This window comes from Aliifodinibius sp. S!AR15-10, from assembly GCF_031569985.1.
GTDB lineage: Bacteria > Bacteroidota > Rhodothermia > Balneolales > Balneolaceae > JAMQKA01.
The window spans coordinates 1-57,671 of the sequence record NZ_JAMQKA010000007.1; the positions used below are offsets into that span (position 1 = coordinate 1).

Annotated in this window: 56 protein-coding genes and 1 tRNA gene (1 of these 57 running past the window's edge); 29 read left to right on the plus strand and 28 right to left on the minus strand. The window is 46.7% G+C overall.

The genetic code is table 11. From position 1 onward, the window contains the following. From uxuA to NC796_RS06700, 9 genes are all read left to right on the plus strand, one after another. Window positions 1–593 (plus strand): mannonate dehydratase (uxuA, locus tag NC796_RS06660; RefSeq protein WP_310683240.1); only part of this gene is annotated, 593 nt, incomplete at its 5' end. 421 nt (window positions 594–1,014) lie between these two features. Next, window positions 1,015–2,232 (plus strand): efflux RND transporter periplasmic adaptor subunit, encoded by a 1,218-nt coding sequence (locus tag NC796_RS06665; RefSeq protein WP_310683243.1) that lies wholly within the window; start codon window positions 1,015–1,017, stop codon window positions 2,230–2,232. A gap of 21 nt (window positions 2,233–2,253) precedes the next feature. Continuing rightward, window positions 2,254–5,529, plus strand: coding sequence for an efflux RND transporter permease subunit (locus NC796_RS06670; RefSeq protein WP_310683245.1), 3,276 nt, complete (start codon window positions 2,254–2,256; stop codon window positions 5,527–5,529). Between the two features lie 9 nt (window positions 5,530–5,538). Continuing rightward, window positions 5,539–8,604 carry an efflux RND transporter permease subunit gene (locus tag NC796_RS06675; RefSeq protein ID WP_310683247.1) on the plus strand — a complete coding sequence of 1,022 codons (3,066 nt, stop codon included), beginning with the start codon at window positions 5,539–5,541 and terminating at the stop codon, window positions 8,602–8,604. Window positions 8,605–8,725: 121 nt separating this feature from the next. Then, the gene (locus NC796_RS06680) at window positions 8,726–9,298 is read left to right on the plus strand and encodes a cyclic nucleotide-binding domain-containing protein (protein WP_310683249.1); all 573 of its coding nucleotides are present in this window, start codon (window positions 8,726–8,728) and stop codon (window positions 9,296–9,298) included. A 92-nt stretch (window positions 9,299–9,390) separates the two neighbouring features. Then, window positions 9,391–10,281 (plus strand): alpha/beta fold hydrolase, encoded by an 891-nt coding sequence (locus NC796_RS06685; protein WP_310683251.1) that lies wholly within the window; start codon window positions 9,391–9,393, stop codon window positions 10,279–10,281. Between the two features lie 120 nt (window positions 10,282–10,401). Further along, window positions 10,402–10,887: a DUF3237 family protein gene (locus NC796_RS06690; protein ID WP_310683253.1), complete on the plus strand. Its 486-nt coding sequence runs from the start codon at window positions 10,402–10,404 to the stop codon at window positions 10,885–10,887. A 24-nt stretch (window positions 10,888–10,911) separates the two neighbouring features. After that, entirely contained in the window at window positions 10,912–11,334 is a 423-nt protein-coding gene (locus NC796_RS06695; protein WP_310683255.1) for a cupin domain-containing protein, read from the plus strand. 163 nt (window positions 11,335–11,497) lie between these two features. After that, window positions 11,498–12,337 carry a DUF6597 domain-containing transcriptional factor gene (locus NC796_RS06700; RefSeq protein ID WP_310683257.1) on the plus strand — a complete coding sequence of 280 codons (840 nt, stop codon included), beginning with the start codon at window positions 11,498–11,500 and terminating at the stop codon, window positions 12,335–12,337. Window positions 12,338–12,479: 142 nt separating this feature from the next. On the opposite strand, the gene NC796_RS06705 is transcribed toward NC796_RS06700, so the two are convergent. Further along, entirely contained in the window at window positions 12,480–12,611 is a 132-nt protein-coding gene (locus NC796_RS06705) for a hypothetical protein (RefSeq protein WP_310683259.1), read from the minus strand. Window positions 12,612–12,881: 270 nt separating this feature from the next. Here NC796_RS06705 and NC796_RS06710 point away from each other — a divergent pair, with 270 nt between their 5' ends. Beyond that, window positions 12,882–13,124 (plus strand): hypothetical protein, encoded by a 243-nt coding sequence (locus NC796_RS06710; RefSeq protein ID WP_310683261.1) that lies wholly within the window; start codon window positions 12,882–12,884, stop codon window positions 13,122–13,124. Between the two features lie 242 nt (window positions 13,125–13,366). On the opposite strand, the gene NC796_RS06715 is transcribed toward NC796_RS06710, so the two are convergent. Then, window positions 13,367–13,576 carry a hypothetical protein gene (locus NC796_RS06715; RefSeq protein WP_310683263.1) on the minus strand — a complete coding sequence of 70 codons (210 nt, stop codon included), beginning with the start codon at window positions 13,574–13,576 and terminating at the stop codon, window positions 13,367–13,369. A gap of 249 nt (window positions 13,577–13,825) precedes the next feature. Continuing rightward, window positions 13,826–14,461, minus strand: coding sequence for a hypothetical protein (locus tag NC796_RS06720; protein ID WP_310683265.1), 636 nt, complete (start codon window positions 14,459–14,461; stop codon window positions 13,826–13,828). Window positions 14,462–14,893: 432 nt separating this feature from the next. Between NC796_RS06720 and NC796_RS06725 the strand changes: the two genes are divergently transcribed. The 4 genes from NC796_RS06725 (at window position 14,894) to NC796_RS06740 (ending at window position 20,349) form a co-directional block, all read left to right on the plus strand. Next, window positions 14,894–17,686, plus strand: a complete 2,793-nt coding sequence (locus NC796_RS06725) for a tetratricopeptide repeat protein (protein ID WP_310683267.1) — start codon at window positions 14,894–14,896, stop codon at window positions 17,684–17,686. 55 nt (window positions 17,687–17,741) lie between these two features. Then, window positions 17,742–18,122: a VOC family protein gene (locus NC796_RS06730; RefSeq protein ID WP_310683269.1), complete on the plus strand. Its 381-nt coding sequence runs from the start codon at window positions 17,742–17,744 to the stop codon at window positions 18,120–18,122. Window positions 18,123–18,522: 400 nt separating this feature from the next. Continuing rightward, the gene (locus NC796_RS06735; RefSeq protein WP_310683271.1) at window positions 18,523–19,413 is read left to right on the plus strand and encodes an SDR family oxidoreductase; all 891 of its coding nucleotides are present in this window, start codon (window positions 18,523–18,525) and stop codon (window positions 19,411–19,413) included. Between the two features lie 48 nt (window positions 19,414–19,461). Further along, window positions 19,462–20,349: an MBL fold metallo-hydrolase gene (locus NC796_RS06740; protein ID WP_310683273.1), complete on the plus strand. Its 888-nt coding sequence runs from the start codon at window positions 19,462–19,464 to the stop codon at window positions 20,347–20,349. Between the two features lie 315 nt (window positions 20,350–20,664). Here NC796_RS06740 and NC796_RS06745 read toward each other — a convergent pair whose 3' ends face one another. Continuing rightward, window positions 20,665–21,978 carry a Gfo/Idh/MocA family oxidoreductase gene (locus tag NC796_RS06745; protein WP_310683275.1) on the minus strand — a complete coding sequence of 438 codons (1,314 nt, stop codon included), beginning with the start codon at window positions 21,976–21,978 and terminating at the stop codon, window positions 20,665–20,667. Between the two features lie 236 nt (window positions 21,979–22,214). Here NC796_RS06745 and NC796_RS06750 point away from each other — a divergent pair, with 236 nt between their 5' ends. Further along, complete coding sequence (locus tag NC796_RS06750) at window positions 22,215–23,315, plus strand: hypothetical protein (protein ID WP_310683277.1); 1,101 nt, start codon at window positions 22,215–22,217, stop codon at window positions 23,313–23,315. A gap of 7 nt (window positions 23,316–23,322) precedes the next feature. On the opposite strand, the gene NC796_RS06755 is transcribed toward NC796_RS06750, so the two are convergent. Then, complete coding sequence (locus NC796_RS06755) at window positions 23,323–24,006, minus strand: DUF2270 domain-containing protein (protein WP_310683280.1); 684 nt, start codon at window positions 24,004–24,006, stop codon at window positions 23,323–23,325. Window positions 24,007–24,371: 365 nt separating this feature from the next. After that, window positions 24,372–24,686 carry a hypothetical protein gene (locus tag NC796_RS06760; RefSeq protein ID WP_310683282.1) on the minus strand — a complete coding sequence of 105 codons (315 nt, stop codon included), beginning with the start codon at window positions 24,684–24,686 and terminating at the stop codon, window positions 24,372–24,374. 593 nt (window positions 24,687–25,279) lie between these two features. Here NC796_RS06760 and NC796_RS06765 point away from each other — a divergent pair. Both NC796_RS06765 and NC796_RS06770 read left to right on the plus strand, forming a co-directional pair. Then, a complete protein-coding gene (locus tag NC796_RS06765) occupies window positions 25,280–26,638 on the plus strand; it encodes a hypothetical protein (RefSeq protein ID WP_310683284.1) in 1,359 nt (452 codons plus the stop codon). An 8-nt stretch (window positions 26,639–26,646) separates the two neighbouring features. Further along, a complete protein-coding gene (locus tag NC796_RS06770) occupies window positions 26,647–27,036 on the plus strand; it encodes a DUF5666 domain-containing protein (RefSeq protein ID WP_310683286.1) in 390 nt (129 codons plus the stop codon). Between the two features lie 120 nt (window positions 27,037–27,156). Here the strand turns inward: NC796_RS06770 and NC796_RS06775 are convergent, their stop codons facing one another. The 3 genes from NC796_RS06775 to truA form a co-directional block, all read right to left on the minus strand. Continuing rightward, window positions 27,157–27,447 carry a GYD domain-containing protein gene (locus tag NC796_RS06775; RefSeq protein WP_310683288.1) on the minus strand — a complete coding sequence of 97 codons (291 nt, stop codon included), beginning with the start codon at window positions 27,445–27,447 and terminating at the stop codon, window positions 27,157–27,159. Window positions 27,448–27,717: 270 nt separating this feature from the next. Then, window positions 27,718–27,789, minus strand: a tRNA-Asn gene (locus NC796_RS06780). Window positions 27,790–27,885: 96 nt separating this feature from the next. Further along, complete coding sequence (gene truA / locus NC796_RS06785) at window positions 27,886–28,614, minus strand: tRNA pseudouridine(38-40) synthase TruA (protein ID WP_310683290.1); 729 nt, start codon at window positions 28,612–28,614, stop codon at window positions 27,886–27,888. 201 nt (window positions 28,615–28,815) lie between these two features. Here truA and NC796_RS06790 point away from each other — a divergent pair, with 201 nt between their 5' ends. After that, complete coding sequence (locus NC796_RS06790; protein WP_310683291.1) at window positions 28,816–29,733, plus strand: radical SAM protein; 918 nt, start codon at window positions 28,816–28,818, stop codon at window positions 29,731–29,733. A gap of 8 nt (window positions 29,734–29,741) precedes the next feature. On the opposite strand, the gene NC796_RS06795 is transcribed toward NC796_RS06790, so the two are convergent. From NC796_RS06795 to ccsA, 5 genes are all read right to left on the minus strand, one after another. Further along, window positions 29,742–30,392: a hypothetical protein gene (locus tag NC796_RS06795; RefSeq protein ID WP_310683293.1), complete on the minus strand. Its 651-nt coding sequence runs from the start codon at window positions 30,390–30,392 to the stop codon at window positions 29,742–29,744. A gap of 19 nt (window positions 30,393–30,411) precedes the next feature. Next, window positions 30,412–32,913, minus strand: coding sequence for a cytochrome c biogenesis protein CcsA (locus NC796_RS06800; RefSeq protein ID WP_310683295.1), 2,502 nt, complete (start codon window positions 32,911–32,913; stop codon window positions 30,412–30,414). Window positions 32,914–33,044: 131 nt separating this feature from the next. Next, window positions 33,045–33,440: a cytochrome c maturation protein CcmE gene (locus tag NC796_RS06805; protein ID WP_310683297.1), complete on the minus strand. Its 396-nt coding sequence runs from the start codon at window positions 33,438–33,440 to the stop codon at window positions 33,045–33,047. A 4-nt stretch (window positions 33,441–33,444) separates the two neighbouring features. Then, window positions 33,445–33,717 (minus strand): hypothetical protein, encoded by a 273-nt coding sequence (locus tag NC796_RS06810; RefSeq protein ID WP_310683299.1) that lies wholly within the window; start codon window positions 33,715–33,717, stop codon window positions 33,445–33,447. Further along, window positions 33,714–34,382, minus strand: a complete 669-nt coding sequence (ccsA, locus tag NC796_RS06815) for a cytochrome c biogenesis protein CcsA (RefSeq protein ID WP_310683300.1) — start codon at window positions 34,380–34,382, stop codon at window positions 33,714–33,716. The genes NC796_RS06810 and ccsA overlap by 4 nt, the downstream gene beginning before the upstream one ends. A 297-nt stretch (window positions 34,383–34,679) precedes the next feature. Here ccsA and NC796_RS06820 point away from each other — a divergent pair, with 297 nt between their 5' ends. Then, window positions 34,680–35,207, plus strand: coding sequence for a PH domain-containing protein (locus NC796_RS06820; protein ID WP_310683301.1), 528 nt, complete (start codon window positions 34,680–34,682; stop codon window positions 35,205–35,207). Between the two features lie 50 nt (window positions 35,208–35,257). Here the strand turns inward: NC796_RS06820 and NC796_RS06825 are convergent, their stop codons facing one another. The 7 genes from NC796_RS06825 to NC796_RS06855 form a co-directional block, all read right to left on the minus strand. Then, window positions 35,258–36,289 (minus strand): VWA domain-containing protein, encoded by a 1,032-nt coding sequence (locus NC796_RS06825; RefSeq protein WP_310683303.1) that lies wholly within the window; start codon window positions 36,287–36,289, stop codon window positions 35,258–35,260. A 165-nt stretch (window positions 36,290–36,454) separates the two neighbouring features. Beyond that, entirely contained in the window at window positions 36,455–36,940 is a 486-nt protein-coding gene (locus tag NC796_RS06830; protein WP_310683305.1) for a hypothetical protein, read from the minus strand. After that, window positions 36,937–37,485 carry an exosortase X gene (gene xrtX / locus NC796_RS06835; protein ID WP_310683307.1) on the minus strand — a complete coding sequence of 183 codons (549 nt, stop codon included), beginning with the start codon at window positions 37,483–37,485 and terminating at the stop codon, window positions 36,937–36,939. Before xrtX ends, NC796_RS06830 begins: the two co-directional genes overlap by 4 nt. A 21-nt stretch (window positions 37,486–37,506) precedes the next feature. Continuing rightward, on the minus strand, window positions 37,507–38,250 hold the full coding sequence (locus tag NC796_RS06840; RefSeq protein WP_310683309.1) for an HAD hydrolase family protein: 744 nt from the start codon (window positions 38,248–38,250) through the stop codon (window positions 37,507–37,509). Between the two features lie 118 nt (window positions 38,251–38,368). Continuing rightward, window positions 38,369–39,640, minus strand: coding sequence for an MFS transporter (locus NC796_RS06845; RefSeq protein WP_310683311.1), 1,272 nt, complete (start codon window positions 39,638–39,640; stop codon window positions 38,369–38,371). A gap of 84 nt (window positions 39,641–39,724) precedes the next feature. Continuing rightward, complete coding sequence (gene dut / locus NC796_RS06850; RefSeq protein ID WP_310683313.1) at window positions 39,725–40,171, minus strand: dUTP diphosphatase; 447 nt, start codon at window positions 40,169–40,171, stop codon at window positions 39,725–39,727. Further along, window positions 40,164–40,958, minus strand: coding sequence for a DUF3108 domain-containing protein (locus NC796_RS06855; protein ID WP_310683315.1), 795 nt, complete (start codon window positions 40,956–40,958; stop codon window positions 40,164–40,166). Before NC796_RS06855 ends, dut begins: the two co-directional genes overlap by 8 nt. A gap of 125 nt (window positions 40,959–41,083) precedes the next feature. On the opposite strand from NC796_RS06855, the gene NC796_RS06860 reads away from it, so the two are divergent. The 8 genes from NC796_RS06860 (at window position 41,084) to NC796_RS06895 (ending at window position 50,142) form a co-directional block, all read left to right on the plus strand. After that, on the plus strand, window positions 41,084–41,608 hold the full coding sequence (locus NC796_RS06860; protein ID WP_310683317.1) for a hypothetical protein: 525 nt from the start codon (window positions 41,084–41,086) through the stop codon (window positions 41,606–41,608). Between the two features lie 59 nt (window positions 41,609–41,667). Continuing rightward, on the plus strand, window positions 41,668–41,943 hold the full coding sequence (locus tag NC796_RS06865) for a hypothetical protein (RefSeq protein ID WP_310683319.1): 276 nt from the start codon (window positions 41,668–41,670) through the stop codon (window positions 41,941–41,943). Then, window positions 41,940–42,446 carry an acetyl-CoA carboxylase biotin carboxyl carrier protein subunit gene (locus NC796_RS06870; protein WP_310683321.1) on the plus strand — a complete coding sequence of 169 codons (507 nt, stop codon included), beginning with the start codon at window positions 41,940–41,942 and terminating at the stop codon, window positions 42,444–42,446. Before NC796_RS06865 ends, NC796_RS06870 begins: the two co-directional genes overlap by 4 nt. Beyond that, the gene (murA, locus tag NC796_RS06875) at window positions 42,439–43,710 is read left to right on the plus strand and encodes a UDP-N-acetylglucosamine 1-carboxyvinyltransferase (protein ID WP_310683323.1); all 1,272 of its coding nucleotides are present in this window, start codon (window positions 42,439–42,441) and stop codon (window positions 43,708–43,710) included. The genes NC796_RS06870 and murA overlap by 8 nt, the downstream gene beginning before the upstream one ends. 514 nt (window positions 43,711–44,224) lie before the next feature. Then, a complete protein-coding gene (locus tag NC796_RS06880) occupies window positions 44,225–46,000 on the plus strand; it encodes an Rne/Rng family ribonuclease (RefSeq protein WP_310683325.1) in 1,776 nt (591 codons plus the stop codon). Window positions 46,001–46,036: 36 nt separating this feature from the next. After that, on the plus strand, window positions 46,037–46,585 hold the full coding sequence (hslV, locus tag NC796_RS06885) for an ATP-dependent protease subunit HslV (protein WP_310683327.1): 549 nt from the start codon (window positions 46,037–46,039) through the stop codon (window positions 46,583–46,585). A 9-nt stretch (window positions 46,586–46,594) separates the two neighbouring features. Beyond that, a complete protein-coding gene (gene hslU / locus NC796_RS06890) occupies window positions 46,595–48,007 on the plus strand; it encodes an ATP-dependent protease ATPase subunit HslU (protein WP_310683329.1) in 1,413 nt (470 codons plus the stop codon). A 245-nt stretch (window positions 48,008–48,252) separates the two neighbouring features. Then, window positions 48,253–50,142: a S41 family peptidase gene (locus NC796_RS06895; RefSeq protein ID WP_310683331.1), complete on the plus strand. Its 1,890-nt coding sequence runs from the start codon at window positions 48,253–48,255 to the stop codon at window positions 50,140–50,142. Between the two features lie 110 nt (window positions 50,143–50,252). On the opposite strand, the gene NC796_RS06900 is transcribed toward NC796_RS06895, so the two are convergent. The 4 genes from NC796_RS06900 to NC796_RS06915 form a co-directional block, all read right to left on the minus strand. Beyond that, entirely contained in the window at window positions 50,253–50,945 is a 693-nt protein-coding gene (locus NC796_RS06900; protein ID WP_310683333.1) for an RsmE family RNA methyltransferase, read from the minus strand. Between the two features lie 17 nt (window positions 50,946–50,962). Continuing rightward, window positions 50,963–51,178 (minus strand): hypothetical protein, encoded by a 216-nt coding sequence (locus NC796_RS06905; protein WP_310683335.1) that lies wholly within the window; start codon window positions 51,176–51,178, stop codon window positions 50,963–50,965. Beyond that, entirely contained in the window at window positions 51,171–52,388 is a 1,218-nt protein-coding gene (locus NC796_RS06910; RefSeq protein ID WP_310683337.1) for a 2'-deoxycytidine 5'-triphosphate deaminase, read from the minus strand. The genes NC796_RS06905 and NC796_RS06910 overlap by 8 nt, the downstream gene beginning before the upstream one ends. A 182-nt stretch (window positions 52,389–52,570) precedes the next feature. Further along, on the minus strand, window positions 52,571–53,044 hold the full coding sequence (locus tag NC796_RS06915) for an EVE domain-containing protein (RefSeq protein ID WP_310683339.1): 474 nt from the start codon (window positions 53,042–53,044) through the stop codon (window positions 52,571–52,573). A 119-nt stretch (window positions 53,045–53,163) separates the two neighbouring features. Here NC796_RS06915 and NC796_RS06920 point away from each other — a divergent pair, with 119 nt between their 5' ends. Continuing rightward, on the plus strand, window positions 53,164–53,757 hold the full coding sequence (locus NC796_RS06920) for a hypothetical protein (RefSeq protein WP_310683341.1): 594 nt from the start codon (window positions 53,164–53,166) through the stop codon (window positions 53,755–53,757). A gap of 46 nt (window positions 53,758–53,803) precedes the next feature. Here the strand turns inward: NC796_RS06920 and rfbB are convergent, their stop codons facing one another. The 3 genes from rfbB to rfbD are packed head-to-tail and all read right to left on the minus strand — an operon-like array spanning window position 53,804 to window position 56,244. Next, window positions 53,804–54,808 carry a dTDP-glucose 4,6-dehydratase gene (gene rfbB / locus NC796_RS06925; protein ID WP_409070357.1) on the minus strand — a complete coding sequence of 335 codons (1,005 nt, stop codon included), beginning with the start codon at window positions 54,806–54,808 and terminating at the stop codon, window positions 53,804–53,806. Next, window positions 54,802–55,359, minus strand: coding sequence for a dTDP-4-dehydrorhamnose 3,5-epimerase (gene rfbC, locus NC796_RS06930; RefSeq protein ID WP_310683346.1), 558 nt, complete (start codon window positions 55,357–55,359; stop codon window positions 54,802–54,804). Before rfbC ends, rfbB begins: the two co-directional genes overlap by 7 nt. Window positions 55,360–55,365: 6 nt before the next feature. Continuing rightward, window positions 55,366–56,244 (minus strand): dTDP-4-dehydrorhamnose reductase, encoded by an 879-nt coding sequence (gene rfbD, locus NC796_RS06935; protein WP_310683348.1) that lies wholly within the window; start codon window positions 56,242–56,244, stop codon window positions 55,366–55,368. Between the two features lie 262 nt (window positions 56,245–56,506). Between rfbD and NC796_RS06940 the strand changes: the two genes are divergently transcribed. Continuing rightward, window positions 56,507–57,671, plus strand: partial view of a T9SS type A sorting domain-containing protein gene (locus NC796_RS06940; RefSeq protein WP_310683350.1) — the beginning only. The gene runs 2,546 nt beyond the window's last position; 1,165 of the gene's 3,711 nt are visible here — the first part of the coding sequence; its start codon is at window positions 56,507–56,509; the stop codon falls past the right edge of the window.

The window sequence follows — 57,671 nt, forward strand, 5'->3', positions numbered from 1 at the left end:
AATATGAAGATATCGATGACCAGCAGTTGAGAGAACACCTGTATGATTTTCTCAGGCAAATTATCCCTGTTGCCGAAGAGCACGAGGTACGCATGGCCATCCATCCGGATGATCCCCCCTTCCCACTGTTTGGCCTGCCCCGAATAGTCAGCACCGAGGCCGATGCGAAACAATTGACTGAGGTAGTGGATTCGCCCTACAACGGTCTAACTCTCTGTACCGGTTCATACGGAGCCCGCGCCGATAACGATCTGCCGGGCATGGTTGAACGGCTAGGTGATCGAGTCAACTTCATTCACCTGCGCAGTGTGGCCCGCGATGATGACGGCAGCTTCCAAGAGGCCAATCACCTGGAGGGTCATGCCGGCATGTTTGACGTCATGTATGCTCTTATTAAGGAACAAGAGCGTCGAAAAGCGGAAGGCCGAACGGATCTTGAAATTCCTATGCGGCCCGATCACGGGCACCGCATGCTCGACGATCTTCAAAAAGAATCCTATCCCGGCTACTCTGGACTGGGACGTCTGAGAGGACTTGCCGAACTCCGCGGACTGGAGATGGGGATCCGCAAGATGTTGGCAAGAAGAAATTAACTTTTACAGACTTTTCTTCAGCCATCCGGTATTCAACTGCTGGGTGGCTTTTCTCTTCTATTACCTACCTTTTCAAATTTGATACAGTTTTACAAGTTATCCTATAGCCAAGAAAGAGACCGAAGGAACTCAAAATTAAATCTGAATCCAGGTTACTACTTGTGTCCAGCACATATATTTAATTCATAGGAAAATCTTCAAAAATACTTCAAATTTCGACCACTCCAATTCTATACATAACCAATTGCATAACAATAAGTTAGAGTAATAAATTACTTTCTGTAACTCTTCGTCGTCAAATTTCGTAGGGTTTCCACTAATTTCAGGGCAATAGTAGAATCTTGACGGGCATTGCTCCTCTAAATCCAGACCTGCAAAGGAATCTTAACTTCTCAGACATTCAATTAAAATCAGGCTTAACGTGAATAACAGAAATTATTTACCTCTTTTTTTAACGATATCAGCATTCGTGATTTTCCAGGCTTGCAGTGGTGGAGGTCCCAACGGTGGACCTGGTAATTTCAATCCTGACCAGCAGCAAGCTACAAGTGTCGAAACAATTAGTGCGACGACTGCTGATATCTCCCAGCAGATAAAATCATTTGGAAATATTCGGGCCCAGGAAATTGTGAACGTAACACCACAAGTCTCTAACCGGATCACACAGATTCATGCCGATCTTGGTGATACCGTTCAGCCCGGCGAGCCTCTTGCAAAGATATATGACGTGCCATTCAGAGACCAGTTCCAACAGGCCAAAGCCCAGCTGGAACAAAGTCGCTCTGCATATGTCCGTGACAGCCTGGAATTTCAGCGCCAGCAGGAGCTCTATCAAAAAGAGGTGATCAGTTCTACAGAATATGACAATGCGCGGGCTTCCTTTCAGAACAGCAAAGCCCAATGGCAGGCTTCTCGTGCCAACCTCACACAGAGCCGGGAGGATTTGTATAATACCGAGATCAGATCCCCGGTCTACGGAGTTATCCTGACCAGAAATGTATCGGCAGGTGATCTTGCCACAACCGGGCAGGCAGCTTTTGAGATCGCCAACCTTACCGGCTACCAATGCCGGGTGTACCTGCCGTTTGAGGAATGGAGAAATGTCAAAATCGGACAACCAGTTAATTTTCGGGTTTCAAATTACCCTGAGGTGACTGGACAAGGGAGAGTTTCCCAGATCAGTCCCCGCCTTGATCCTGCAACGGGACTTGGTGAAGTAGTAATAAGCCTGACTGAACAGGGACAGAATATTTACCAGGGTGTGCTGGTGCAGGCGACCATCAATGTAGAAACCCACCAAAACGCAGTAGTAATACCCCGTTCGGCGTTGGTGGAGAATGTCCAGACACTGATTGAACCGGAGTCAAACACCATCCAGCTGCAGCGGAGCTACTCCGCCTTCGTGGTCCAGGGGGATAGCATGGCAATGCGCAAAGAGCTGACACTAGGCATTGAACAGGGTGACCGAGTTGAAATATTGGAAGGACTCCAGCCGGGAGATGAAATTGTAATAACCGGTCAAAGCAGTTTGGATGACAGCACAAAAGTTCGGGTAGCCGGGCAGCAAGATTTCCAGGGGCCAGAAGAAATCCCTATTGAAAACACAGGTCAACAGGATACCAGCTCAGCCTCAAATTAATCCAATAAAGAACTTACCTATATGAAAGCGTTAGCGAGAAAAGCGGTTGAGCGACCGGTCACCTTCCTGATGACCAGCCTCATTGTGATTGGATTTGGTCTTTTCGGTCTCTCCAACCTGAGACTGAACCTGTACCCGGATGTCTCTTTCCCGACCATCACTGTTTACACCACCTATGAGGGAGTCGCCCCGGAGGACATTGAAACACTCGTCACCCGCCCCATTGAAGAGGCCGTGGGCAGTATCAGTGGAGTTCGACGTGTTCGCTCCATATCCAACCAGGGAGCATCGGTGGTAAAACTGAAATTTAACTGGGGCACTGATCTCTATATTGCAGAATCTGATGTACGTAAAGAACTCGACTTTGTACGGCGCACCATTCCTGAAGATGCCGAACAGCCAATCGTATTCTCTTATGATCCAAACCAAGAGCCAATTATAGTGCTCACGCTTACCTCCGATATCCGGAGCCCTCGCGAAATACGCACTATAGCTAAACAGCGTCTGGAGCAACGGTTGGAGCGCATTCCCGGTGTAGCTTCAAGCGAAACCTCCGGGGGATACGAACGCCAGATCAATATTGATATAAGCAATGAACAGATGCGCTCGTACGACCTCAGCATCTCAACTATTGCCAGCAAGCTGCAGCAGGAGAATATCCAGGTGCCCGCCGGAGAGCTCGTCGAAGGTCGCACAATCTATTCACTGCGCACCATCGGGGAATTTGAGAATGTCGATCAGATCCGGAACACCATCATTGCCGTGCGCGACGGGGAGCCACTCAGGCTTTCCGATGTGGCACGGGTTGAGGATGGGGTGGCCCAGCCTATTGGCAATGTGCACGTGGGAAACCAGGAGGGCGTCATTATCAACGTCTACCGGCAGAGCGATGCCAATGTTGTAACCACGGCTAATTCCGTGGTAGCCAGCCTCGACGATATGGAAAACATCCTGCCAAGGGATGTCAAAATCGACGTATTGACCAACGAGGCAAACTTCATCGAAATGTCGATTGAAAACCTGCTGTGGACCGGTTTGCAGGCGGTCATTCTCGTGGTGTTAATCCTGCTTGCCTTCCTTCACAGTGGACGCTCGGCACTGATTATCGCGATATCCATCCCCGTTTCGATTATCTCCACGTTCAGTATTATGGACTGGGCGGACCTGAGCCTCAACATCATTTCTCTCTCTGGTCTCACCCTGGCCGTGGGTATGGTGGTGGATGATGCTGTAGTGGTCCTTGAAAATATTTTCCGTTTTAAGGAGGAGGGCTATGATCGCGACAAAGCCTCGATTTTTGGAGCCCAGGAGGTCGCCGTTCCCGTGGTTATCTCCACATTAACAACCCTTGTGGTATTTATACCGATCCTGTTTGTGCCCGGCATTGCTGGCTTCCTGTTTCGGGATCTGGCGCTGACTATTTCGTTTGCTCTTTCTGTCTCTTCGATTGTCGCCCTCTCGCTTATCCCGATGATGAGTTCCCAGTTGCTGGATACGAAAGGAAAAGATGACGAAGACTCACGTAATTACTTAAGGCGCTTGCTGGACTGGAGCCGGGAAAACGTGTATAAACGTATTATTGCATCCCCTCTCCTCCTTCTGGGCGCACTCGTATACCCGTTTTACTTGCTATTCAAATTCATTGGGAAAAAATCCGGTTCATTCTTTTCCAAGACAGTAGGTCCAGCCATTGGAGACTTCCTTCAACGCCTGGAAACCTCATACAAAGACACGTTGGACCGTTTCCTTCATCGCAGCGGGTTCGTCGTGACTTCGGCTGTGCTGCTGTTTCTGCTCACGCTTCCCATTTTTGGGTTCCTGGGAGGTGAATTTTTCCCCAAGGTGGATGACAACGGCTTTATCCTGGATGTGCAGCGCGACCCGGGGGTCAGCCTCCTGGAGCTGGAACGAACGATCTCACAAGTAGAATCCATCATTGAGCGGGAAGTCCCTGAAGCACGGCTCGTGGTTTCTGACTTTGGGGATAAGGAAGGCATCGAGGGCGCAGATAATCCGGGTGGATACCAGGGAACTGTCCGTGTTGAGCTTGTTCCCCAGGGAGAACGCAGACGCAGCGAAGCCGATATAACCGCGAGCCTGCTGGAAGAGCTCGAAATTGTTCCCGGCGCCGAAATTAAGGAGGTGCAACAGGATCCGCTCAGTCCCGAAGGAGAAAATGGTCTGATCGTCCAGATTTTTGGGTATGAACCTTCGGTGAAGGAGGACCTAGCCAATGGTGTGAAAGCCCGTCTCAACGAAATCGATGGGATTGTAAATGTGTTTAGTACGGCAGATCAGGGGCGGCCCGAGCTGAGAGTGCGCATGGATCGCGAACGCATCTCCCGAATCGGGATGAACACACAGCAGGTGGCATCGGCAATAAGCAATGCCGTACAGGGAAACCTAGCAACAACGTACGTAGATCAGGGTATTGAATTTGAAGTGAGGGTTCAGCTCAAAGAGACCGACAAGGCGTCTGTGACCGACCTCAGGAATTTACAGGTGGAAACCCCGGACGGAGGCTGGGTGCCCCTCTCAAACCTGGCCACGGTGGAGCGCTACAGTGGACCCACGAATATACTCCGGGTAAACCAGGAACGTGTGACTGAAGTGACCGCAGACCTTTCAACGATTGACATGAACACAGCCACAAACCGAACGCAGGAACAGCTCAGCACTATCGACTGGCCGGACGGATACCGCTACCAGATTGCCGGTTCTGCCGAAGATCAGCAGGACTCGTTCAACTACCTGATGATAGCCTTCATGATTGCGGGAATTCTCACCTATATGGTGATGGCTTCGCAGTTCGAAAGCCTGATGGAGCCATTTATTATCATCCTGACAATACCACTGGCATTGACCGGCGTGCTCCTGATACTGTGGATGACCGGGACCTCGATCAGCGTTACTTCAATGGTGGGACTTATCCTGCTATCGGGTATCGTGGTGAACAACGGTATTGTAATGATTGACTATATTAAAATATTGCAGGCTCGAAAGATGACACGGCACGAGGCGATTGTGGAGGGAGCGAGCCGGCGACTGCGCCCGATCCTGATGACCGCACTCACAACCGTCCTCTCGATGGTGCCGCTGGCCCTTGAACTGGGCTCTGGTTCCGAGACCTGGAGTCCTATGGCACGAACCGTTATCGGTGGACTCACCGTATCGACCCTGCTTATGTTGTTCGTCGTCCCATGCCTTTACAACTTGATTAATAGTATGGTCGAAAATCTCGGGTTTGATTCTATACATAAAGAAGACCCATTGCTGGAAACTGAATTAGCTGAATAGGATGTTACGATGAAAAAATTCACTGTAGCTGGCAAAATATTAAATCGACCGATCACCGTGATTATGATAACATTGGTGGTCATTGGGTTTGGTGCATTCTCACTGTCGAACCTGAAGATAACCCTCTACCCTTCCTTTAACATTCCGATTCTTGCGGTTCAGACCAACTACAGTAACGTGGCGCCGGAGGATATGCAGAACTTGGTGGTAGAGCCGATCGAAGGGGCCATATCGTCGGTGCAAGGGATTGAAACGCTGGAGTCGAACATCAGCAAGGGAAGTGCATTTATCATCCTTCGGCTCAAAAATGGTGTCAATATCCGAAATACAGAGTTGAAAGTGCGCGAAGCAATTGCCCGTATCCGGAATGAGCTTCCGACCGAAGCCTCCGAGCCGGTAATCTTCCAGTTTGACCCGGAAAACTTCCCGATCATGCGTCTCAGCCTGGATGCCAATAATAAAGGCCTTGATGAGCTGCGACGACTTGGCGTAGAGTTTATAGAGCCGAGAATTGAGCGGTTGGAGGGCGTTGCTTCTGCCGATACACGTGGCGGCCTGGAACGGAAGGTATTCGTCAATGTTGACCCGATGTCACTGGCCCAGCACCAGCTGGTGCCTTCGGATATAGAGTCTGCCCTGAGATCCAACAACGCCCAGGTAGCAATGGGCAACATCATATCGGGGACCAACAGCTATAGCCTGGTGGCCGAGTCGATGTACCAGAATGTGGATGAGATCAGACAGACCATCATCAAGATGACCGACCAGAATGTACCGGTACGAGTCAAGGATGTGGCGAAGGTGGAGGACAGCTTTGCCGAGGTCCAGACGCTCGTAGAAATCAACGGTAAAAACAGTGTTTCCGTCGAAGTACAAAAGAAATCGGATGCCAATACCCTGGATGTTGCGAATGCGGTGCTGGCCGAACTGCCAACCATCAATAGCAACCTGCCTCCGGGCGTGAACCTCCAGGTGCTTACCAATGATGGGGAAAACGTTCAGAATTCGATCTCAAACCTGACGCAGTCCTCCCTGGCGGCGCTGATCGTAGTCATCATCGTATTGCTCATTTTTATGGGGGGATGGCGCATTTCACTTGTAGTAGCAGCAACTATTCCCGTTTCAGTCACAGCCAGCTTCGCGGGAATGTATGCCGCCGGTCTCACCCTCAACATCCTGACGATTACGGCCCTGGCGTTAGCGGTGGGACTGCTTGTGGATAATGCCATTGTGGTTTCCGAAAGTATCGCCCGAAAGCTGGAAGAGGACCTCCCAAAAATGCAAGCCGCTCTCGAAGGGACCAACGAGGTGATCGGGGCCCTGCTGGGTGCTACCCTGACCACCCTGGGTGTCTTCACTCCCATTGTTGGTATTTCTGGCATACAGGGACAATTTTTTGCCGAATTCGCACTGACGATCAGCATAGCCATCGGGATCTCGTTTATCTCATCAATAATTCTGGTCCCCGTATTGTCATTACTCTTTCTGAATAAAGAGGAGTTCAATAGACATAGCGGGTCCTTCAAAGGAATTCACAAGCTGGAAGAATGGTATGCCCGCTCCCTTCGCTGGATGATGTTCCGAAAGTGGATGGTCCTGCTTTTTGTGGGTGTCCTGCTGGGCGGCACTTACCTGCTTTACAACAACATGGCGTTTGAGTTCTTTACGGAATCGGATTCGGGCCGAGTGTCGATGAGTGTTGAGCTGCCTTCCGGAACAAAGCTGGTACGAACGGCCCAGGCAATACGAGACTTTGGCCAGCAGATCCAGCAGAAAGAGGAGGTGGAGATGGTAATCACTAACATCGGTCAGCGCGGATTCACCAGTCGCACGAATATTGGAGAAATAACAGTCAATCTTGTGGATCAGAGCAAACGTGATATCTCAACCAATGAATTTTCAGCGCAGCTTCGTCGTGAACTCTCGGCCCCGGGGGTGGAAGTCAATATCCGTGGTGGAGGAGGCGGTTTCGGGGGTTTTGGCGGAGGCATCACGCTCACTCTTGTGGGACCTGATATAGAAGTATTGCAGGCGATATCTGACAAAATTGAGATGAAAATGCTTGCCGACCCGAACGTGATATCGGTCGATAATGGTCGTACTGATCCCACGCCGGAGCTGCAATACCGTGTAGACCGTCAACGCATCAGCCGGATGGGACGGTCACTCAACGAGGTGGCGAATTCCCTAAAAACACAAGTACAGGGAACACGGACTGGCTACCTGAGACAGCAGGGCCGGGAAGTTCCCATCGAGGTTCGGGCAACTAAAACGGCTCTTACCAGTCGTGAGCAGCTCTTTGATCTTGAGCTGGTCCAAGTGGACAGTCAGCGCGTTTCAGTAGCTGCCCTGGGCCGCTTTGAAAGTGTGGAAGGCGTAAACGAGATCTCCCGTCGCGACCGCGAAACTGTGCTTGATGTAAGTATAGAGGTGGCAGGAAATACCAATGAATATCGTGAAAAAATTATCAGTTTTATCCAACAGGAAGTTGTACTGCCAGCCGGCTACAGATATGAATTTACGGGTGGAACACAAGACTCAGAGGAAGGATCTAACGAAGTGATGTGGTCGCTTCTTTTCGCTCTTGCACTGACCTACATGATTATGGCTTCGCTGTTCGAAAATTTCCGGGATCCTTTTATCATATGGTTTTCCATTCCGCTGGCCTTTTTCGGCGCCCTCATGGGACTCTGGCTCTCCCTCACTCCGCTGAGTGCTACTGCCTTTATCGGCATCTTTATGCTTGTGGGCATTATTGTCAACAACGGCATTGTGCTGGTCGACTACATGCATCTTTATACCAATGACAATGCCCATGCCGGTTCCCTTTTTGATAACGTCATTGAAGCTTGCAAACGGCGCATGCGCCCGATCCTGCTTACCGCGCTGACCACCATCTGCTCGATGATACCGCTTTCCCTGGGTATCGGTACCGGCGCTGAGATCTGGACTCCGCTGGCACGCGCTGTTATGGGCGGTCTCTTCTTTGGCTCCATCCTCACTCTCTATGTCGTTCCCATTTTTGTGATGGGCATTAGTAAAGAGCGCCGGGAGGCGATTAATGCTGAGCGTTAAAATGGGACTACAAGCATGCTAGCTTCCAACATTTAAACTGATAAATATTCATATTTTGAATATTCAATTGCGGTTTAGATTTGCAAGACCATAGTCGTACCATCATTTAAACAAACCTGTCATGTCGGTATCGTTAAAAGAGTTCCTCCAACAGATTCATCCGCTAGAAAATCAGGTTATTGAGGAATATGTGTCACACTGGGAAAGCTATGAAGCACCACGTAAGACGATCATAACTTCTGCTGGAAGAACGGAGCGGTACTTGTATTTTGTGATGGAAGGTATCCAGCGATCCTACTATCTCAATGACGGCAAAGAGTATATTATCGCTTTTACTTATCCCCCCTCCTTTTCGGGAATTCCCGAATCTTTTCTTGTCCAAAAACCATCAAAATACTTCCTGGAATCAATCACTGAAAGTCGCTTCCTACGCATTTCGTATGAACAACACCAACAGATGATGGCAAAATATCGGCCCATTGAAACATTGTTCCGCAAGGCAACGGAGGCTATTCTGATCGGGGTATTGGAACGTCATTACGAATTGATGGCCTATACTATTGAGGAGCGTTTTAAAGCTTTTCTGGATCGGAGTTCTCATCTACTAAATTTGGTGCCCCATAAAGACCTGGCTTCCTACCTCCGGATTGATCCTACCAATTTCAGCAAGCTTCTATCCTCGGTAAAGCTGTAAATCTTGGTATAGACCAAGATTAAAATGGCTGCGATGCGGGATATTTCCAATCCCAGAGAAAATCTGCAAACCCAACATAAATCGCAGCGATCATGACCTTAATATCTCACAGCCACGAATGGATAAATCAAATCGAATATCCTTTTAAGCATCATTACATTGAGCTGGAGGACGGGACAATGCATTATGTGGACGAAGGAAGTAGGGAAACACTTCTTTTTGTCCACGGCACTCCGACATGGTCTTTTCTATATCGCAACTTCATTAAAGAATTGTCAAAGCACTACCGGGTTATCGCTATTGACCACATCGGTTTTGGGCTTTCCGAAAAGCCGGAAACATTTAAAGGTCGGCCACAAGATCATGCGCATAATCTCTCGGAATTCATAAGGAAAAAGAATTTACGGGAAATCACCCTGGTGTTGCACGATTTCGGCGGCCCAATAGGACTTGCCGCAGCCATTAAAAATCCCAGCCGATTTAAACAGTTTGTTCTATTCAATACCTGGTTGTGGGAAACTGCTTCCAACAAAAAAGCCCGAAAAGTGGACAAAATTATCAATTCAGTCTTCGGGAAGTTCCTTTACCTGTGGTTAAATTTCTCGCCACGATTTCTTCTCAAACAAGGTTTTGCTGATAAAAGAAATCTGCCGAAGAAAATCCGTGAGCAGTACCTCCTGCCTTTCCCAGTCAAAAGCTCCAGGTGGTCGCTATACCGCATAGCACAATCCCTGGTGGGAGCTTCCGACTGGTATCACCAGCAGTGGCAGCAGCTTTCTGCTATAGAAGATAAACCCTGGCTCATACTGTGGGGAACCGAGGATGAATTCATTACCATCGACTACCTTCAAAGATGGAAGCATCGCCTGCCTCATGCAGAGGTTTATACCTTCGATTGCGGGCATTTTGTGCAGGAAGAACGACCCGAAAGTGCCCTTTCAAAGATGAAGGCCTTCTTAAGCCAATATTCTATTGCAGGATAGAACACTGTGTTGCGGTGAACAGATTTTCTCACAAAGATGTCGATTTTTTTCAATTCTGCAGCCGCCTGATGTGATAGATTTCCGGTGTAATCTTAATGATAACCAAATCAATCCATTACCATGAATATCAATATAAATGAAAACACCGAACTGCTTTTCGAAGAAAAACTCCACTTGACCAACATCACGGAATACGGGCTCAAATGGAGCGAACTAACGAATGGAATAACAGCCCCCGGCCCGGAAGGTGCCCGGTTTGACCTCGATTTTGAAGGCCTGGTCCACGGACCTAAAATTAATGGCACCATCAAAGGTACCGACTACCTGGAAGTGCGGGCTGATGGTAAGTTCATGCTGAATATCCAGGCTGCTGTTATTACCGATGATGGCAAAAGAATTGCCGTTCGCGAGGATGGCGTGCTTTACCCCCATCTAAACGGAAAGGCGCATATCCAGCTCAATTTACAGTTTCAAACCCATTACCCGGAATACAGATGGATGAACAACATCCAGGGATGGGCCATTTGTGAAGTGGATATGATGCGGGGAGAAGTAAATGTCAAGGTCTATAATGGTCAATTCGAGACTATTGCTGAAACCGCCTAACCTAAATTCTAAATCCAATATATCATGAAAACAGTAAACCTGAACACCCTTGAACTCACTGAATTCACTGGAAAAAACGCCCCTGGTCAGCACTGCATGGCCACCTTCCCCCTATTTGGGGCACACGGCACAGAATCCACAGCGACCGTCTACTTTGAGCTGGAGCCCGGAGACAGCCTCGGAAGACACACCGACAGCGCTGAGGAGCTACTCCTGGTCCTTGAAGGAAATGTAGATGCCGAGGTGGGTGGTGAAACTGGCCCCCTTTCCAAAGGTGAAATTGCACACGTGCCCAGGATGGTTCCACACAACCTTACCAACACGGGCAATCAAAAAGCCAAAGTATTGGGCATCTTTGGGGGAGCCAACCACATTGTGGCTACATTCGAAAAAACATGGCTGCCCACCGATTCCAAGACCGTTGATACCTCACAATTGAGGGGCTAGTGTTAAATAGTATCAATGCAAACACATAAAAACAGGCAGGATAACACTTCAGCATGTTATCCTGCCTATCATCATCTATCCTCAAAAATATCAGTCATTTACGCACCCATTTTCGTAATATGTCGTACAGACATTTCACTTTATAACAGCAAACACGTTAACCATGTCTGTTCAAATTCAGGAGTTTTCGCCCGGCAAGGATTTACGTCCCTACGTGGAGTTTTTCTGGGAAGGACAATTTAATCTGAGTGGAACCACCACGCTCTACCAAAAAGTTGTACCCAATGGATTTGTGGAACTTGTGATACATCCCTCCGATTCCCATTGTCACCTGCCTATTGGAGATGGATGGTCCTCATCCCCGGATTATACGATAATCGGCCTTTATACCCGGCCATATGAGGTGCAATTTCCACACTATGTGAATGTATTTGGCATCCGGTTTAAGCCGGAAGGTATCTATAATCTCTTTGGTATCCCTGCATCCGTCTTCTCAGAAAAATATGAAGATATGGAGCTGGTGCTGGGGCGTGAATTCAAAGAATATTGCGAAAGGCTGAGAGAAACTCCCCATGTCGGTCAAAGATTAAAGCTTACTACAAACTTTTTGCTTAAGAAACTGGAGCAAAATAGTGCTGAAATCACCTACCTGAACAGGGCCGCTGAGATGATACGCAGATCTGAGGGGTTCAATAAAATAGATGACCTGCCGGACAAAGTGTATATCAGCCAACGACAGTTGGAGAGAGAATTCAATAAAAAAATCGGGATAACTCCGAAGCGTTATATGCGTATTGCACGACTTAATGAGGTGCACAGGAAACTGGAAGAGGAGCAAGAGCTGGAGCTTACGAAAATTGCCTTTGACTGTGGTTATGCGGATCAGGCTCATTTTATACGGGATTTTAAAAGCTTTATGGGTGTGAACCCCACCCTGTTTACAAAGAACAGGCACCAGTTTATTGTCAACTCGCAATCGGCAAAACCTTACCCGATTAAATAACATCAACAAACCTACTGTATGAAATCCCAAAGCCCTTTTTAAATTCTGCTGAACTTGGTTATGACATTTTTCAGAGTAACGAGTAGGTAGATACCACTTCTATTGCGATTGCCTCGTATCCTATCGATCGATTGATACTCTTTCAATCGGTCGATTGACCCTTCATCAGTCGATCGATTGACTCATCATGAACCGTACGATTGCCTTGGCAGCAACCGATCGAATGCCTTTCCTTCAATCGATCGGTTGGCTCACCATCAGTCGTACGATTCATTTGACTTAAATCGATCGATTGGTTCCATATCAATCGTACGATAGAGATACCATCAATCGATCGATTGACTCTGATTAATTCGGTTAGTTCCTGCAAGGACTATTACAAGCATAGCTATAATCGACAAGGGGTATTGTGAAGGTCGTTGGCTAAACCAATGAATTTGAGGTGGTGATCCAGGAAGAAAATACTGTAGCATGATAATGTGATTGCCAATACTGTAAAACAGTGCTAATATTGTTTGAAGCGATTATATTGTAGGTAATCAACATGAAATCTACGCTATCCATACTGCTCATTTCCAGTTTCTTTCTCACCGGTTGCTACTCTCAGATGTACTACACAGATACGACGTACCGAAGAGATGTGGAATGGCATGCCGATACCCTCTCCAAAGCCGATTCAACCTACGTAGAAGGGTATGAGGATGGGTACGACGATGCCTTAGATAAATTTCATTACAAAAATTATGCAGTAGCCGACTGGTATGCCCGCCACGGGTTTGGCATGTGATATTCTGATTATTACGGTTTCCGCTACAACCATTTCAATCCATATCATTATTGGTATTCCCCCTATCCCTTTTCTTCTATAAGCTTTTATTATGGAAGGCCTTGGTATGGATTCTACTCCTACTATGCCCCCTTCGGCAGCGGTTACTGGGTATGCTGGGATCCCTGGGATGATCCATATCTTTACTGGCCCGGACATTATTACCATTACCCTGCTATTGCCATATCAGTTGGATATTTGCATTATCCGAAATCACGCAGGGTCACAGACGGACGATACGGGCGAAGAACGATCGGGACAAGCCGGGTTGCGGTTACGCGCGAGCCGGTGAATAGGACTGAAAACATAACGAGGGACCGACGCATATCAGAGCCCAAAACTACCGTAATACGGAGTCCCAGGACCAGCACGGTAAGGAGTCGCGGTACGCAGGTCCGAACGTCAAGAGGCACAACGATTCGATCGCGTTCAAGTGGCAACAGCTCGCGCGGACGTTCAACGGGTCGTTCCTCTTCTCGTGGGAGAAGTAGGGGAAATTAAAGCATCCCTGTGACAGCTGTAACCGTTGAAGACCAATAACACATAAAAGTTATGTGCAAATAAATACAAGAGTATTTAACGAAAGTGCCCTTAGCGTTCTTATTAAGATATCTTTCGTCTTATCATTTCTCCAATATCTGATCTGAAGGAGTGGAACTTTTTTACTTGGGTAACTTGAGCGTACCGGTCCATCGGTGGTCGGTTCTATCTGTTGCCAGATCAACAAAACTGTCCATCATTCCACGGCCTTTAGCTCCCGCAAATCTACCTGTTCCACCCGTGAATATGAATACGTCATGGAACTCGAAATCATAATCGGGATGGTCGCTAGGCAACACTTCCCCGGAAGCGGTAAAGTATAATTTGTCACCGTTTGAGGCTATAAAAGAGCCAACCCCACTATCGTAAGGCAAGGATTCTCCAGGCTCTAAGACTCCCGGGCTGTCATCGCCGGGCAGCAGTTCCGTAATATCACCACAAAAAGTTATGTGTGTGGTGAATCTCCCCAGATGAGTTGCCTCACCAGAACCATCCTGTACATTGTATGCAGTAAACGGGGGTGTGTCGCATGCGTCCGGATTTGCCACAACTTCCTCTTCATTTAGGACTGTGAAAAAATTTGCTTTAAATGGAACAGTTCGATAATGTCTGTTAAACCACCTTCCAGCCACTTTTTCCTGTTCTGTTATTTCAGAAACTTCTTCCTGCTGAAGTCCTTCTATTGCCTGGCTGACATCACAGGCAAAAATAAGGGATACACTAAGCGCGGTAAGTGCAACAAAATTGAGTGTCTTCATGGTATTGGTGTTTTGATGATGGTTTTATCACTAGTTGAGACTTATAACAGCTCTCTAAATCAAGATGGGAAAAAGGGTGGAATGGAACCTACCAATGATGTTGAAAAGGTTTTAAATTATGTCACAAATTTTTGCTTATATGTTGCAAATGATCCCTTCTTGAAATGCTTGATGTCGATCCTGTTAACAAAATCTGGAGACTGAGTGCCTACCCTCTCATCAATCCTTTTCTATCAATATAGTATCAATACATCTATAAGGTGTTTTTAGATGTGATCTCATTACTCCCTTGCTTTTGAAGACAGGAGTGCTAAATTGATATTACAGTGCTGGTATCGCAATTCTTCGGTTATGGTATATACTAACTGAGACGCAGATCGTTCAATAAAGGTTAAAAATTAGCAGGGACTGGTTATGGTTAAGGGGTCCTCCATGGATGATGCCTTTCTCAAGAAGCTAACCGCTGTTGTTGAAGAAAATCTTGGCGATGAACAGTTCAATGTCACCGATCTGGCATTCAAGGCCGGGGTGAGCCGGTCCAAAATTCATCGAAAACTCCAACAGCTCATGAATAAATCAACCTCACAATTTATTCGTGAGATCCGGCTGCAACATGCTATGGAGTTACTCAAAACTCGCGTGGCAACTATTTCAGAAATCGCTTACAAAGTTGGCTTCAACAGCCATACATACTTCAGTAAGTGTTTTCATGATTATTATGACTTCCCACCAAGCAAAGTTTTTAAAGACAAGGCTGAGGTCTCCGGCTTTCGCTCAACTCTGCCCAAGTTTTTAACATCATTTGTTGGCCGTAAACACGAGATTAAAGAAATACAAAGATTAATATCTAACGTAAGACTGCTTACTCTTACCGGACCCGGAGGAACCGGGAAAACGCGATTGGGTATTCAGTCAATGTGGGAATGTACAGGTGTATTTGTTGATGGGATTTATTTTATTTCTCTAGCAAATATTTCCGATCCCGAGTTAGTCGCTTCTTCTATTGCACAATCACTGGGCATGCGAATTGATGGCGTTATCTCAATCTGGAATAAAATCTATGAAAAGTTACATGATAAACAGGCACTACTCCTTCTCGACAACTTTGAACATGTAATTAGCTCAGCTCCCTTGGTCAGTGAACTTCTCTTACACTGTCCCAAGCTCAAAATTCTGGTGACCAGCCGTGAGCCCCTGCATATTAGTGGCGAGTATGAATTCCCTGTTGAGCCGCTTACGCACCCAAATCTAAACGCAAGCTTTACAAAAGAATCGCTTTTGAAATATGAAGCTATTGACCTATTTGTTCAACGGGCACGGAGCATCAAACCCGATTTTTCTCTAACTGATGAAAATGCTGAAGCCGTCATTGATATTTGTGGCCGCCTGGATGGGCTCCCGCTGGCTATTGAACTTGCTGCACCCAGAATAAAATTATTTTCTCCGCACGCACTACAAAAAAGATTGGGGAATAAATTAGATTTGTTGAATACTGGTCCAAGAGATCTGTCACAGCGTCAGCAATCACTTCGTGCTACCATTTTGTGGAGTTATAACTTACTCAATGATGACGAGAAAAGACTGCTGAGACAGCTGGCTATTTTTCAGGGTGGTTGTACATTTGATGCCATCAATGCAGTTTGCAACCCAGAAAAAGACCTGAACTTTACTATTGAAGAAGGCATTGCCTCCCTGTTGGATAAGAATCTTTTGTGGAAGAACGACCAGGCGGAACTTGAACCGCGCATTCATATGTTTGAAACTGTCCGTGATTTTGCTAGGGAAGAAGTCGAGGACCATGGCGAACGTAGATCATTAGAGCGGAAGCATCGAGAGTTTTTCCTGAGGTTTGCAGAACGTGTCAAAGAAAATCTAACTGGTCCTCACCAAGAGAAGGGCCTTGACAAACTGAAGCAAGAACACGATAACCTCCGAATAGCACTAGACCGATATCTTACCGGGGACCCGGATACCAAAAGTGCCCTTCAATTTGGTAAGGCCTTATACCGGTTTTGGTTGGTGCGGGGTTACCTAACGGAAGGTCGCTCCAAGCTCTCCAAGATCATTGAAATAGCTGCCAACCATAAACAAACGGAACTGCTAGCTACCGTCTTGTCACATGCCGGTACGTTGGCACAAAACCAGGGAGACTATGCTTCAGCGAGGTCATACTTTTCCAAAAGCCTGGCTATTTTGCGCAAACTAGATAATAAAAAAGGGATTGCCCGAACGCTCAACAGTCTTGGATGGCTGGAATGGCGTTTGGGAAATTACGAGGAATCCTGTGAGCTATCGAAGCAAGGCATGGACCTGTTCCATGCCTTGGGGGATGAAACCGGTATCGCGACTTCGTTGACTAATTTGGGCTTTGTTGCATTGCATCAAGGACGTTTGTCGGATGCGTTCTCTTTTTATTCCCGTAGTTTGAAGTTGCGACAAGATGCAGAAAACGAACGTGGCATAGCTTTTTCATTAATATTACTTGGCTGGGTGGAGTCGAAAAATGGCAGCTTTGGAGAAGCGAGACGGCGGCTCCAGGAAGGAATGCAAAGGTTTGAAGAACTTGGCGACAAGCAACTTTATGCTTTTGCTCTCAATATCTTTGCCGATCTGCTGCATGACCAGTGTGAATATGCGAAGTCCCTAGCTCTTATGAAAGAGAAAGGAATCCCCATTGAAAAGGAAATAGGCAGTAAGTATGGGCTGGCCTTTTCGCTCAGAGTGAAGGGCGACGACCTGCTTGCTAGAGGAGACCTTGTAAAGGCGGAGGAAGCCCATAAAAAAAGCCTGACACTACGCGAGGCCACGCAGGATAAGTGGTGCATCGCTCAATCCCTGCACCGACTGGGAATCGTTTCATTATCGCGGGACAACCATAAGTCAGCAACTGCACATCTTCTGAAAAGCTTGATTCTTCGAAATGAAATGAAGGATACATTAGGGATCATCGAATGTTTGGAAGGGTTTGTGAGGCTAGCCAGTAAACGGAATGCATACAAACTAGCCGCCGAACTGCTGGGTACATCGAGTAGACTTCGCGAAACAATGGGGGCACCTCGTCCACCCCATCTCAGAAAAGAAATTGGCGAACTTCAAACTAAGCTAAATGTAACGCTTGGAGTAAAAACTTTTGAAGCGACAAACGCAAAGGGACATGACAGGACATTGGAGCAGGCTATACATTTCGCCCTCTCAGTTTTCAAAAAAGTGACCTTCAATAAATGATATGAGACTACCAAATACGTTAATTATAAAATTACTTTCACCTTGAGGAGGAGCTATGAGCATTAATATGAAAACACCTGGAATCCACCACATATCACTGCGGGTTAGTGATTTTGAGCACGCACGCAACTTCTATATTGATATCTTGGGTTTTCAAATAGCACATGAACAGGAAAACCTGGTTATTTTTCTTGCTGGTAACACGGCTATAGGCATTCTTCCCGCGCAGGAACCCGGTGAGTTTAAGTCCTTACGCACTGGCCTAGACCACCTGGCACTGGGTTGCGAGAACGAATCTGAACTTAAACGTGTCGCCACAGCCCTGGCCGATGCAGGAATAGAAAACACCGGCATAAAAAAAGATGAAACGCTTGGTAAACTGTATGTGAATTTTAAAGATCCCGATCGTATATCCTGGGAATTCTATATGGTATGACTATATCACCAAGCAGTATGTATTTCAAAATCACGGTGCTGTAGAAACCAGGAACCGAGCAGCAGTTTTCCCATTTTCCATTGGACAATATACCACATCCGTTGGCTTTAGCAGATCCCCCCTTCAGGATAACAAGGATAACTCTGGAATATAATTTAAAGTCATCAAACAATATTTAAATTCTTTTCAACATAGTTGTAAGCGAGATTATCTGCTCTCCTGTATCTTTATGATAAGCTTAAATGAGATCCACATGCCGTGACTGAACCGCCATACCCGGGTCATTAAGCAGCCCGGAGCATGGGAACTGGTCTATTGGAAACCATACCTGAAATGCATATTCGATGAAGTAAATAAATAGCAGGAAATATTACCAATCAGTAACAAAACGAGGAGAGCAATGAACTTGATTATTGGAGCAACCGGGATGGTCGGCAGTGAGATTTGCCGTTTGCTTATTGCCGAAGGGAAGCCTGTACGGGCGATGGTAAGAGAGACGTCAGAACAAACAAAAGTCGAAAAACTAGAAAGTCTTGGCATCCAAATTGTCCAGGGCGACTTGCGAGAACGTTCTACCCTGAGGCCTGCTTTACAGGGGGTAACCGCAGTCATCACCACCATCTCATCCATGCCCTTTTCGTATCTAGCCGGAGAAAATGACATAGAAAAAGTGGACCATGATGGGATGTTTGATCTCATAGACGAAGCCAGGGCTAATGGTGTTAATCATTTAATTTATACCTCTTTTTCAGGACAGATCGATCTCAATTTTCCCCTCAGAAATGCCAAACGATCTGTTGAGCAACATCTCGTGGAGAGTGGAATTGAATACACTATTTTACGGCCCAGCTTCTTTATGGAGGTTTGGTTGACCAAATCTGTGGGATTTGACCCTGACAGTGCCAAAGTTCAACTCTGCGGTGATGGGACACAACCCACAAGTTATATTTCATATAAAGATGTTGCCCAATTTGCGGTGGAATGCCTGGATAATCCTTCCGCAAAGGATGCCATATTAGAGCTGGGTGGTCCGGAACAGCTTTCCCAGTTAGACGCTGTAATGCTTTTCGAGGAAACGAGTGGTCGTACCTTTGAAGTGCAAAGTATCCCGGAAGAGGCACTGCAATCTCAGATGGATGAGGCAACCGATCCCATGCAACAATCATTCTCAGCCCTCATGCTGTGCCTGGCAAATGGTGATCCCATTGATATGCGCGAGACCCTGGAGACATTCCCAGTGAAGCTGACCAGTGTCAGGGATTATGTCCGGAGCGTTATTGACGGTACCTGAATTGAGAAAAGAGATGCTGGACCACCTATAGAAAGGAGTAATTGAATTATGAAATCTGAATATTATCAATTCAATCTGGGAGATTTTGAATGTGTTTCGCTACTGGATGGCCGTTTTAATTATCCGCTTGAGGCATTTTTTACCAATGTCCCAAAAGAGCAGCTTGCGGAGACCCTGCGTCAACACGACCTCTCAACAACTCAAATTGCTACGCCTTACACCTGCCTGTTTGTCAATGCCGGCCGGCACAAGGTGATCATTGATACCGGTGCGGGGAATTTGGGGAAAGCGGCCGAAGAAATCTTTCCAGGGCTGGATCATTCCACCACATTCACGGGATACCTGATTCAGAGTATGGAAGCAGCAGGTATCGATCCTGCAGACATTGATACGGTCATCTTTACACACGCTCATCCCGACCACATCGGGGGCACCCTTGATGGTGATGGCAACCCAGTATTCACCAATGCCAGCTACTTCATCGCCAATTCGGAGTGGATGTTTTGGACCTCAGATAACGCGGTGGAGCAAACGGACCCGGTATTCGTTGACTTCGCCCGCCAAAACCTCCACCCGGTACAAGATCGGTTAAACCTTATAGAGGACGGGGCGGAAATTGTGCCGGGCATCCAGGCTATTGCCACACCGGGCCACACGCCAGGCCATATCGCGTTGTCCATCAGTTCCAATGGTCATTCACTTCTGCATGCTGCTGACATTGTTCTATACCCACTTCATTTAGAACATCCGGATTGGTTGCCAGCTTTTGATATGTCGCCTAAGGAGGCTGCAATCAGTAAGCGACGTATCTTTGATCGTGCGGCAGAGGAAAAGATATTGGTGTTCGCCCACCATTTTCCACCTTTCCCAAACCTTGGATATGTGGTAAAAAACAGATCAGGATGGCAGTGGCAGCCAATTCGGCCGCAGTCTTAGGAAGCCAGAAAACTGCAACTTTGGCAACCTAATAAAAATTAACACAGACAGTTTTTGACTTAATCAGTCTATTCCTCTACCGTCTTATGAGCCTAGAGCAAAAGGTCTAATTTTAATCTCTATATTTACAAATATTCCGGCCAACAAATGGCCAATATTTTTAACAGATGGATGCATTAAAAAAATTCAGCAAAGTGAAAAATCTACGCTCGAATGCTCAGAAAGATATTTATGCATTGAAGTGCAAACATTCCCCTTCTTACGGAATTGGACCAAACCAAAAATGAACACCGGCTTGGGAGAAAAGCTAGTTGATTAAATTTTAGGCAATGACCAGGGTTTTCGGTATTGCGGCGTTATGATGTGTTCAAACTGGCTGCGGTTAACCAGTGTGCCGCTATCCCATGAAAGACGCTCGCCCGTTCTGTGGGCGATATTCCCGATATGCCCGTAAAATGCTGCCAGGTATCCTGCTTCCACCGGACAATTTAGCTCCGCCTCTCCCCTGATGGTGTCCAGAAAGTTGGCAACGTGAAACTCGTGTCCTCTTTTCCCGGGCTCCTGGAATGGCACTTCCTCTATGATCGGTTTATCATCTTCCGTTTCAGGTATGATCTCCCATCCCTCCCGGTTCACAATGAGCGTGCCGTTGTTACCTTTGAAAGCGATACCATAATTCCTGCCATACGGGCCTGTTTCGGTGCCGCCGTTGTGCTCCCAAACCATATTGAAATCGTCAAACTCGTATATAACGGTCTGTGTGTCAGCCATATCGATAGCGCGGTCACCTCCTGCAAAAATACCGCCGATGGAACTAACTGATTTGGGTGGTCCCTGTATGTTGAGCGCCCAGAGGGGAATATCAAAGAGATGGGCGCCCCAATCTGTAATAAGTCCGCCGCCGTAATCCCAGTCAAATCGCCACACGCCGTGGAAGCGATTGGGATTGAACGGGCGTTTGGGTGCAGGCCCCAGCCACATGTCATAATTAACGCCTTCAGGCACCGCCTCGTCCGGCACGCGCTCGGGTCCCTGCCCGTAATCAAAGTTTGCCCACAGGTTCACGGTTCTAATTTTTCCGAGATGACCGGCTTGCATCATGCGTGCAATCTCCTGCCAGTGCACTCCACTACGCTGATGTTGACCTACCTGGACCACTTTCCCATACTTCCCTGCTGCTTTCATTATCAATTCCCCTTCCGCGATTGTTCTTGCCAGCGGTTTCTCCACATACACGTGTTTGCCAGCCTGCATTGCATGGATGGCGATCAGGCAGTGCCAGTGGTCCGGCGTGCCGATAAAAACAGCATCGATATCCTTGTCCTCTAGCATTTTGCGGTAGTCGGAATATAGCTTCGGGGTCTTTCCTGTCTGTTTGTTGACATCCGAAGCTCGATTTTCCAACACATTTTGGTCGACATCACAGAGACCTGCGCATGCCACTCCTGGCTGATTCAAGGCATGATGCAGCAGTCCAAACCCCATACTGCGGCAGCCGATAAGTCCAACCGAAATAGTATCTGACGGGTCGCGCCAGTTCTGGTTCAAAAAATTGAGACCCGGTGTCATGGCTGCGGCAAGTGCACCACCGGACGTTTTGATAAATTTACGACGATTATATTTATCCATGATTATTCCCCATTAATCCGATTATTATTCTTCACCAACAGGTGTCAATGTAATCCCAGAATTATTTTTTTAAATATGAATGCAATGAGTTATCAAATCAAGAATGATATTCTTCTTTGGTAATACACTGCTTTTTATTACCTCAGACTAAATTTGCAGTTTTCACTAAGAGTAATAAATTAAATAAAAATAACATCTTAACTATGAATAAACCGTAATTTATAAACCATGTAACCATGCCGGAGACACCCTCAGAATTTGCATTTGAGTTCACTGACAGAGAGAATAAAAATTCAGAAATCTTTAAACTTCCCGCATGGCGGCCTTCCTTCAGGTCGGGGAGTAAACTTGACGGTGTTTCGGCAGTTCTTTTTGCAGTTGCCGCTCTTATTATTGCTTATGGAATTTTCCAGGGTAGCTCTAATGAATGGTCTACCGTTTCTGCCTGGATCTATATATTTGTAGGAGTAGCTACAGCGATTGCCACCCCGTTTCTCAGAACAACTTTTGTTCCCTATTTCACCTACGATATTCCAGCCCTGAATAATCCGCCAGAAGAGGAAGAACCAGTACCGGTTGAAAATGAGGAAGACAAACGCCAGGGAACCGTGCATCGCGGACGAACAGAAGTACCGCTTAACGGTGACGATAATACCCGGCCGTATATCTGGCTCTGGTTTGACGCGGCAGAAGGTAACGACTGTGGACGCATGGGGAATTACCGTTGGTATCAATTTGTGAATCTGCACTTTTACATCGATGACCGAAAAAAGAAGGTGACTACTCCGATTGAAGGTGCCACAGGTCTCGATTACCACTTTGACAAATGGAATCCGGACTACCACCCCGGAGAACTTCCGCCGGACGCTCCTGATTTTAGCCCCCCGAAACTGGGGCCCAAATCACCTGGTAAACCATTTAGGGACTATGACATACCGGGTACCCAAACAGGAGGTGGTACCTCGCGACTTACAGGTGTTCTCGACTCCCCCAACTTCTGCAATCGTGGAGACCAACAACAGGCTCCTATTGAACGTTTAGTTGGGCGATTTATACCCGATGAAGCCAAAGTCATAGAACAACCGGATCAACCTGGTGGAAGGCAGACAACTGCCAAGGTAAAAATTGAGGCACGCTCTTACCTGGTCTGTGTAAGGGGCGAACAGGTGGAATGTATAGGCTATGTATCTTGGACATATACCATTGAGGCTGATATCCGGTTGGTCTATAGAAATGTGGGTGTTGCCGGCGGACTTACCAAGCGGTGGGAGCTGGGTTCAGAGATCCTCAATTGTGAACTCGATCTTGATATTGGAAATTGGACCATGCCGTGTTAAAACCAGTCTACAAATTCGTAAGTTTAAACTTGCTTTTGCTGGCTGGATAAATAATTACTTCTTCTTTCCGTTTCTTGAGTGTCACAATGGCCCAAACCAATAACGTGCCATTAAAAAGGACACCTGTAAGAATAACAACCCATCCCGGAACCAGGTGAAAGATGCCGGCCCTCTCCCAAATTTCATGGATACTTTCAGCCGGTACGGGGTGAATCATAACTTTGGTAATCCAGCATCCAGCCAGTACAAAGAATATCCACCCGTAATTTCTACGCAGTCGTCGCCCAAACGCCTCAAAGAAGCTTATTTTAAACTGTGTATGCTGCATCTCCCTGCTCAACAACTCCCGCCAGCGTTTCTGCATGGGCTTGCGATCTGGACAAATTATGGGTGCATAGAAATTCTCAACCAGCAACGCTACACGCCAACGCCACAAGTCATAATATTTGTAGCGTCGCGATTCAATAATCAGGAAAAAGAACACAAAAATTGTTGCGAGTATTATTACCAGATGGGAGACTTCCTCGTTGCCAAACCCGAATGACAAAAAAGCGGCAGTTGTGATGATGGCCCAATTGGTTGTTACATCCAGCCGTCGCCGCCACGTATTCATGCGGTTCATTTCCCCACGAAAAAAATGAATGGTAGCTGAATGCTTGTCGGAACTTGATAACTCATTGAGATCAGGCATGCTCTACTCCTTTCCCCAAAATTCATATTATATGTATGTAGCGGAGCAGTTCCACATTCCATTATTAACCACTTTCAGCCATAATTACCAATAATTTTTTGAAACGTCTGCGGCAATTACAATCTCAAAGCGCAGGAATGCCCTAAATCACTTTTAAACGGACGGACAGAGGTTGTAAATCTCTTTTAAAAGGGTTTGGGGTGAACAGAAATGCTTTGTTGAGCACCCATCACCCCAAGCCGCCTGTCTGTAATATACTATTTAAATCTAATTAAGCCTTTACGTTCCCGATGCTACTTCAAGAAAATTTTGAACATAATCATCAGTTACGCCTTTATTTTGGGAATGTTAATATGATCTATGCCTCAACTTGCCAGTTCGAGTGATTTTGTTGGATACGGTACCAGCACTGTTTTCTCAAAATTATTTTCCTCGAGATGTGTCAGGGCCGTCTGGTAGTACCATATAAGCCACTTGACTGCAGATACCGGTTGCAGCGAGTGCATATACTCCAGATCGAGAGCTGAAACCTCCATATTATCAATTTCATGATTTTGTAAATATTTTGAGGTTTCTACCACATCGCCAACGAAATAGGAATGTCCTTCCTTTCTATTTGTGTCCCATACCGAAAATTGCAAGCTTTCCAGCTCTTTGTTCAAAATATGCGTCTTTCCCATACCTAGTCCTCCTAATTGCTGATTAATGATGATGTTTTGTCAATGCCTACGTTTTATAATTTTTACTCTTAAATGAATTATAATATCATGCTGAACCTTTTCAATCTCTATATCTCAACAGCAATTATTAGTCTATTAAATATTTTGGGAATTCCCATGTGAGGCGTCAACTGATGAGACTGTAGGGGGATCCCTTACAAAGAGCAGAAACCAATGGTAAAAACACCTAGCTATATTTGATTTTGAAACCATCAGTTTCGATACCAATAGCGGGAAAATCCTTCCGATTCTTTTTTATAGCTTTCGAGGGGATGGAATGCCAATGAATCAGCTCTCATTGACGATTAAATGAAGAATTTCAAGGAATAGTTCTCAGAATCCCAGCTAAATTCAATCTCACGTTCCAGAATCTGTTGGAATGTGGCTGTTACCTGGGCTGAGCTAACTTCTATTTGCAAGATAAAGGGCGCCTTTAGTAAAACACCAAACCACTGTTTATTATTAACTTATACCAAACATTTATGGACAAGTAATCTTTTTTTAAGTAATCTTAAGACGAGTCGTTACTGGAGTTTTTAAAACAGGATTACGGTATGCGGTTTTTGATAATTTCACCTATCATCATTGTATTTGTCCAGGTTTGTTCTCCGAAAATAGATCCACCGGATCCAAGAGATCCAATGATTGCCCAAGGGAGAGAAATCTTCTTTAATGAAACGTTTAATGGAAACGGCCGAACCTGCGGAACCTGTCACCCTGCCGAAAATAATTTTACACTGGACCCCACTTTTATCAGGGGCCTGCCGGACGATGACCCGTTGTTCGTGGCAGAGAACAATCCCGATCTGGCTGAAAATTTTGAAAATCCCATATTGATGGAACAACACAGCCTGATCATGGAAAACCTGGATGGATTTGACAACCTGCCGGAAAAATTCACAATGCGGGGGATTCCCCACCTGCTTGGACTCACGCATTCTGTGAGCAGCGGACAGGGGCCGAGGACCGGCTGGTCGGGCGACGGGGCTCCGGGTGATCTCTCCCTGCGATCGTTTGCGACCGGTGCCGTCATCCAGCACTTTACCAAAACCACCAACCGTATTCCCGGCGTCGACTTTCGCCTCCCGACGGAGGAAGAGCTCGACGCGCTTGAAGCATTTCAATTATCCCTTGGGAGGCAGGAGGAGCTGGTGTTGCCCCTGCCATTAAAAAATGAGGCAGCGGCACGAGGACAGACCATATTCACCGATCCCGCCTCCGGCAAATGCTTTGCGTGTCACTTTAATGCCGGAGCCAACGCCGCACCCGCACTCTTCGGAGAAGGAGCCGGCAATCTCAACTTCAATACCGGTGTGGAGGATCTTCCAGACAAACCCGCCGACTTTACCGGTGAACTTATACCGCGTGATGATGGATTCGGCATTCCCGGCAATGGGGAGTTTAATACTCCCTCACTCGTGGAAGCCGCCGATACGCCCCCGTTCTTCCATAATAATTCAGTGGAAACACTCGAAGGATCGATAGCTTTCTACAATGGAGCTGCGTTCAACAATTCTCCGGCTGGTCAACTCGTTCAAGGTGCTACAGGGAGCGGGATAAACTTGGATGCGACGCAGGTTGAGGCGGTCGCCGATTTCCTGCGCGTAATTAATACACTGGATAATATCGCACAGGCTCGCGACTTGTTACTCTCCTATGCCGACAGAGATTTTCTCGGCAATGTGGAGTATACCAGGCTTCTCAACCAGTCACTTGAAGAGATTGACGATTGTATCATGGTTTTAAGAAGCGGAGGGCTGCATCCCAAAGCGGTGCAATACCTGGAAGAGGCCCGCAACGCAACACTGGAGGCGATCGACGCTCATAATTACGAACGAAAGCGGGAAACGTCCAGAACCGCGGCCCAGGTACTTGACAGCACACGAAATGAACTTATAGAACTTAATCCGTGAGTCGAGTGATGAATAAATTAGCCACAGTAACCGGATGTCTCCTGATATTATTAACTGCCGGAGAGGTGCATACCGCTGCAGCCCAAAAAGCGACTGAAATCTATATCCCTGTAGGTCAGTCCCCGGGACTTGCCGGGTACACCCAAATAGGTACTGTAACCTCTCTGGATATGTCTGAAGGCACGCTAACATTGACGGACACTCTTGAGCAGGTACACACAGCCCGACTATCTGATTCAACCAGCATATGGCTGGACAGAAGCCTGATTAAGCAGCAAAACATGGTGGTTTCAGTAAACGATATCGAGGAGGGACAACGTGTCGAAGTCAAATACTATCTCGCCCCTGACTCTACCTACCTGGCGGTGGCCGAATGGATTAAGATCCAGGTCAGGTAGTCTAATTAAGTGAAATAATTGGGTTATAGTGTAATTTCTGCATTTCTACACATTCCCAAATTGAAGCTAAAAAGAAAAGACTATACATCCCCACTTCAGAAGTAAAGTCAGGGAATAGCTTTATTTCAAAATATTTAAGAAGTCATCCCATTTGGAAGCTGCAAATGTTTCGGTATTTGAATGCCCATAAATCCGAATAATCATAGCAGCCTTTTCAACCTCTTCTTGATTATTGGACTCTAAAATATCCAAAATGTCATAAGACCCCATAAGCACATAACTTTGTTTCCATGTGACATTTGGACATTCTTCTTTGATCTTTTCTTTTACCGTGGATGCCCGCTTGGTAAAATCACTTGGTTCATCGAGTGTTTCGATGTTCATAGTGCTGAGTATTATATAAGTAGCCATATCTTCTCCCAATTTTGAGATTATAATTTTACTTATCTCATATTACCCAAACTGTTCTCTTCTCTGTTAGACTTATACCAATTTAATATAATCAAATCGATATTAATGCCCTATGTTATTGTTTATTCTGTACTTGTCTTTTTGTTAAACTCATAATCATTGTAAAAAATGGAGAACTTAAAAAATGGGGAATAATCTGCTGGGTTGGAGTGTGTTTCCAACAAAAAAGGACTGACCAGCTTTAGCTAATCAGTCCTTCTGTCTTTCCAGCTCCCCGGGTAGGATTCGAACCTACGACCCAGCGGTTAACAGCCGCTTGCTCTGCCACTGAGCTACCGAGGAATGTGGCAGTCAAAATCAAAATGTTTCAACCGTTTCAAAGAGAGCACAAATATAATGTATTGAAGCAACTCATGTCAAGACGAATTTGAAACTTTTTTAGTACCCCACTTTCTCCAGTATCAACCCCTTAGCCTGGGCCCCGTGTCCGCCCTCTTTGTCAGTAGGATTCTTTAGTATATCCAAAAACTCATCCACACTTTTGCGACCTTTCCCAACCTGGATCATCGTGCCCACCAAGCGTCGTACAAGATGCCTGAGGAAACGATTGGCCTGGATATGGTAAATGATCATATGCTGTCGTACTTCAAATTCTGAGAACATAATATCGCATTTTGTCCGCTCTTGCTCTGGCCCAGATTTGGTAAAACTCTCAAAATCATGAATCCCAAGGATTGACTCTGCACATGCTAGCATAGCCTCCAGATCCAGTTCGTTAAGAACCATTTGTGCTTGCCGGTGTAAAAGAGGGCTTGGCCGGGTAACTATTTGGAAGCGATAGCGTCGGCTTTTTGCATCGAACCGTGCATGAAAATCATCACGTACTTGCTCCAGGGAGTATACCGATATATCCTTTGGCAACACGCCGAGCAGGGCATATGTAATTCGGTGGGAGTCAAGCTCTCCCGGGTAATCGAAATGAGCGACCTGTGCCTCCGCATGGACTCCACTGTCGGTACGCCCCTGCCCTTTTATATCGATCGGTTCTCGTAGAATCGTCGATAGTGCATCCTCAATCTCACCCTCAACTGTCGGGCCCTCGGGCTGTCGCTGCCAGCCGTAATAGTCGGTCCCGTCATACTCGACAAGAATCTTATATCGTGGCATAAATTTTAAAGATACTTATTGATTAGGGATTTGTTGATTTGGCACACTTTTTCACCATATTTATTTGACTAAAATGATGCTGGAAAATACAATGAAAAGAATCACAAGAAAATCTGGAATCAAAAGTGTAATAAATATAACCTGAGTTCAACAATGAGATAGCCCACTCTCCCTTGCGGGGACACGACATAGCAAATCACCATGCCAAAGGAAATTGAAGTAACTTCGATCCTCAACAAAAAGAAAAAACGAGACGACTGGTTCCTGGATGACTATACCATCAATCTTTATAGTAGCTGTTCCTTCAATTGTTTGTATTGCTACATCCGCGGAAGTAAATATGGGGAGAATCTTGAAAAAAGTCTGTCAGTTAAAACCAATGCGATTGAATTGCTGGACAAACAATTGGCTAATCGTGCAAAGAAAAATCAGTATGGCATAATTGTAGTTTCATCGGCCACGGATCCCTATCTACGGGTGGATAAAGATTACGAAATGACCCGGAAGGCGTTGCAAGTCATCCTAAAACATAGATTCCCGGTGCATATCATCACAAAATCGGATTTAGTCGAAAGGGATTTTGACCTGCTTCACCAGATCGATGAATCGGCCGTCATACCTCCTGGTTTAGAAAACAAGCTGAAACGAGGTGCCATTATCTCCTTTTCATTTTCAACGGTAAAGGATGAAATTGCAAAAATATTTGAACCAGGTGCCACCAGGCCCTCCGACCGATTGCAAGTGGTGGATAAAGTTTTAAACGAGGGTTTCCTCTCCGGGATCAGCATGATGCCACTTCTACCGTTTATTACCGATACTACGGAACACCTTCACCTTATGTATTCTACCTTCAAGGAAAGAGAGGTAGCCTATCTTTTACCGGCAACAATTACGTTGTTTGGGAACGGCCCTGCAGACAGCAAAACATTGATGTTGAAAGCGATACGAAAACACTATCCAGAATTGGAAGAAAAGTATATCGGCTATTTTAAGAATGGATCCCAGATGCCCCGTTATTACCGAAACGCCTTTTACAAAAAAATGAGGGAGCTCTCAGCTGAGTATGATATCCCCGATCGTATTCTTGATGCCAAAAATTCCAAAAGAAATTCCAAGTAGAATCGCCTTTAAAAACGGATAGAAAGGTGTCCGACAATCCCGCTCATTCCCTGATAAGGAGTGAAATGCACTGAAGCAGTGCCACCACTACCTTGTTTCCTGGCCCTGTTATAGGCACTGATGGCGCTCACAACACGGTTCACAACCATAAGAGAGAGCAAAGCCGGCAGTTGCTGATCGATTGTCTCAAACCGCTCCCGCAGGTCCCGGTATTTATTGCGGTTATCAATGCCAGTCCAGCTCCAACGATTTTCAGGGATATCATCATACAACAGGTTCCAGTTTCTGCTGCGCTCCTGGTAGTCGTTGTATGCCTGCAGGCTCTCAAAATTGCCCACAGCCAGCCTGAAATTGCGTTCCCGTCCCTCAACGTCTACCCCAGCCTCAGAACGGGCGTAGGTGTACCAATTTTGTTGTAGATTATTGGAATGAATTCTCAATCCAACGTAGGAGAGTACCAGGCCTGCCTCAGCCGCAAGATGAAATTGCCCCCTTGTCCAATCAGATTTATCTACATAATGATGTCCCCAGCCCGGCATCGCCAGCGACTTTAAGAATGCAATTTTGGGGTCAGGGCTATTAGTTCCCGGCGAGGTGTCCTGTGAATAGCCGCTGCCGGAAATTATGAAGAGAAGTATCAGCAGCAGCGTCATTCTCATTGGGATACAAACCTAATTACTATGATTTCTTTCGTTCTCGGTCCCAGTGCCGGAAAATAGATACGCTGAAGCCGAACATAAGAACAAATGTACCGAGCCAGACCACCGATACAAACGGTTTTTCCTCGGCCACGATCAGAACCCATTCCTCTTTGGGCTGTCCTTCAATGCCGTGCACTTTCAACTCAATCTTCCCGGTCGCCGGATCAACGCTGGTAAACTGCACGAACAAGTCCTTACCGGGTAACTGCACAGGCGGGGCATACGTCCAGCTCTTTCCCTCTTTTTTGTAGATCGCAAACAGTGGATTCAGGGTGTCCCTGACGCCGGTGGCACGATGCGTAAAATCGAGGTTGGCCCGAACGGCAATGATAGTGCTGTCGGGCAATGACTCCTTATCAGCAGGACGGTAATCGGAAAAATTGAGCTGATATCCACCCAACTGCATGGACTCACCGCGCCCCAGACTTATGGTTTGCACCTCCAGGGAATCCTTGGTTTGTTCTGTGGCAGATGCCGGCTGCATGGTTGAATTTTCTGGGCTGTTTCCTTTTACCTGCTCGTTCTTCTGTTCCACATATGAGCTGCCTGCAACATAGAGATAGATGTCACTCATCAAGGAAGTATACACATCCGGATCTACAGACCACTCGATACGGTTTGCAGAAGAGCTCGCCAGCATCGGGTAGACTTCGGGATAAAGTGTAAACTGCTGACCATTGCCATCTACCGGCTCAAATTTAATTTCATACTGCTGCTGGCCGGGGCGCTCCTGGTTGGCCAGCGTATAGCCTTCGTAGGTTACCTTATACTTCCCGTTCACCACTTTGGGCTGATTTAGTTTTAACTCCAGGAAGTTTACTGGTTGCCGTACCGGCACGCCCTGGTCGTCCGTGACCTTGCCCTCGGCAATCGCTTCATTGTAGTTGTGGGTGGACAGATCAAGCAGGTTCCCGTTGTATGCTGAGGAAGCCAAAATTCCCAGCAGCAGCATACCGAAACCTACGTGTGTCAACGAGCCACCAATTACTTTGGGATTTTTCATCATGAGGCGGACCATTATGAAACCGTTGCCGATTAGCGCAAACCATCCCGCCAGAATATAGAGCAGGTAATAAAAATTACGCACGTTTCCAAGCATCATGGTTGCCAGGGTTAACACACAGGTGATAACTACCGGCCAAGTAAGATCACGTGCCAGGGATTCCGCATCCTGGCGTTTCCAGAAAAGGTGCTGCCCAAGAACTGTCATAAAAGCAGCTAGTATCGCCAACGGCATCGTCCACTCGTTATAAAAGCTGATCTCCGGCGGTGTGGGATTTGCCTCAAAGAGTCGTCCAATTATGGGTGAACTGGTTCCTAAAATGATGACGAGCCCGAGCAGGAAGAGAACCATTGCGCCGGCAAAAGTCATAAATTCGCGACTCAAGAACTTTGATTCACTATTCTGCTTTGGTAGATCTTTGTATCGATAGATCAGTAATCCTACACCGACTGCCGTAACCACAAACATAAACGCAAGCAGCTGATTGTAGAGCCCCAAATCTACAAAGCTGTGTACCGATGAGTCGGCCAGTATACCGGAACGGGTCAGGAACGTCTCGTAGACAATGGCCACATAAGCCAGGATAGCAAAAATGATGGAGGCTTTTTGCGATGTCGAACTCTTTTTCTGTATCACCATGGTGTGGATGCCCGCCGTACCGATCAGCCAGGGAACAAAGGAGGCGTTCTCAACCGGATCCCACGCCCAGTAGCCACCGAAAGACAGCGTGACATATGCCCAATATCCACCGAGGAAAATTGCCGTGAGCAAAGCAACGTTGGCGCCCAGTGTCCATGGCAGCGCCGGGTGAATCCATTCATTGTATTTCTCTTTCCAGAGAGCGGCCATTGCAAAGCAGTATGGAATTGTCATCATGGCAAAGCCCAGGAACAGGATCGGCGGGTGAATCATCATCCATGGACTTTTAAGCAGGTCATTAAGTCCCTTGCCGTCAGAGGGAATAAAATCGGGATTTGCCTGGATAAACGGAGCATTGGGCATCTCCTCGGCCAGGGTTCGGAACGGGGAGGCGCCGAGTTGAATATCACCAATCGGTATGCCGACAATCATTGAGATGAGGAAAATCTGGGTGACCGTGAGAAAGAACAGTACGGGGCCCCGGTATGGTTTCCGGGTCCATTTCATCAGTCCCAGCCCGATAAAAAAGGAAAACAGGATCCATACCATAAAACTACCCTCTTGTCCCCCCCAAAATGCGGAAACAAGGTATCTCAGCTGAAGGTCACTGCTGGTATAGTTGTAAACGTAATAGTACTGAAACTGGTGATTTAAAATAAGGTATATCAGCAGACCCGAAGCCGCTACAATAAGGAGTCCTTTAATCCCAAAAAGCAAGTTGGAAATTCGATAATATCGGTTATCGTCTTGGCTTGAATACAAAAAATAACCAATGCCAGCCAAAATACTGGTGGCAAAAGCGGCATAGATTAAAATTTTACCTGCTATTCCTATCATGAAGTATTGAAGGAGTGTTTGATGAAATCACAAATGACAAATAAAAAGGCTAAACGAAGCTACCGGCTTCATCACCTAATCTTCATTCGTAAAGAACGTTGTGATCTGATATAATTTAATTGTTTTGATCATTATCCGGCCTTGGCCTGTTCAAACTGGGAGGCATCCACGTTGTTATACTTGGAGGGACATTTCATCAGCATATCATTGGCATAAAAAACGCCGTCTTCCATCTCCCCTATCACTACCAGCTGGTCGGCCTGCTCAAAATTGTTGGGTTTCGGCTTGGGATACACAACCCGGCGGACATTCCCGTCCTGGTCTTCCATAAAGAAGGAGAACCGTTTGCTCTCCATTGAAAAGCCGTAGTCTTTGGTATTATCCCATTTTCCTACAACATGGGCACCGTTCATACCTTCGGCCTGTTCAAAGTTTACATATGTGCTGATGCTGTTGCCAAAATTGTACATCAAAAGAGAGGTAAATCCTACTATGGCAATAATTCCGATTATTACTTTGGGTTTCATGTGCTTACTTTGTGTTTTGTTGCGTTACCTGGTCTTCCAGTTTGCTGACCTTCTTGTCTACTCGAATAATGAAAAATAACAATATAAACCAAATAATGAGACTTACGCCCAGTACAATAAAAATCAGGTCATAAGAAGCTGCCGCCTGTATCAGTGGGCTGGCATCTTCCATACCACTAGCGGCTTGCCATTTCTGAGAATAAGTCTGCGTGAGCGTATCGACTTTGCCAACGCCTGAAAGCGTATCTTCTTGTACCTGGACCCAAAAGTTTCTCATATAGATGTTTCTTCAATCTGAAATTTAACTTTTTTGTACCGATTGAGTATTTCAATCAACCAAATGGACAGCCCAATAAATCCAATAATTGCAGGATAAAATATATAACGCAGTTCGGGCGCCGTAATTTCACTAAATGCCGGGTTTCCTTCAGCCCCGGGATGCAGGCTCGGCAGCTGCCGTGGCACGATATACAACAAAAACGGGATCGTAGTGGCAGCAAATACATTGTAGACCGCAGAAAGCTTGGCGCGTTTTTCAGGGTTGTCAAAAGCAGTGCGCAAAACGAAATAAGCCACGTAGATCATCATCGCCAGTGCAGAAAGATTCATGCGGGGTTCGGCAAACGTCCACCACGTGCCCCACGTGAACCGCGCCCAGAGCGAACCCGTAATCAGCCCGCAAATTCCGAATAAGAGTCCCACCTGCGTGGCAGACTCAGCCTTGCGGTCCAGTTCCATCGACTGATTGTTTAGATACCGGATACTGTAGACCAGCCCCGCGCCAAAACAAACGGCCATGGTGAACCACATCGGTACGTGCAAAAACAGGTTGCGTGCCGACTCTTTGAGGATCGGGATGTCGGGAATCGGTAGCAGAAATCCTACCACCAGAACGCAGGTCATCCAGATGGCCACGGCATATTTCCAGGGTTTGAGCCTCATTCGTTAGAAGGTGTTAGATATTATTATGAGTGTTGCTGACACTGACCAAATTAAGGTGAATACTTCGGTTTGTTTGTGTATTTCGTATTGCATAGTGGTCCTCATTTGCCTCATAAGAAATGGAACCAGAGCCACTCAGCCAAATCATTTATATTTATTTACAAAGGCCGATTAATATACGAAACTAAAACGGGAAAATTGAACGGTATCGGCTTTTGTTTTGCTAAATTTTACCTATGTTATTAGATACGAAATTTACTTAAAAATTAACCTCCAACACCTTCAGTATCACCTCCCATGGCAGAAGAAAGTGCGGAAAAGAAGATCACCCTATCACCCAGCTGGAAACAGTATTTTATCCGCTACCTGTTATCAGTTCTGGCGGTGCCTCTGTTCGGGATTGGTCTGGTTGCGCTTTATTTTGTCAGGAGGAAACAAACCAGCAGCCATTACATTATCACAGATACGCAAATCTCTTCTGTGGATTCCAGGTATCACCGGAACCTGGACTTGGTGAACATTGAGGAAGTGACTGTGCAACAGAGCTGGATCAACAAAAAGCTGGGGGTTGGGACGATTGTGCTGAAAACTTCGGCTGTCTCCATGGAATTGATCGGGATGGAGCGACCACATCAGCTGAAGGAGACCATTCAGAAAGCCGTTGCCATTCAGAAAAAACAGCAGGAGAAGAAGAGAGTGCGGAAAACACCGGATCCCAAATACAAACCTGGATCAATGGAGAAAATGGATTATCTGACCGGGCTTTGGCAGCAGGGACTACTTTCAGATGAAGATTTTAAGAATGAGAAAAAGAATTTCGAGTAGAGCTGTAAGATGTGCGACGCACTTTGGAAGTGCGTCGCACATGGTCCATATCAGCTCTTAGATTCTTTGCGATATTTCGGAAGTAACAGTGAAATAAAAATAAATCCGAGTGCAATACCAGCCATCAATTGATACTGGTTTTTAAAGTCGGCATATTCCTGGCTGGCGAATTCTCCCTGCTCCAACTCATCAATGCGTCCAAGGAATGAATCGATGCCATCGCTACCGGACTCAATAGAGTAATACTCCCCTTCTCCCTGATTCGCGATATCCCTGAGGGTCTCGGGCTGCAGCCGTGTGGTGACCAGCTTGCCACTCTGATCACGTTTATATCCAATCAACGAACCGGTATCGGAATTGTATTGCGGAATGGTGGACCCTGACCGAGTACCAATTCCCAGCGTGTAAACAGAGATGTTATTTTCAACCAGTGAATTCAAGGCATCAGAGTATCCTGCCCCGTGATTTTCACCATCTGAAATAATCAGCATCACTTTGGCGGCATTCGACTGGTTTTGCTCTTCATCCAGGGAATCAAATGCCCGCAGGGCAACATCCATGGGCGCACTGAAATCGGTGGAGGAGCTGGGCATCTGGTCGGTTTCTGCAATATTCAAAAACAGCCGGAGCGCAGAATAATCCAGCGTCATGGGAGACTGAAGATAGGCGTCCCCGGTAAAAACGATAAGTCCCACGCGGTCTCCTTTCAATCGCTCAATGAGCCGTGTAATCTCATATTTTGCCTTTTCCAGGCGACTCGGCTTCACATCCTCGGCGTTCATGCTGTCGGAAAGGTCCAGCGCTATCAATAGGTCTACCCCCTGACGTTTAACTTCTCGCACTTGGGTGCCCACCTTGGGTCCTGCAATGGCAAGCACAAGGAAAGACAACCCCACCAGCAAGGTTACGGTTTTCAGGCGGTCGCCCGTTCGCCAAAACCCGATGCGCAGGCTTTCAAAAAGATCATCCGAAAAAAATTGCTTTCTTTTCTCCCTCAATCGCTGGAAATACCACCAAAGTCCACCCGCAAGCAGGGGAATTACCAATAAAAGCCACAAGAAATAAGCATCCTGCCAGATCATATTTTTCTACAAGACTAGTTTTCTATTAAATTGACCACAGATTTCATAACGATGCCTAAGATAAAATATTAGCAGGGGAAATCCGAAGTTGTTGAATGGAGGCTAGAGATTGGAAGTTAGAGGTTGGAAGGTGGTAATTTTGAAAATTTAACAATCCGGAAAATCTCATGTTAGCGAACTGTTCTTTTTGAGGTATATCAGCCAGGGGATGTATGCCATGGAGAAAACCGGTACCAAGTACGTAATGATGAGATCTGCTCCCCAGAAACCGAAAAAATACCCATGAAATCCCGGAATCAGGAGTAGTAAAACCAAAATGAAGCTAAGAATATGAAAGCCCAACAGGTATAGATAAAAACGTATCTCCCTGGTTAAAAAAACCATTGATACCAGTGCGAGAAGAAAGAAAAAACCCGTCGGTGGGCGGTATTTCAGCACCTGTTGTTTCTGACTATCAACCCAACTGATATCGAAGCTTACGCCCCGGGCTTCACGATCAATATGCACATTGGGATTTGATTCCGTAAGCAGGTATTCAGCGAAAGGCTTCCCAATATGCTGTGTTGTGGCGACCCGCACCGGCCTCCAAACAAAGAAATAGATCAGGACTAATAGGATAGTAATCGCAATTTTTCCTGCTGTCCTCTTCATTCAGAGTCAGTCTCTTTAGCATCCCCGATATTTGCCCACACAATCCATAGGACAAAGATAACCATGTAAAAAATAGCAGTGGTAGAATAGTCATGCGTGAAATCGAACAATTCCGGCCAGTAAACCTGGGTAATGGCGAGTGTAGCTATGCGCACCAGATTGACGAGGTAGATAACTCCGATTCCGATCACGATAAAACTAATTCGCGGAATCCAGCGGCCCGGGTAGGCAATGATAAAGCCAATAAACAGTCCGATAGCTGAAATGCCGGTGCAGCCATCGACAAGAAGGATGCCGGGGGCTTCTCCCACTCCGATGACACGACCTGCAGTATACACATCGTAATTAAACATTTGCAAGATGCCCGCAGTAGTGTCAACAATGTTCACTGCCACCCACGCGTCCAGCGAGCCATCGGGGAGCAGCCACATCTCATAAATTAAATACCAAATGATATAGATGACCAACACTTTCAGAACGAACTTTACGGGCTCGGAGTCAAGTGAATGGCGGATTTTACTAGTAATTGTGGGGGCTTCGTCCATAATCTTTTCTAGAGTGGCGTGCTATCCCCTGTTTGATTCAATAATTCTCTGGTAGGTCTCCAGGACCGCCTCCGTCGCTTCCAGGTCCAGCGGAAAGTCTGCAAATTCCCTTACATAACTCTTGGCATTGACCGGCGCAAAGGATTGTCCCACGATCTCCATTGCCGGAATATCACCATTTGAATCACCGATGTAGGCTACCTCTTTGGGAGTAATACCGAGCCTCTCGCTCAGCTTTTTAATGCCGGCGCCTTTATTGTTCTTCTTCAAGATAATGTTCACTGAGATATCGGTGTGATGCACCTCAAATTCGGGATAATTTTCATCTACGTGGTCGGTAACGATCGGCAGCACTTCGTTAATGACAGACTCATCCGGGTGAACAAAACCGGCGTCCATCATCTTTGAAAACTCCATTATCCCGTTGGGAAACTTGGATATCACCGTAGTGCGCATCCAGTTTTTTAGTTCATTCACATGCTCCAGGGCGGCTTCATCAAAAAAGCCATTTTGATCAAACTGGTTGGAATTCAAATCATACATTCCGCCGCTCTCAAATACTACAGGAAGGCGGACATCCAGCCACTGGGCCACTGCCTCCACGTATGGATACGGCCGCCCCGAACAGATGCTCAGCGGGGGGATCGTGGGGTCATCAGCACTCTGGATATTCAGGTTCCGTATCTCTGTAATACATTCCCAAACCGGTGTTTTAAAAGGAATTGAGACACAACCGTCAAGATCGGTGACAAACAGTTTAATCATGGGTTACTATGGGATAAAAGGATTGAAATTCTGCAGGATAAAAAATGAATTTGAAATTGCTAAATTACTGAATATGCTACTCAAAAGTAAGTTTAACAGGGGATCTACATGTTGAAGCCTAGCCATGTTCTGATCCCAGGGCAAGCTCTTGCTGGTACGCTTGTTCGCGGGTAGTTACTGTAAAATGCCAAAGCACCCCGGTTACAGCCAGCAGCACTGCAAAAATCATAATCATCTGGCGGATGGTGAAGATATCATTTTCAAGCAGCATGGAGGCAGTAAATACAGAGATGGATTGTGTCAACGTGAAAAGAAGCCACTCCGTACTGAAAATGCGCCCCCGAAAGGTATCAGGGGTTCGGCGTTGCAAGAGTACGGTGCTCATCACCCAGTTAGCTCCAGAAGCGGAATGTGCCAGGAATACAAAGATCAGCATCAAAATGATGCTCCCGGTCCACCCAACCACGATGTACATCGCGCCGGCAAACATCATGCAGAGGCCCATCACACGAATCCAGTCACCTTCATCTTTGAACATGCGGCGCCCAATCACCGGACCGATGCCCGTTCCGATACCACGCGCAGCGTAGAGCAGCCCGAGCCCCACGCTCCCCATCATTAAAATATCTTCGGCAACCAGGATAAGCAGGTACACCAGCGCCCCCAAATACATCGTAAACGCCCCTTTTGCCAGGCTGGGACGCAAAATCTGGTCATTACTCATCAGGAATCCCAGCCCCTCCTTAATTCCCACAAATGGATTCCGCGTGCGGTCAAGCTCTTCCTGGCTCATCTCCTTCTGTGGGATCGTCGCTCGATAGATGAACCACGCCGAAATCCCGTAACTAATTGTATCCAAAATAAACACTAGATCGGTGCCCAGCCAAGCTGTGGCCAGTCCACCCACGCCCATCCCGATTGTAAAAATGATACTCCAGCTTGCTGAAGAGAGTACGTTGGCATCCACCAGCTCTTTCTTCGTCGTTACATTTGGAATGGAAGAAGTTTTAGCCGGCTCAAACACGGCAGAAAGCATCATCTGGATGGCCGTCAGGACATACGCCAGCCACAACATCTCGTAAGACCGCACAAGCAGCAGGCCTGCGATGACAATACCGCGTGCCACGTCACAAAATATCATCACGCGCCGCCGGTTAAATCGATCCGTGATATAGCCAGCAAATGGAGAAAATACCGCTAGACTCATCATCTTTATGATAATAATCAGGCCGAGCAGAAATTCGGAGTCAGAATACTTCGTAACCAACGCGTATACAGCCAACAGGCCAAACCAGTCGCCAAAGTTGGATACAACCTGGCTCAACCACAACCGGCGATAGTCGCGGTTCTCGGATACCAATGTTATATATGGCTGAAGTTTATCTAACACGCTAGAAGATGCTGCTAATATTATAAATTAAGTTATTTTACGTAATGCGTAACGAGTAATGAGTGAGGTTTTACGTATCACGTATCACTTCACACCTGTACTGCCAAACCCGCCGTCACCTCGTTCCGTTTTAGGGAGTTCGTCGGCTTCATCGACGGTCAGTTGCTGCACCGGAGCTATCACCATCTGCGCAATGCGATCTCCATGATTGATGGTAAACGCCTCTTTGCCGTGATTGATCGCCAGCACTTTTACCTCCCCGCGGTAGTCCGAATCGATAGTGCCGGGCGTATTGAGCATGGTGATGCCGTTGCGATAGGCCAGTCCGCTGCGTGGCCGAATTTGTGCCTCATATCCACTGGGGAGCGCCATCTGCAGCCCGGTGGGAATCAGCGCCCGCTCCCCGGGTTCCAGGGTAAACGGTTCTTCCAGGGCCGCCCGGATATCCATACCAGCGGCATGGACCGACTCGTACGACGGCAGCTGAAGATCTTTGGCGTGTTCCAGTTTTTTGAATACAACTTTACTCATTTCGTAACTCCTTCTTGTAATCAATTAATCTAACTTTAACATTTCCGAGCCAAACTTTGACGTGGGCCTCCAGCGGGATGCGCAACTCATCGTTGGCAAACCAGGTCTTGAAGTCTCCCCCGAATCCAAACGGGCCGTCAATATCGGCAATTCCTTCGGCATAAAAAGTATTAATCGGTTGTTCAAACGCTTCATATTCCCGCTCATCCCGTCGGCGTGTGTACTCCATGTCGATCGTGCCCTGTTCGTCTTCAAGGTAGACATAGGTTCGAGAATTAACATCACGCCCAGCGTGGAGCCGGGAAAAGAAAAAGATCAATGGTCCAGAGGTAGCCGGCGTTTTGAGATCGAGCGTGTCGGTGGGCTCCCCCTCCTTAAAAGCGTATACTTTCCGGTTATTGTAATTATAGATAAACCGTTCTTCATCAAACTTTTCCTCATCCACATTGTCTTTCCAGTACACTAGCTCGCGCGGCTTGCCATCAATAACTTTGAAAATTGAGCTGTAATGATTTTCCTCTTTCCCCACGAACGGAATACCAGGGTTGGAGGTGATGATTCCGGTCAGTTTCCAGGCCGGCTCTCCCTGGTAGAGCGTATCGGTGACTTCAACACGAACTTTTCCGAGCGTGAAGAAGCTGTATTTAACATTATAGGTGAACACTTCACGCCATTTGAGCAACTCCCCGGGGATGGGGCTTCCCTTTTCCCTGGTCAAAAAGTTCGGGCTCTCCTGTGCGTGCAGTGGAAGGACCAGTAAGCAGACCAGCAGTATATTCGTAATCAAGATGGATAGATACTTCAAAAGGGGAAACAATTACAGATTATTTCTCTTTTCGTTAAAACCACAAAAGTTCGATATTATAAGACTAAGATGAAATGCATAAAAAGTTAATTTCCTGTTAATCGTTCATGAGAAAATTGAAAAGTATAGCACTCACCTCCGCTACTCTTGTTCTGCTTTTAATGGCTGGATGTTCCAAGAGTGATGATCAAAAAGATTTTGAGAATGAGGCGTATTCTGCGCCTGCAAATTATACGGCCATGAATGCCAACGGGCAACCGGCCGTTTCCAACCAAACAGATCCGGACGACTGGCGGATTTCACCAATGTATCGTGGGCTTGTTGAAGTAGAAACCGAGGCTTATCCAAATCCAGTATTCATTAATTCAACGTTTCGAATCTTTATCGGCATAAATTATATAACCAATCTATCCAGAATTGAAGCTTTCGTTTTTCAAACGGGCTTTAATCAAGATGGTACTGGGGCTATTGATACCATTGAGGAGTCCCAAATTTCAGAGGGTACTATACCTGCTCTGATAATCTCTCCATCTTCTTTCCCTCAAAATAAGTTGGATAACCTTTACCGTGTCATACTCTTTGACCAATCTGGAAATGTGATTACTTATGGAGACGTGAAGGTGAATGAGTAACCGGTTGTAATAGACAGGCATCGCTCCTATTTTAGGGCTTCAAATTAAGCAAACAGATTATGGCTAAACGAAAAGTTTCGACATCCGAGCAGAATGTCCTGGGCCGGCTGGTCTTCCCGGAAAGTTTTGAGACGGTTCTGAATGAAACTGGCCTGCAGTACGGCGAACTTCGCGACGATCTCATCAATCTTATGAGCTTCGGGTATATCGAAGCCTATGAGAAAAAAGGCAATAAAATTGCTCTCACCTCTTTCTATGATGCAGACAACCTGCAGGATTTTACTTTCCGTGCCACCAAAAAAGGACTTTCTGAAATCAGGGGCTCCCGCCAATGAAGTTTGAAACCGAAACCGCTGATCAAACCCGTGAACTAGCATTCGATTTCGAACAAAACCGGGTGACTGTCGGCGAAAACACGTACGAATTTTCTTTCGAAAAAAAGAATGGTCGTTACCTGCTCCGGATCGGAACAAAATTGTATCAAATCGATAACGTTGAAATAGAAAAGCATATAGTTGAATTTACCCTTGACGGCCAGTGGTGCCGGGTTGAGGTTCGAGATGAGCAGGATTTGCTGCTCGACCGCCTCGGTTTTAAGACGGCTGCCGAAATCGGCGAAGGCCAGCTCAACGCCCCGATGCCGGGAAAAATCCTGGAACTCATTGTCAACGAAGGCGATGAGGTTGAACTGGGCGACCCGGTGGCCATCCTTGAGGCGATGAAGATGGAAAATGAGCTAAAAGCGCCCGTAAAGGGCATGGTCACGTCCATCGCCGTCAACGCGGGTGAATCAGTAGAAAAAAACGCATTAATCTTAGAAATAGAAGCTAGTGGATAAATTTGTAATCGAGGGACCAACCCCTCTTCGCGGCAACATCGCAATCAGTGGATCCAAAAACGCCGCCCTCCCCTTAATGGCGGCCGCTCTCCTCGCTGACTCACCAACAACTATTACTAACGTCCCAAAACTCCGGGACATCTATACCTTTAATAATGTAATCCGTGTGACCGGTGCACATGTGGAGTTCGATGAGGATAATAATTGCCTCCATATCGATCCTTCCCACATCAATCACCTGGAAGCACCGTACGAGCTTGTTCGCAAAATGCGCGCCTCTTTTTATATGCTCGGGGCCCTCTTGGGCAAGTTCGGGGAAGCCAAAGTTTCGCTGCCGGGCGGTTGTGCCTGGGGTCCACGACCTGTCGACCTTCACCTGGAAGGGATGAAAACGATGGGTATGGAGATAAACCTCGACAAAGGATATGTGCTGGGGAAAGCCAACGATTCATTGCCGGGCGGCACTTTTACCCTGGACCCAAGCAGTGTGGGTGCCACGGTGAATCTTCTGCTCGCATCGGTGTTAAAGGCGGAAGAATTTACGATTAAAAATGCCGCCGTGGAACCGGATGTGGTATTGCTTGCCAAGACCCTTAACAAGATGGGAGCCAATATCGAGGGGGTCGGCACTGATGTGCTAACGGTTCGAGGCGTCGACAAACTGCAGGGTCTTGAGGTGGATAATGCACCCGACCGCATCGAGACGGGCACCTACATGATAGCCGCGGCGATGCATCCCGAATCGGAGCTCACCATCACCAACGCCAACCCAGTGGATCTCGGCGTTTTTCCCAAAACATTTGAAAAGACCGGGGCACAGATTGAGATAAATGGCTCCGAAATTTTTGTCAAAGCCCCCAAAGAGCTCAGTCCAACCTCCATTCAAACAAAAATATACCCCGGCTTTCCCACCGACCTGCAAGCCCAGTGGGCCACGATGATGACGCAGGCTACCGGGAAATCGATCGTCACCGACACCATCTACTTCGACCGATTCAGCTACGTTCCGGAACTCAACAGGTTGGGTGCCGACCTCCATGTAGATGAAAATTCAGTCACGATAAAAGGACAAACCCCGCTGGAGGGCGCATCAGTTATGAGTACCGATCTAAGGGCCAGTGTCAGCCTGGTATTAGCTGGAATGGTAGCTGAAGGGCGCAGTGATATTCTCCGCATCTATCACCTCGACCGCGGGTATGAGAAACTGGAGGAGAAACTCAATTCGGTAGGTGCTAATATCGTAAGAACAGAACAGGAGGAATAAGTTTAAAAAAATTATATACGGTTAAGTAAGATAAAGCTTACAAATGGAGGAATGATGGTTGTGAAAAAGGAGTTGCAATAACTGATTGATTTTTCCATTTACATTAATAACAAACTAACTGTATATTAATATCAAGTTATTTTTTGTATACGAAGGGTATTCAGAGTTTCAACAATGTTAACGTTGTAATTGCAGGTTTTTTTGATAGCAAAAACCACATTATATAGACTTATTACTAATCTTTTACTTTTTGTAAAACGATTATTGTACACGAGAAGCGTTGACTCTCCTGAAGAATATAACGTAAATCTGCAGTGGACACCCAACTCTGATTGTGGCTACCTGAATAACAGCCACTCGATTAACAAAAATTTTAATGCAGCGGTTGCTGAACCTCCGCTATCGGCAATGAATGTAAGTGTCTTCAAAAATTTAGCAGCAATGATTTTAAACAAATTTATTTACGACTCAACATGCTCGGGGGACAGCAGCCGCGTGAAAAGATTGGAATTCAATGAAAAATCAAATCATCATTCACGCAAAGGGGAAGCAAACCCGAATAGCCCTCCTGGAAGATGGGGATCTTGCGCAACTCTTTATAGAGTCTGAAGAAAATAAACGGACTGTTGGTAACATATACCTCGCAGAGGTTCACAAAGTGATGAGCGGTATTCGAGCCGCTTTCATAGATATGGGTACGCCCAAGGACGCCTTTTTGCACTTTTCTGATGCGGGCGACCATCTGAAGGAATACGTCCAGATGCTCAACGGTCGTAATGCCATACGCAAAAATGTGCGTGATGAGCTTTCCAAGATCAACTTCGACAAGATTTCGAACTATCAAAAGCAGACGTGGGCCGGACGTATCTTAAACCCGGGGCAGCGATTGCTCGTACAGATTGTGAAGGAACCGATCGGTTCCAAAGGACCGCGCGTATCCACAGATATTACAATTGCGGGACGCTTCCTGGTGCTTATCCCGATGGGTGAATATATCGCCGTTTCACGCAAAATAAATAACTACAAAGAGCGGCGGCGGCTTAAAGGTATTGTAGGATCGATGCTGCCCGACGGCTTTGGTGTAATTGTTCGCACGGTGGCAACCGGCCAGGATGAGAAGGCTATCGAAGATGATATGCGTAATGTCCTGAAAAAGTGGGAGCAAATACTCGGGCGACTGGAAGATGCCAAGCCCCCTGCCCTGCTGTACCAGGATCTGAATATGACTGAAAGCCTGATCCGGGACCTTTTCGCCAAGCAGTATGATCGCGTGCTTATCGATGATCCTGAGATGTACAAGGATCTGAAGTCGTATGTGAGCCAGATTGCTCCCCAGATGATACCGAATGTAGAGCTTTACAAGGGACGGGAGCATATCTTCGATTTCATGAAGATTGCCAAAGATGTAGATTCCATCTTCAGCCCGCGGGTACGCATGCCCTCCGGCGGATACCTGATTTTTGAGCAGACCGAGGCGATGTACGTTGTCGATGTAAACTCAGGTCCCTACGCCGCCAAGGAAAAGCAGGAGGACAACTCCCTGAAAACCAACCTGGAGGCTGCGCGCGAGGTAGCCAAGCAGTTGCGGCTGCGCGACATCGGGGGGATCATTGTTGTTGATTTCATTGATCTGAAAAGCGGGAAAAACCGTAAGAAGATCTACGATGAGCTAAAAAAAGAGTTTAAGAAAGACCAGGCAAAAACCAACGTCATCGGCATGAGTGATTTCGGACTGGTTCAGATTACGCGCCAGCGCATCCGTCCGAGCGTGGTAAATTCTGTTTCCAAGGTCTGCCCTATGTGCGGCGGTTCAGGCAACGTGGTGACGCAAAATACGATTGTTGCCGACCTGGATGCCTGGTTGAGCAAGTTTAAGTCCAACACCTCTTACAAATCAGTTGATATCTACATCAACCCGTATCTGAAGGCGTATTTGGACAAAGGCTGGGTAAGCATTCGCATGAAATGGATGCTGAAATATTTTGTTAAGATCAACCTCATTGCCGAAGAATCTATTTCGTTAAATGAATATAAAGTTACGCTGGCGGGATCTGATATCGATATTACGGATGCCGTGATGCGTGACGAGCCTATCGATGAGCTTGTTGCAAGTTCTGATGCTCGACTCCATGAGCTTGATTCTGGAAAGCCAAAACGCGAAAACCTGGATTACTACGATAAAGATGAAGACTCCAGTAAACGAAATGGGCTGCCCCCACGGCCCGGAAGTCAGAAAGCGGAGCAGACCAGGGGCGATTCCAAATCGAAATATTACAAATCTGATTCCTAACAAATTAATTTTATAGAACGAACGCATTTCTAACATATGAGCTTAAGCGAATTGAAAGCGACCACCGTTCTTGGTGTAATGCACAACGGTGAAGTGGCCATAGGCGGCGATGGCCAGGCAACAATGGACAAAACAGTAATGAAGGCTACAGTTACAAAAGTACGCCGTCTATACAACGATAAAATATTGGCCGGATTCGCTGGATCCACCGCCGACGCCTTCACCCTTTTTGAAAAGTTTGAAGAGAAGATCCAGCAGTATAACGGAAACCTGCAACGGGCTGCCGTTGAGATGGCCAAGGAGTGGCGAAAGGATAAATTCCTTAGGAAACTTGAAGCCCTGCTGGTCGTTATGAGTAAAGACAAGGCCCTGCTGATTTCCGGCCAGGGTGACATTATTGAGCCGGATGATCAGATACTGGCTATCGGGAGTGGCGGATCGTATGCACTGGCTGCGGCCCGGGCCCTGAAAACAGATGCAGAAGAATTAACAGCCAGGGAGATCGTTGAAAAATCCCTGCACATTGCAGCCGATATCTGCATTTACACCAATCATAATTTGTCAATTTTAGAAATTGAGGACTAACTGAGTAACATGAAGAAAGTAGTTGAACAACAAAATCTAACACCCCGCCAAATTGTAGGTGAATTGAATAAGTATATCGTGGGGCAAAATGAAGCCAAGCGTTCGGTGGCTATTGCGCTCCGAAACCGCTGGCGCCGTATGAATTCTGATGCCGAAATCAGAGATGAAATTCTTCCAAATAACATCCTGCTTATTGGCCCAACCGGCGTGGGCAAAACCGAAATTGCACGCCGCCTGGCCAAGCTGGCGAACGCTCCTTTTATAAAAGTGGAAGCCTCAAAGTTTACCGAGGTGGGTTATGTAGGACGGGATGTGGAGTCTATGATTCGTGACCTTACTGATATCGCCATCAACATGGTGAAAACCGAGATGCAGGAACGTGTCCAGGAAAAAGCCGAGAAAGCGGTGGAAGATCGCATACTCGATATTCTGATTCCACCGGTTAAAAAGCCATCAAATAATTCTGCTGGCTTTCAATCAGACCAAGACGATTTTAACCCGGAGAATGCCAGTAATGAGGAGCTGAACCAGCGCACGCGGGAAAAATTCCGTGAAAAGCTCCGGAATGGTGAGCTTGATGATCGTACCATCGAAATCGAAGTAAAATCTACCCGCCAGCCGATGATGCAGGTCTTTGGTCCACAGGGCGGCATGGATGAGATGGGCATTAACCTACAGGATATGCTGGGCAACCTTACCGGCGACAAGAAGAAGAAACGGAAAGTTACGGTTGAAGAAGCCAAAGAACTGCTGCTGGATGAAGAAGCGGAGAAACTGATCGACCATGATGCTGCTGTTCAAGAAGCGCTCGAACGCGTTCAAACCCAAGGCATCGTTTTTATTGATGAGATCGATAAAGTGGCGGAAGACTCCAGCAAACAGGGAGGCGGAGGACCTGACGTCAGTCGCCAGGGTGTGCAGCGCGACCTGCTGCCGATCATTGAAGGCAGTTCTGTATCCACAAAGTATGGTATGATTAAAACTGACCACATCCTGTTCATTGGATCCGGGGCGTTCCATGTATCAAAGCCGTCCGATCTTATCCCTGAACTGCAGGGTCGTATGCCGATCCGCGTTGAGCTGAACTCTCTGACGGAGGATGACTTTTTCGACATTTTAACAAAGCCTAAGAATGCGCTGACCAAGCAATACCAGGCGATGCTGCGTTCTGAAGGCGTTGAAATTGAGTTTACTGATGAGGCTGTCCGGGAAGTTGCTTCCATTGCGGCACAAGTCAACGAGCGAATAGAAAATATTGGCGCGCGCCGTTTACATACTATTTTGTCCACCCTGCTGGATGAATTGCTTTTCGCTGTACCCGACGACATCGGCAGCGGAGAACTGACCATCGATAAAGAGTATGTGAACAAACAGCTCGATGACTTGGTTAAGGATAAGGATCTGAGTCACTATATCCTTTAACCTTTCGAGAGGAGTATGAATTCAATTTTTATGGGTCAAATTATCCTTGATAACCCAACAAACTCCTCAGCTGAACGACTCTTGTATAATTTCAGTTGATTTAATGGTAATTTTAGAACTTATTTAAGTATTTAATTTCGCAAAATAGTGGCGTTAATTTTACGTCTGTAGGCGAACACTTTAAATATTTATCAATTTTCATCGTTGAGATATATAAATCTCCAGAAACCTAAGTAGAATCCGATATGAGCATTAAGAAATTTATTGCCCCGCATGCGGCAATTCTCGTTGTTCTGTCCCTTTTTTGGGCCGCAGGCGTTGATTCCGTTATCCAACCCGATGACACTCACCAAGAAAACCTGAAAAAATATATCCAGACCCAACGCCGGATTGTAGACAATTATGTTGAAAAGGTGGATATAGCCAAGCTGTACAGGAACAGTATTCGGGGGCTGGTCAAAAATTTGACTGACAGTACACTAAATATTGACGGCACACCACTGGATACGACGGCACTTTCCAGTGTAAATATCGAAGACCTCGGGCAATCACTGAGAAAATTTGAAGATGCTTATCTCTACCTGGCTAATAACAGCCCGGACGAAAATATGACGGCACGAACTGAGGATGCACTGCGGCAGATGTTTAAGTCGCTTGATCCCCATTCCGTCTACATTGAGCCGGAGACCAACGAACAGGTCCAGGAAGAGTTTGCCGGCAAATTCCAGGGTATCGGCATTCAGTTTAATATTCCACAGGATACCATTACTGTAATTACGGCAATTTCTGGTGGGCCCAGTGATAAACTCGGGATTCGATCGGGCGATCGGATTATCAAAATTAACGGCAAAAGTGCCATCGGATTTGAGAACAAAGATGTATTGCGGTCACTTCGTGGAGAAAAAGGAACCAAAGTGGATGTTACAATCAAGCGCCCACATATTGAGGAACCGCTCAATTTTACTATTACCCGCGACGATATCCCCCTCTACACGGTAGACACCTCCTACATGCTGGATGAAGAAACCGGGTATATCAAAATAAATCGCTTTGCTGCCACTACGCACGAGGAGTTTATGGAGGCGATGAAATCACTTGATGACAAGGGAATGAAGCGATTAGTGCTGGATCTTCGGAGCAATCCCGGTGGATATCTGGGACAGGCAATTGCCATGGCGGAAGAATTCTTCCCTAAGGGAACGGAGCTTGTTTCAACCAAAAGTCGTCACACCCGTTTCACAAGTTCCTACAGTTCCCGGCGTGATGGCTATTTTAAAGATAAACCACTCATTGTCTTGGTTAATGAAGGTTCAGCCTCGGCAAGTGAAATTGTAAGTGGTGCTATCCAGGATCATGACCGTGGACTTATCGTCGGGCAGCGCACTTTTGGTAAAGGACTGGTGCAGCAGCAGTATGAGCTTGTTGACTCCAGCAGTATCCGCGTTACAATATCACGTTATTACACGCCATCCGGGCGATTGATTCAAAAACCGTATTCCAAGTCAGGGCGGGAAGCGTATGCCTATGAAGTGGTTCATCGCTCCGACGATGCTTTTACTGACAAGATGGAATTTATCTCGGATGTGCCCGACTCATTGAAATTTAACACGGATGCCGGGCGTACGGTATATGGTGGTGGTGGAATTGTGCCCGATCATATTGTCCAGGAAGATACGACACAATCGGCAGCAGTAGTGAATTTCATGCGCCGCAAGCAGGTTGGGTTTGACTTCGTTCGGAACTATCTGGATCACAATGGTAATGCATTCCGGGAGCAGTGGGAAGAAAACTACGACCTCTTCCGAGAAGAGTTTACATGGAGCGAGGCTCAAATTGATGAGTTTAAAAAGGATATGATCAATAATAATCTGGTGATAAAGAAGGGAATCTCTGAGCCTGAATTTAAATCAGATTCACTCTTTATCCCCGAGGGCCATTTTGAAGAAATCGAATGGATGCCCCGCGGCTTTATGAAGGCTGAACTGGCACGCCAGGTTTGGGGACTGAAGGCATATCATCCCGTCATCAATGACGTATTTGATGATGTGTTGAAAAAAGCTACCGACTTGTGGGATGAGGTTCAGGCCCTTGAAGAATATGCTGCCAACCATACCAGGATGCGAGAAAGCGGCTAATCAATTATATGTGAACTTGGAGGCCCTGACCTTCTGAAGTGCGTGATCTGCCCTGCAGGTCGCGCATTTTTTATTGATCTCAATTTGAGAAATTTGAGGTGATCTTAGGGCTAAAGAAACTGGCTCAAAAATGCGGTAACTGCTGTTTCCGCGCGTAAGCGATGGCTGCCCAGCGATACTATTTCGGAGTCCCTGTTTTTTAGCAATGTGATCTCATCCTCGGAAAATCCTCCCTCGGGTCCAACAAAAAGCACCAGTTCTCCACTGTCTTTCAGCACTCCCGGGACGCCTGTCTCCCCTTCTTTTTTTTCATGTGCAACCAGTAGCTTAGCATCTTTGTACTTGTCGATGAGATTCGATAATGAGGGCACAACAGTCACAGGCGGCAGGTAAGCTCGCAAGCTCTGTTTCATTGCTGAAAGCACGGTGGACTCCAGGCGATCCATCCTCACATTTTCTTTGACCGTGTGCTCACTTCTGAAGAGGACGATTTCACTCGCGCCGAGCTCTACTGCTTTTTCCACAGCAAACTCCAGGCGATCTCGCTTTTTAATGATTCCCAGGGCCAATGCCAGCCTGGGATCACGTCGCGGCTTTTTTTCAAAATTCTGAACCGTTACCTGGATGGAGTCACGTAAAATTCTGCTGATAATTCCTTCGTACCAGCCTCCCTGACCATCCACTACGGTAATAGCATCCTCTTCCCGATAGCGCAGCACTTTGGACACATGGGTGGCTTCCTGTCCCAGAAGCTCAATTTGATTACCTCTAATCTGGTTCGGGGGAGCATAAAAAATATTCATAGGAAAGCTTCTGCTATTCAGTTCTCAGTAAGATAAGCCCCCGGCTCGAAGACAGTTTGACCGGTCTCAAACATCATCTCAATGTACGGAACACAAAACTTGCACTGGCAGCTGCAATACTGTTCGGCTTGCAGTTCCTCGATGCTGGAAATCCCCCTTTCCTGGCTGTAATCTTTGATCTCTTGAAAAGTTCGATCGTGACAAATACATTTTTTGACGCTGTACTTACTCATCTTCCTGCTTGAAATGTTTGCCTAGCTTTAATCCCTGTCCCTGGTAATTACTTTTAATCTCAGTACCGTAGACGAATTCGGGAATTTCAGTATTGGGTTCAAATTTCATGCTGCAGAAGGTCTGGCCGTCTTCGATCAAAAACGGAACGTCGTGAGACCGAACCTCGAGTACAGCCCTTGCCCCGCCTGCTTCTGCCGAGCCTCCGAAGCCACTGTCAAAAAAGCCGGCATAATGCGTGCGCAGCTCTCCCGAACCGGTGTCATAGGCGATCATCTCTGCCGCCAGGTGTGTGGGAATGCGGCAACGCTCTTTGGAGGCAAAGATATAGAACGCTTCCGGCTCAAGGATCAGGTGGTCGTCCTTTTGATAGTAAATCGGTTCCCAAAAATCCTCAACGCTGTAGTGGTTCACATTCTCCAGGTTAATCAGGTCGCGGTGCTTTTTGGCTTTATATCCTACAATCTGCCCTTCATCCCCATGCAGATTCACACTCATGAAGAGGCCGTTGCTGACCTTGATCTCATCCATCGGAATGGCATCTCCCTGTTCATCAAAAAGGAGCGGGTCAGAGTGATGGGTACGCAAGATATCCTGGTCGGAAAGAAGCGTGTAGCCGTGGCGGATGCGCAGCTGGTTCAACCGCTGCCCGGTCCGCACCTGGATAGGAAACGATTTGGGAACAACCTCCAGGTACAGGTTGCCGCTGTAGCCCGAGCGTATCTCCTCAAAGCGGTGTGAATGGTCTGTAATAACGCGGGTAAAAATATCGAGGCGACCCGTAGTACTCTTGGGATTGGCCTTAGCCGTGAGGTGCTCGTCAGATACAATTTTAATAGGGTCAGAGACCTCTTCCCCATCGAAAAGCGTCTTTTGAGGAGGCACATGGCCCGGCAGGTGGAGCTGCTCTAGAAGGGGAATAATGTAAACGCAATTGGGCTCCAGGACGGCCCCGTCTTCTATGGAAAACTCGTACTGCTTGAGCTTGTCCACCTTGCTCTGTACGGTCTCATCCTCGGGCAAAAAGCTACAGCGCACCCGGTAGGCTTTCGCCCCCAGCCGGAGATCAATAGAGTTGGGTTGAAACTGGTTATCCTGCAGCGGGTAGTTGGAATCGCTGCGGATGATCCCCGCCTTGGCCAATTTACGTAATTTCTGGACCGGTAAAATGCCCTTGGTCCGCAAAAAAACTTCTTCTATCTCTTTCGTCATCCGATCTGTTTACTCGTCATTATTTATTTATAATTTTTGTCGGCACTGCTGATTTCTTTAGTGCCACGTATTAGTCGGAAGTACACTCCCTCCCAACACGCCGGTAATTATTTGTGAGTGGTTATTCGTTATTTAGCATTACCTTGATAACTGATCACTAACACACTGTTCATTGATATTGCCTACTTCGGCTCGGCACCCGCCATCTCATGAATTTTGAGCCACTCTTCCTCAGTTACCGGTGTTATTGACAGACGGTATCGATTCAGGATCACCATATCCTGCAATGACGGCTCCTCTTTAATAGCATCACGGGTCACCGGGTTCTCAAATTTTTGTACAAATTTAACATCCACCAGCTCCCAGGTCGGATCCTCTTCACTGCTTTTTTCATCAAAATACTTGGAGTCGGGATCAAACTGGGTGGGATCGGGATACGGCTCACTGGCCACTTCCATGCTTCCCACAATCACCGGTGGACGAACATTCGAATGGTAAAACAAAATACCATCACCGGTTTCCATCTCATCCTTCATAAAATTACGCGCCTGGTAATTTCGGATGCCATCCCACGGCTCCACCCCGTCGCGTTCGAGGTCATCAATGCTGTAAGCGTCCGGTTCCGACTTCATTAGCCAATAATTGCGTTTACTCATTTTTTCTATGAATTTTGATTCAAACTTTCCGCTTTTTAACAAGTACCTGAATATAGAATACTGCAGCCAGAATTCAGAATAATCTGGTAGTGTATTCTCCAATTTTTCTGAACACTATTATGGACATTCTTTTTTGGAGCGGTGGCAAAGATTCATACCTGGCCCTTGAATTTTATGACCGGGAAATAGGGAAAAAAGAGGATCTGGCTCTGCTTACTACGTATGAAGAGGAATCTAAACATGTACCCCACCAGGAACTCCCACTCAAAAATATCAGGCGCCAGGCAAAACATCTCGGCTTGTCCTTGATTGAAGTGCCCCTCCCTCGAGCTTGTCCTAATGAAACCTACCTGGAAAAAGTAAAGGAAGCCTTAACTGAACAACAACAGCTGGTTGAACGCTTGGTTTTTGGAGACTGGCATCTGCAGGATATCCGGGAGTGGCGGGAGCAGGTGTTCGGAGAAATGGGCTATCGATGCCTGTTCCCCATCTGGGAAAAAAGCCTGCATGACCTGCTGCCTGTTCTTTTGTTGAAGCCGGTACAGATTAAAATCAGTGCTGTTAAAGGGGAATTCCAGAAATATATCAAAGTCGGAGAGGCATATGACCAGGCTTTTGTACGCACCCTGCCCAAAGAGATCGATCCAATGGGAGAAAACGGGGAGTTTCACACCGAGGTTATGTTTGAGGATTTGAGTAAACGCGTTGTATAGAAGCATGTGCGACGCACTTCCGAAGTGCGTCGCACGTCATCTTTTTCTATTTCTTAAACCGGTCTACATACCAGAGGACCGTTTCCCGCAGCTTCTCTTCAAAATTATCGCTCGATTCCCACCCAAGTTCTGTCCTTATCTTCGTGGTATCGATCGCATAACGATAGTCATGCCCCAGTCGGTCAGTCACAAATTCAATCAGGTTTTGGTAATCTCCGTCGGGTCCTTCGCCCAACTCTTCATTTAGAATGTGGCATATATTCTTAACCAGGTCTATATTTTTCCACTCGTTGTCGCCGCCGATGCAGTAGGTTTCCCCGGCTTTTCCCTCCTGAAACACCAAGTCCAGCGCCCGGCAGTGCTCCTGTACATACAGCCAATCCCGCACATTTTCTCCCTTGCCGTAAACCGGGATCTTGTCATGGTTGATTGCACTGCGGATGACGGTGGGAATAAGCTTCTCATCATGCTGGAATCGACCAAAATTGTTGGAGCAGTTGGTCGTTACAACATTCATTCCGTAGGTATGATGATAGGCACGAACCAGGAAATCACTGCTTGCTTTTGAAGCAGAGTAGGGTGAATTGGGAGCATAAGGTGTATTTTCAGAGAACTTTCCCTCCTCCCCCAGTTCGCCATATACCTCATCAGTGGAAACGTGCAAAAAACGGTTCTTCTTTAGTCCACCCTCCTTTTTATCCCAAAGCTGTTTACACTCTTCCAGCAGGTTGAATGTGCCCACAACATTGGAGAGCACGAACGGTTCCGGACCGGTTATGGAATTGTCTACATGCGACTCTGCCGCCAGGTGAAAAACGCCCTGGGGATCAAACTTATCAAGGATATCGCGCACCGCTTCGCGATCAACCAGATCCACCTTTTTGAAAAGGTACCGATTGGACTGTTTAATCGAATTTAAACGACTTGGATCGGAGGCGTAGGTCAGCTTGTCGATGTTAAGAAGTTGGTATTCAGGATATTTTTCGTAGAGATGCAGAACCAGGTTTGAACCTATAAATCCCGCTCCACCGGTGATAAGAATTCTCATGATGTGTACTCAAAAAGATCTTGATTTGAAATTTCACTTAGTTTTGGCTGCTGCTGATCCTTCTCAGAAACAATGGGATCGGTAACCTGCCAGTCTATACCGAGCTCTGGATCATTCCAGAAAAGCCCTCTCTCTGCATCGGGATTATAGTAGGAAGAACATTTGTAAGAAACCAGCGTATTATCCTCAAGCACCGCGTATCCATGGGCAAAGCCGGTTGGGATGCAGAGCTGATGCTTGTTTTTGCCCGACAATATGGCCGAAACATGTTCGCCGAATGTCGGTGATCCCTTTCGAAGGTCCACCGCCACATCCAATATCTTTCCCTTCGGCACCATCAACAGCTTTGCCTGCTGATCACGAATTTGGTAGTGAAGTCCCCGGACAACCCCCTTTTGGGAAGCCGACATGTTATCCTGCACAAAATCCACATTGATACCCTGCTCCTTATAATGACTTTTGCGATAGGTCTCCAGGAAAAAACCCCTGGCATCTTCGAACACTTTCGGTTTGATTAAAATAACATCTGGGATATTCGTAGGGATAAACTCCATAAAATATTAGTCCGCTTTAAGTTGATTTAACAAGCGCTGCAGCCCCTGTTCCCAGCTCACAATCTTTGCACCCTTTACCCGGGCTAATTTATCAGTACTCAACTTTGAAAAAGAGGGTCGGGTCGCCACAGTTTCAAAAGCATCGGAAGTTACAGCATTTACTTGAATATCTTTACCCATTATTTCAAATATTCGGCAGGCAAATTCATGCCAGTTGGTAATGCCTTTCGACGTCACATTGAACGTGCCCTCACTGTTTTCTTTCAGTAGAATCATGCTATTTTCTACCACATTTTCAGTAAAAGAGGGACTTCCCCACTGGTCATTTACCACATCCAGTTCGTCTCGTTCTCCAGCCAACTTCAGCATTGTTTTGACAAAATTTCCACCGAACTGCCCGCACAGCCATGAAACACGAATAATCAGGTGTGCTGCCCCCGACTGCCGGATCGCCTGCTCCCCTTTCAACTTCGTAGCGCCATACCAGTTAACGGGAGAGGTCTGGTGATCCTCTGGGTATCCACCCGGGAAACGCTGTCGGTCTTCCTTCCTTCCGGGAAACACATAGTCTGTGGAGTAGTGAACCAGCTTGATATCCCGGGACCTGCACATTTCAGCAAGTTGCCTGACCGCACTGCAGTTTATCTTTTCCGCTATTTCTTTCCGTTTTTCAGCTTCATCTACACGGGTATAGGCGGCACAGTTGACCACTACATCCGGTTTTTCACCCTCAATCACCTCAAGCATGGAAGAACGATCGGTTATATCAAGCTGAGCTGAATTAAATCCCCTAACGTAATCAAATGTGGACGATTCAGACTCATTCAGCTTTTTTATCCATTCCCGGCCAAGCTGTCCGCTGGCCCCCAAAACAATACACCTCATAAATCACAGTACATTTAAGATTGCCTCTTGCCTCCCGATACTAATAAACAGAGGAGGATATAACAGAACTACTAAGTAGTGAAAGTTTGCTTACAACAATAAGGTACAATTTCATCCCAAACGAAAAAAAATCCGGGAAACATTAGAATTCATTTAATGGCCCTCAGAAGTATTACACAATCTTATTATTGCTGTTATCTTCACCAGATTTAAATATATTCGGGGCGGTCAATTTGCAAGCGGGAATAGAATCTGCGGTACCATGTTCAACAAGCGGAACAAATCAGATGGCTTTTCCAAAGCTCCAAGACCGGCCGTGATAGTGTCCTTCTTGGCGGCCTGTTTTATTCTTATTTCGTTTGTGGAACCGGCCGCGGCCCAAAGTGCCACATGGACTGGAAATGCCCCAAATTCCGACTGGAACGATCCTACCAACTGGTCATCCAGCAGTGTTCCCGGTCCGGGCTACTCAGTGACCATCAGCCCCTCAAATGGCAATCCCTACCCTGTAATCTCCAATCAAGATGTGACGATAGCCAGCCTCACTATTTCCAACTGGAGCGGCGGCGAACTTACCGTTAGTAATAGCAAAACGTTGACCATCACCAACGGGTTGACCATGAACGGTGGCAGCAAGCTCTATATCAATACCGGTGGCAACGTATATCTTTCCGGTGGCAATTTCAGCATGTCATACAATAATTCAGTTATCGACATGAACTCCGGCAGCTTTACAAGTGATGTGGATATTGAAATCAAAGGCGATGGATTCAACGCGGGATCGGGAACCGTCACTGTAAATGCTAATTTCAACCTGCCCTCGGGCAAGGAATTTAATGTAGAAACCGCCACAGTCACTGTCACGAACACCGCCGAAATTAATGGTACCTTCAATGGAGATGACGGCAACACCATGTTTCAAAATACGGCAGAGATACAAAGTGGAGGTGTTGTCAATTTAGATACCGGGACCATCACGTTTAACGGGAGCACTTATGTGCGCAACAATGGTACGCTGAATATGGGCTCAGGCACAGTAAATCTAAATGCGGGCCTGACAGTAGAAAGTGACGGTAATGTTTATGTGCAGAATGGCTCCCTGGATGTTCAAGGAGATGCCGACTTCCAGAATAACGGCAACCTGTCTGTTGACAACGGCAGTGTTAATGTTACCGGAGATGCCACCCTGCAAAACGGCGGGAGCTTCACCTTAACCAACGGCTCAATGAACATTGGGGGTAATGCCTCATTCACCAACGGGGGTACCGTGGATGCAGGAAATTCCCAAATCGAGCTTAAGGGTGATATGACGGTACAAAACGGCGGTGATTTCGATCCGGGAACCAGTACGGTCACCTTCAGCGGAGATGGCAAACAGACGATAAATGCCGGCAATAATGATGTTGAATTTTATAATGTGGTAGTCA

Coding starts and splice junctions, on each gene's coding strand:
- NC796_RS06670 (WP_310683245.1), top strand. CDS start 2,254: ATGAAAGCGTTAGCGAGAAAAGCGGTTGAGCGACCGGTCACCTTCCTG.
- NC796_RS06675 (WP_310683247.1), top strand. CDS start 5,539: ATGAAAAAATTCACTGTAGCTGGCAAAATATTAAATCGACCGATCACC.
- NC796_RS06680 (WP_310683249.1), top strand. CDS start 8,726: ATGTCGGTATCGTTAAAAGAGTTCCTCCAACAGATTCATCCGCTAGAA.
- NC796_RS06685 (WP_310683251.1), top strand. CDS start 9,391: ATGACCTTAATATCTCACAGCCACGAATGGATAAATCAAATCGAATAT.
- NC796_RS06690 (WP_310683253.1), top strand. CDS start 10,402: ATGAATATCAATATAAATGAAAACACCGAACTGCTTTTCGAAGAAAAA.
- NC796_RS06695 (WP_310683255.1), top strand. CDS start 10,912: ATGAAAACAGTAAACCTGAACACCCTTGAACTCACTGAATTCACTGGA.
- NC796_RS06700 (WP_310683257.1), top strand. CDS start 11,498: ATGTCTGTTCAAATTCAGGAGTTTTCGCCCGGCAAGGATTTACGTCCC.
- NC796_RS06705 (WP_310683259.1), bottom strand. CDS start 12,611: ATGAATCGTACGACTGATGGTGAGCCAACCGATCGATTGAAGGAAAGG.
- NC796_RS06710 (WP_310683261.1), top strand. CDS start 12,882: ATGAAATCTACGCTATCCATACTGCTCATTTCCAGTTTCTTTCTCACC.
- NC796_RS06720 (WP_310683265.1), bottom strand. CDS start 14,461: ATGAAGACACTCAATTTTGTTGCACTTACCGCGCTTAGTGTATCCCTT.
- NC796_RS06725 (WP_310683267.1), top strand. CDS start 14,894: ATGGATGATGCCTTTCTCAAGAAGCTAACCGCTGTTGTTGAAGAAAAT.
- NC796_RS06730 (WP_310683269.1), top strand. CDS start 17,742: ATGAGCATTAATATGAAAACACCTGGAATCCACCACATATCACTGCGG.
- NC796_RS06735 (WP_310683271.1), top strand. CDS start 18,523: ATGAACTTGATTATTGGAGCAACCGGGATGGTCGGCAGTGAGATTTGC.
- NC796_RS06740 (WP_310683273.1), top strand. CDS start 19,462: ATGAAATCTGAATATTATCAATTCAATCTGGGAGATTTTGAATGTGTT.
- NC796_RS06745 (WP_310683275.1), bottom strand. CDS start 21,978: ATGGATAAATATAATCGTCGTAAATTTATCAAAACGTCCGGTGGTGCA.
- NC796_RS06750 (WP_310683277.1), top strand. CDS start 22,215: ATGCCGGAGACACCCTCAGAATTTGCATTTGAGTTCACTGACAGAGAG.
- NC796_RS06755 (WP_310683280.1), bottom strand. CDS start 24,006: ATGCCTGATCTCAATGAGTTATCAAGTTCCGACAAGCATTCAGCTACC.
- NC796_RS06760 (WP_310683282.1), bottom strand. CDS start 24,686: ATGGGAAAGACGCATATTTTGAACAAAGAGCTGGAAAGCTTGCAATTT.
- NC796_RS06765 (WP_310683284.1), top strand. CDS start 25,280: ATGCGGTTTTTGATAATTTCACCTATCATCATTGTATTTGTCCAGGTT.
- NC796_RS06770 (WP_310683286.1), top strand. CDS start 26,647: ATGAATAAATTAGCCACAGTAACCGGATGTCTCCTGATATTATTAACT.
- NC796_RS06775 (WP_310683288.1), bottom strand. CDS start 27,447: ATGGCTACTTATATAATACTCAGCACTATGAACATCGAAACACTCGAT.
- truA (WP_310683290.1), bottom strand. CDS start 28,614: ATGCCACGATATAAGATTCTTGTCGAGTATGACGGGACCGACTATTAC.
- NC796_RS06790 (WP_310683291.1), top strand. CDS start 28,816: ATGCCAAAGGAAATTGAAGTAACTTCGATCCTCAACAAAAAGAAAAAA.
- NC796_RS06795 (WP_310683293.1), bottom strand. CDS start 30,392: ATGAGAATGACGCTGCTGCTGATACTTCTCTTCATAATTTCCGGCAGC.
- NC796_RS06800 (WP_310683295.1), bottom strand. CDS start 32,913: ATGATAGGAATAGCAGGTAAAATTTTAATCTATGCCGCTTTTGCCACC.
- NC796_RS06805 (WP_310683297.1), bottom strand. CDS start 33,440: ATGAAACCCAAAGTAATAATCGGAATTATTGCCATAGTAGGATTTACC.
- NC796_RS06810 (WP_310683299.1), bottom strand. CDS start 33,717: ATGAGAAACTTTTGGGTCCAGGTACAAGAAGATACGCTTTCAGGCGTT.
- ccsA (WP_310683300.1), bottom strand. CDS start 34,382: ATGAGGCTCAAACCCTGGAAATATGCCGTGGCCATCTGGATGACCTGC.
- NC796_RS06820 (WP_310683301.1), top strand. CDS start 34,680: ATGGCAGAAGAAAGTGCGGAAAAGAAGATCACCCTATCACCCAGCTGG.
- NC796_RS06825 (WP_310683303.1), bottom strand. CDS start 36,289: ATGATCTGGCAGGATGCTTATTTCTTGTGGCTTTTATTGGTAATTCCC.
- NC796_RS06830 (WP_310683305.1), bottom strand. CDS start 36,940: ATGAAGAGGACAGCAGGAAAAATTGCGATTACTATCCTATTAGTCCTG.
- xrtX (WP_310683307.1), bottom strand. CDS start 37,485: ATGGACGAAGCCCCCACAATTACTAGTAAAATCCGCCATTCACTTGAC.
- NC796_RS06840 (WP_310683309.1), bottom strand. CDS start 38,250: ATGATTAAACTGTTTGTCACCGATCTTGACGGTTGTGTCTCAATTCCT.
- dut (WP_310683313.1), bottom strand. CDS start 40,171: ATGAGTAAAGTTGTATTCAAAAAACTGGAACACGCCAAAGATCTTCAG.
- NC796_RS06860 (WP_310683317.1), top strand. CDS start 41,084: ATGAGAAAATTGAAAAGTATAGCACTCACCTCCGCTACTCTTGTTCTG.
- NC796_RS06865 (WP_310683319.1), top strand. CDS start 41,668: ATGGCTAAACGAAAAGTTTCGACATCCGAGCAGAATGTCCTGGGCCGG.
- NC796_RS06870 (WP_310683321.1), top strand. CDS start 41,940: ATGAAGTTTGAAACCGAAACCGCTGATCAAACCCGTGAACTAGCATTC.
- NC796_RS06880 (WP_310683325.1), top strand. CDS start 44,225: ATGAAAAATCAAATCATCATTCACGCAAAGGGGAAGCAAACCCGAATA.
- hslV (WP_310683327.1), top strand. CDS start 46,037: ATGAGCTTAAGCGAATTGAAAGCGACCACCGTTCTTGGTGTAATGCAC.
- hslU (WP_310683329.1), top strand. CDS start 46,595: ATGAAGAAAGTAGTTGAACAACAAAATCTAACACCCCGCCAAATTGTA.
- NC796_RS06895 (WP_310683331.1), top strand. CDS start 48,253: ATGAGCATTAAGAAATTTATTGCCCCGCATGCGGCAATTCTCGTTGTT.
- NC796_RS06900 (WP_310683333.1), bottom strand. CDS start 50,945: ATGAATATTTTTTATGCTCCCCCGAACCAGATTAGAGGTAATCAAATT.
- NC796_RS06905 (WP_310683335.1), bottom strand. CDS start 51,178: ATGAGTAAGTACAGCGTCAAAAAATGTATTTGTCACGATCGAACTTTT.
- NC796_RS06910 (WP_310683337.1), bottom strand. CDS start 52,388: ATGACGAAAGAGATAGAAGAAGTTTTTTTGCGGACCAAGGGCATTTTA.
- NC796_RS06915 (WP_310683339.1), bottom strand. CDS start 53,044: ATGAGTAAACGCAATTATTGGCTAATGAAGTCGGAACCGGACGCTTAC.
- NC796_RS06920 (WP_310683341.1), top strand. CDS start 53,164: ATGGACATTCTTTTTTGGAGCGGTGGCAAAGATTCATACCTGGCCCTT.
- rfbC (WP_310683346.1), bottom strand. CDS start 55,359: ATGGAGTTTATCCCTACGAATATCCCAGATGTTATTTTAATCAAACCG.
- rfbD (WP_310683348.1), bottom strand. CDS start 56,244: ATGAGGTGTATTGTTTTGGGGGCCAGCGGACAGCTTGGCCGGGAATGG.